The following is a 54,025-nucleotide window of genomic DNA, read 5'->3' on the forward strand; positions in this document are numbered from 1 at the left end:
AAACCGGACAAACGAAGTTGCCAATGACCGGACATTCCTAGTTGGCAAAAAGCGGACAATCTAAGTTGGTGTTGACAGAGAGATGCCGTCGCGGTGCTTGACGCGCTCTATGTGGAGCAGGCGCACCTGGTCGGCATGTCGCTAGGCGGCATGGTCGCCCAGGAAATCGCGATCCATCACCCCGAAAGGGTTTCCTCGCTCACGCTAATGTCAACGTCCGGCTACGCGGCAGACCCGCACCTCCCGAGCCTCTCATGGCGTTATCTCCTCACGTCAATCGTGCAGAGCTTGCCGAGCATGAAGTACCGCCTCATGGGAGGAGAGAAGAATCTCATCAAGGAACGAATCGCGAAAATGATCGCGGCTGGGATCGAAGTGGATGTACAAGAGACCGCGGAAGTCGTTGCATACGATCTGCGGGAGAGAAAAGGAATTAACCTCAAAGCCATATTGCAGCACCGGGCGGCGAGCGATGTCAGCGGCTCGCGCTACGAGAGTTTGAGAATGCTTGAGGTGCCGACGCTCGTCATTCACGGAACGGACGACAACATGTTTCCTGTCGATCACGGTGAAAGATTGGCCGAACTGATACCGGGCGCAGAAGCGCTGTGGCTCGATGGCGTGGGGCATGTGTTTCCGTACCCGAATATGGGTAGCATTAATGCAAGGATACTTTCTCATTTGGCAAAGTAAGGGAAAGAGCGATACAAAGTATCGCTTAGTGCAATCGTGCCCAACATCTGCCGTCGCGCCTAACCAGTTGCTGCACGCGGATAAATTACTCGCTATGCTCCTAATTTGCCGGTAAGCAAAAACGTTAAATCAGTAGTGGTACCGGAGCTGGGCCAGGAGCAATGCGTCATCCGTAACCTTGTAGACCATGCGGTGCTCGTCGTTAATCCGGCGGGACCAGTAGCCAGCGAAGCTGTGTTTGAGGGGTTCCGGTTTGCCGACGCCCTCGAACGGCTCTCGTTTCGTCTCCTTGATTAGCTTGTTGATTCGATTCAGGAGCTTTTTGTCGGTTTTCTGCCAGTACAGATAATCTTCCCAGGCGTTTTCGGAGAAGATGAGCTTCATTCAAGAAGTTCCTGTTCTTGGCCGCCGCCTTGCTCCAACTCGGCAACGGATTCCAACAAACGACGGGCGTTCTTTGGTGCGCGCAGGAGATATGAAGTCTCTTGCAACGCCTCGTAATCCTCAAGCGAGATCATTACCACGGATTGCGCTTTGCTCCGGGTGATGATCACCGGTGAATGGTCTTCACAGACCTGTTCCATAGTTTTTGCCAGGTTGGTTCTGGCGGCTGTGTAGCTGATGGCATCCATAACGGGGCTCCTGTACAACATGATGATCATGTACAGAATACCGTACCATTAAGGATTTAACAATCGGCTGCACCGCGACCAGCTTGCTTTGCGCTATCGACAAGAGCCCGCACCACCGGGGTGCCTTCATCTTCTCGGCGCCACACAGCGAACTCGCTCAGATAAAGATCAAGATCATCAACAGGCCGCCACAGCAACGAGACCTGTGAGGCTGGCTCCCAGAATTTTTCAGATACGAATGTAACGGCATCGCCAATCACGACGAGAGCCATGAGCGCCTCGAGGTCAAGCACCTCGGCAGCGACACGCAGTGTCACGCCGCGCAGCCTTGCAGCGGTGATGAGATCGGCATGCAGCCTCGGATAGAGCTGGCGCGGCTGGAGCAGGATATGCTCGTTTTCGATATCGGCCAGGTTCAGTGTTTTGTTCCTGGCGAGTGGGTGCTCTGGGGAAAGCAACAGGCCAAGCCGGTCACGGCTCATCTCGAGATGGCCCAGCGCATCATCGGTTGGCGCGTAGACGCCATAGCCGAAGTCGATCTTTCTGCTGCGCAGCGCCGCCCATTGTTCGATACTGCTCATGGGGCTGAGTTGCAGGCCAGCACCGGGTGTGCGCTTTCGGAAAGCTGCAATCAGCGACAGAAATGCACCCATAAAGGTGGTCCCTGTTTCAAAACCGATATGAACGCTGCCGAGCCGGCCCTGGGCAATACCTCGGGCCTCATCGACCGCGGTGTCCACGCTTGCCAGGATGTTCCGAGCCCGCTCGGCAAAGGCTTTCCCTGCAGCTGTCAGCCTGATACCGCGGCCCTCGGGGGCAAACAACTCTACGCCCATTTCGACCTGCATGTCGCGCATCTGCCTGCTCAGGGGCGGCTGCGAGACATGGAGGCGTTCGGAGGCACGCCGAAAGCTCTCCTCCTCGGCGATGGCGAGGAAATATCGTAATTGGCGAAGCTCCATGGACGCCTCAATGTTACCCAAAAGGTATCAATCTGTGCCGAATAATGTCTTGGACGTCGCGCTACGTCAAGCGTTCTAATGACGATGTAATCTCTCGGCTACAGCGTACCTCAGTCTTTCGCCTTCATGGTGGACGCGCCTCTCTTGCGAGGTCGATGCGCTTGTCACCGCCGACCTATTCCAAGGAGACGCGCCATGCAACCTTCCAGTAATACGACCGATAACGCCGCGCAACAGCCTGGTCGCGTGGTCTCATGGCTGCTCGAGCAAGCCACATGTGAGGCTGAAGTGCAGTACATTGAGGCTGTCGAGGGAAATCTCCGGCTCGTCACTTTTTCCAGCGATGACATCCGGGACATGGTTTGGTCGCCTGGGGATATGGTGCAGCTCATTCTTTTGGGTTCCACCTTGCTCGGTGAGTGGGAGCTTCGCTCCTATACGCCGTTCGCAGTCGACCCCGAGCAGGGCACGATGCAGATTCTTGCCGCCATTCACGGGCAAGCCCTCGGATCGGATTGGTTCGCCTCGGCACAAATAGGCACCCGATGCCGGTTCGTAAGTCCCAAGCACCCACTCTCCCTGAGTAAGCCCCAACGCCCTATGGTGTTCTTTGGCGACGAAACATCGTTCGGGACCGCCATCGCCACGCGACAGACCACGCAGGGCTATAACGGCGCAGAGTTCATATTTGAGGTTGGCTCAGAGGGTGATGCTCGTGCCGCGCTCAGCCGGTTTGGCCTGACCAACGCGCACTTTATTTCGCGCAACGCCGATGACAGCCATCTGGATGCACTTGAACGCTCCGTGCTCGAGGCATCTCACAGGGCGGTTCATGTCATCCTGACCGGAAAGGCGACCTCTATTCAACGGCTCAACAAGGCGTTGCGCTCGGCGGGCTTATCGAGGCGCCAATTGACAAATGTGCCTTACTGGTCCCCAGGAAAGAAGGGGCTGAAGGGGGTTTAGCCTCCATCGTTCAACTTCTCCTCACCCCGAATGCACCGGCCCCACCATATTCTCCGGGCGCAGTATGTCGGCCAGTTGGTCGGCATCCAGCAGTCCTTCCTCCTGTACCAGTTCCAGCACACCCACTCCGGTTTCCAGCGCCTGGCGGGCGATGCGGGTGGAGTTTTCATAGCCGATGTAGGGGTTCAGGGCGGTGATCAGGCCGATGGACTGGTCCACCCAGGCGCGGCATTGCTCCCGGTTGGCAACAATGCCGTCGATGCAGCGCAGGCGCAGCATGTCCATGGCGCGGCGCAGCAAGCGCATGGACTCGAAGATCTTGTAGGCGATCAGCGGTTCCATCACGTTGAGTTCCAGCTGGCCGTTTTCTGCCGCCATGGTGATGGCCAGGTCGTTGCCGATGATCTGGTAGGCGGTCTGGTTCACGGCTTCGGGAATCACCGGGTTGACCTTGCCGGGCATGATGGAGGAGCCCGGCTGCTGCGGCGGCAGGCGGATCTCGTTCAGGCCGGCGCGCGGGCCGCTGGAGAGCAGGCGCAGGTCGTTGCAGGTCTTGGAAAGCTTGACCGCCAGGCGCTTGGTCATGCCGGAGAACAGCACAAAGGCGCCCATGTCGGAGGTGGCCTCGATCAGGTCGCCGGCCAGGCGGATCGGGTGGCCGCAGACCTCGGACAAGTGCTTTACAGCCAGGTCGGCGTACCCAGGCGGGGCGTTCAGCCCGGTGCCGATGGCGGTGCCGCCCAGGTTCACTTCGCGCAGCAGGTCGAACATGCCGGCAATGCGTTCGATGTCCTCGCCCAGAGTAGTCGCGTAGGCGCCGAACTCCTGGCCCAGTGTCATGGGCACGGCATCCTGCAACTGGGTACGGCCCATCTTGATGACATCGGCGAACTCGTCCCGCTTGGCGGCCAGGCTGGCCTGCAGGGCGGCCAGACTTTCCACCAGCTCCTGGTGTGACAGCTGCAGGCCGACGCGGATGGCGGTGGGGTAGGCATCATTGGTGGACTGGGAGCAGTTCACATCATTGTTGGGGTGCAGGTGCTGGTAGGCGCCCTTGGCATGGCCCAGGTATTCCAGCCCGATGTTGGCAATGACCTCGTTGGCGTTCATGTTGGTGGAGGTGCCGGCACCCCCCTGAATCATGTCGACCACGAACTGGTCATGGAACTCGCCGTCGATGATGCGCCGGCAGGCATGCTGTATGGCCTCGTTGCGGCGCGGTTCGAGCAGGCCGAGGTCGGTGTTGGCCTGAGCGGCGGCCTGTTTCACCATGGCCAGGCCAATGATGAACTTGGGGAAGTGCGACAGCGGCACACCGGTCAGTTGGAAGTTGTTGACGGCACGCTGTGTCTGCACGCCATAGTAGGCCTGAGCGGGCACGGCGAGTTCGCCGAGAAGGTCTTTTTCCAGGCGGGTGCCCTGGTCTTCGGGGGTGTTGTGGGTAGTCATGGTCTCTGCATCGGGCGAGGTGGATGAAGTACCCCTAGTGTGCCTGCTGAACACCCGGTATGGAACTGCCGTGACCTGGGGATTGATCTATCCGGTTGGAGCCTGACGCACAAAAAAGGCGGCGCCCTCGCGGGCGCCGCCTTTTTGGAACATCAGCGCCGAAGCGCTGTGCTTAAGCCATGTTAGATAGCTTGAATGTTCTCTGCCTGCAGGCCTTTCTGGCCTTGCGTGACATTGAAGCTGACGGCCTGGCCTTCGGTCAGGGTTTTGAAGCCTGAACCGACGATGGCGCTGAAATGAGCAAACACGTCTGCACCAGACTCTTGCTCAATAAAACCGAAACCTTTTGCTTCGTTGAACCACTTAACTGTACCAGTAACTACTGACATAATCGTACCTTACAAATAAATTATTGACGGGCCATTCAGGCCGAATTGCTGGAAATTTTCTATTACTAAAAAGACGGGACGATTACGTGCTTCGGAGTTGCTAACTACTGGCAGGGGATCGAACAGGTTTTTACAATATAAATCAAACTTCCTAACGCGAAGCACTCTACAGCATAGGCAGACCCTGTCAATGTTTATATTTTGCCGGCCGCCGAAACAACACCCGCCATCGGCTGACCAACAGGGCACTGAAAATCAGGCCGCAGCCCAGCAGCTGAAAGGCGGTCATCTGTTGACCAAACCACAGCAGGGCCAGCAAGGACGCCCAGACCGGTTCCAGGGTCATGATCACGGCGGCATGGCTGGCGGTAGCCATGCCCTGCGCCTTTATCTGCAGCCAGAAGCGCAAGCAGGTGGCGATCAGCACGCTGGCCAGCAGCCAGCCCAGGATGTCGATCTCCGGCACTGTCGGTGCCGGCTCGAACACCGTGGCCAGCCCCAGGGCCACCAGCCCGGTCAGCGTCAGTTGCACCGCGGTCAGCGGCAGGGCGGGGATGCGGGACACAAAGCGGGTATTCAGGTTGAAATGCACCGAGAAGGCCAGCGCGGCCAGCAGGAAGAAGGCATCCGACGCTGACAGCGACAGCCCTTCTTCCAGCCGCAGAAACGCCAGCCCGACCAGCGCCACGGCAATCGCCACCCAGGTGCTGAGGCTGGTGCTGGCCCCGAACAGCAGTTTGCCGACGATGGGCACAAAGACCACGGCCAGGCTGGCAATGAAGGCCCCGATGCCCATGTTGTCTGCCAGCGCCAGACCCATGATCCAGCAGGACAGGGCCAGCCCCATGACCGCGCCGGTCAGCAGCGCATGGCGCCAGTCCTGCCGCGACAGCTGATGCAAGGCGCTCCAGCCGAACCCGACCAGAATGAAACCCGCCAGCAGAAACCGGGTACCGATAAAGAGCAGCGGCGTCATGCCGACCAGCGCTTCGGCGGAAAACACCCAGCCGAAGCCCGCAAACAGAGTCACCAGGATCAGCCAGACATCCGATTTCAGTGCGCTGTGGTGCATGGTTACTCCCTTGTGGTTGCGGCGGAGGGGCTGAGCTCGGAACACTTGCATTGTACAATATGCCATAGCTGGAAAAGGATTAATTCCAGTTGCCTTGGCCTGTATGCAGATAGATCGGAATTCGCGTGAGTAGACCCTAGTGCGAGGCCTGGAGTATTTCAGGACGGATCATGCAGTTGCCCATTTATTGACTTCACTGTTTAATATCCGAGAGAAGGTGCTTTGAACGATATTATTCTCAATAGAGAAAAGTTACAGGACTTAAGTAGTTTCTGCCGGTACTTGGAGGCTGCTCTTTAAGGACCGATAAATTACTATTTCTCTCATTGGAGCAACTCATACATTCTATTTGCTTGGGCCAAACGGAGAGCCTCAGACATTAGTGAGTTATATTTTTCGAGGTTGTAATGTCTAATGTTTTTAGCATAAAAATACATCGCCAACGCTTTCTGTTTTTCATAGCCTTTTGATGAGAAGAAATTAATAGCCCCCTCATATAGTTCCTCGCCAAGGCCTACATCACCGAGCTTGATTTTTGACATTCCGCAAGTGGCTAAATAGACTGCTTTATCAGCATCGGTACCATCAATGCATTTTCGTTTCAGGATTTCTAGATGTAAGCCTAAGTCGCTATAGTCTTCAAGCATTAGCTTGGCTACTACTAGATTATTTAGTTCCCCAAATCCCATATGCGTTAGAGGAATACGTCCCACTGACGTTTCTACTACAAAATTAGGGTCTTCCAACGACAGCATGCTTATGTATCCGGCGTCTACCAAAGGGGCATCTGTAAATGGCTGAAATCTATATAGATCTAGCAGTTTGTCCCTGCATAGTTTAAACTCCATTTTTTTATATAGCATGTTTACATCGGCTTCTATAGATAATTTTTCGACAACCGGATATCCTCCAACTTCAAATCCATATTTATACTGGAGCCATGCATACTGAGAGTTTACGTTTTCTGAAGGCCGGGACAGAGCATCGTTAAAATATTTTTTTGCCTTCTTTACGCTTCCGCTCTTGAACTCAATTGACCCTAGTGCCGCATTCAAATCAGAAGCATATATAGGATCTCCAGTGTAACCATCTAATACCTTCCTGGCTTTTCTTACAGTAATGTCAGGTATGTCAAAAGCACTAGATATCGATAAAGACGCCGAACACAATGAAGGATCAATTTCTAGAAAACCACTTTTTCTCAAAACCCATAGAGCGTGCTCAGGCTCTCGGTCGTGAACTAAAAAACGCGAGTACGCTTTCGCAACATAACTACTATTTTTACCAAGGTTCCAAGCTACGATTAATGCCTTTCTCGCCTTTTCAACTTCTCCCAGTACAGTGTAATAGAATGCGAGGTCAACCCATAATATAGAGCTTTGGGGGACCGTATTAACCAATCTCCTTAACTCTTTTATTTTTATTTTGGCATAATTTAAATTTAGGTTGTCTATGTGGAAAGGTGGGTCACCATTTTTGGAAACTAGTTCCTTCGTTTCAGGAGGAAGTTCATCATAATGGCGTAGCAGGAAGTCCAGGGCCTCTTTATATTTTATGTCATCAAACCGTGCCCTAGTGAAAAGAGCTACAAATAGATCAGTGGCACTATAGATGTTCTTTTCAGTAGACCACCGTGCTTTCAAATCATAAACCCAGATGTCATCTATATTTTTAGAGCTCTTTTCCCTTTTCACTCCTGGATATTGAAGTCTATAGAAGTTAGATGACTCATGCCATCTCGGAATGAGCTGCCTATTATCCATTAAGACAACGTTAGTCGACATTTAAGACACCCCCTGAACTTTACATAGCCTGATAACTGTGTTTAACTTTCCTGCATACCTTCTTGCTAGAACCTTTGGTGGAATAAATTTTCTGGAGTTAGAACATCTCAAATTAATATCTGGGTGGCACATCTCACTAACAATATTTTCGAGTTCTTGGGCGATATCAAACCCCAAGCACTCCTCACTCTGCATCTTGAAGCGACGCAATAATTTGGCAAACCCCGATGCATGAATTTCCACCGAGCTAGTATAGTCAGAGCTAAGTACGTCGGGCGAAATATATGTCGATTCATTTATTGTTGCGACTGATATTCCTACTCCCATTATTTTGTGGTAGATCAAGCTCCCAATACTATGCATGTCAGATAATATTCTGAAGCTAAATTCATCTACAACATGACGGTGTCGTATTTCTATTGGGGCATATGTCATATCCCCTGCATATTCAAAATTATTGAAAGGCGACATCCCGTTTTCGTCAATGACTCTACCTAGATCCGCTACTTTGGTTGTGTTGTCTTCATAAAAATTCAGTACATTCGATGGCTTTATATCCTGATGAGCTATTCCGGCTCTATGTAGCTGCTCAGCTGCTATACAGACATGTTTTACAGATCTAAAGAAATCAATCCAGTTTGTACCCTCTCTCTCTATATATCTTGTTCTAAAGTCTGAGTCAGCAAGCTCAAAAACTATGAAAAAAACACGATTTAATGGTGGGCTATATTTCTTGCTAGTAATCTCTCCAGAGCTCAATGGTGTTACAATCTTTGTCATGTTCTCTTCCTTGCAAAGATATAATATATTCCTTTCAAACAAGTACTCACCTATCAAGCCTTGAATATCCTGAAGATCTTTTTGCATTACACTTTTCAAGTCCATTGCTTTTAAGAATGCTTTCCGTCCATCTTCATTTATTACTATGTATTGTGTGCAAAAGTTACCACCAGTAGAGCTCTTTTGGCTGATTTTTTCTGTTATATGCCATCCGCATTCTGTGGTTTCCCCAGTGAGGCTTGTTGAAGGCATGCGGTGTCTCCTATATGGCCATTTGCATTTGTTCCAGTTTTGATCACTAGAATTGACATGTCAATTTATACGATCCATCGGATGAGCTGAGTCGCAGTTGTGCCAGCAAACTGCTCATTCAGGGGGCCATCATTTTGACAAAGTAAGAATCCGATTCAAGCAGCCGTTGTTTGGGAGTGTGAGTAGTTCACCTGGTTTGATGTCTGACTTTCAAAGCTTTGCTTTTCCCTGCCTAAGCCTGCCATAGAGTTCATCAAGTAGCCTTACACGAGATAGCACAGCTGAACAGGAACTGGCCGACATCTTCGCTGCCCACCACGCTCCCCTAGGTGTTGGCAGCGCAGGATCTGCTCCACGATACTTCGGCCGAGATGTGCAGGCAGCCGCTTCACCCAGTCAGTGCAAATACTTCGCCACCCCGGTAAAATCGGGGCTTCGTCTTTTACTCGGCCCCGGAAATTTGCCATGAAGCTGCTGCAGGAAATGATTCACCCCGAACTGACTGGCCTCGAAGGACGAGTGCTTCGGCGGCACGCTGCCCGTGGCATCGTGCTCAGGAAGGACCGGATCCTGCTGCTGTTTACCGAGCGCTACAATGATTTCAGCCTGCCCGGTGGCGGGATTGACGAGGGTGAAGAAATGACTGCCGCCCTGCAGCGTGAACTGGAAGAAGAGACGGGCGCGCGTGAGGTTGAGGTCAGACAGCATTACGGCTTCATCGAGGAGTACCGCCCGCACTGGAAGCCGGAATACGACCTGATGCACATGACCTCGCATTTCTTCGTGTGTGATGTTGCTCCGGAGCTGGCAGACGCCCGCATGGAAAGCTACGAGGTTGCCAACGGCATGAACCCCCTCTGGGTGCCAATCGCCGAGGCCATCAGCCACAACCGGCAGGTGATGGCGCGCCAGGAGAAAACCATGGGTCAGTCCATTCAGCGGGAGACCTTCATGCTGGAGAAAATTGACCGGGAGCTGGTGGTTCAGAATGTGCAGGAGGCTGGATGAAAGTCAGAACGGCGCTGGGCGTCTTGATGCTGGGCCATGCAGCGATTGTGGCTTTCCAGTTGGTGCTGAGCTTCAGTGACCTCCAGGAATCTGCGGCTGCCTTTGCGGCGCCGGATGACCCCTCCCGGGTAATGGCCATGCTTGTCGCCATTAATCTTCTGATCGCCTTTTCAGCGGCCGTCCTCGGCACCTATCTCATACGAGCCGGAGAACCCAGGCTGATGGTTGTTGTGCCCCTTGCGATAGCGGCGGCGATGTTTGGCAGCTATGCGCTGGTGCTCGGTGTTGTCGCCATCGGTGTGTGTCTTGTGGAGCGATATCGGTCCAAATAATACGGCTCAGCCGCTTTCTGTACTGGCGGAGGACATACAGCAGTTTGTACGCCAGCACCTGGCCGCCTACGAAGCCCCGCGCGAGGTCGAGTTTGTCGAAGAATTGCCTCTCACCACCACCGGCAAGGTGATGCGGCGGGTGCTGCGGGAGCAGGAGCGGCGCTCACAGTAACAGGGAGATTCAGCAACCCAATGAGGCGTGCTTGAGAAGGCTTTGCCGGTAACCGGTAAAGTCGGTATCGAAGGCTTCTCCGGCGCGCTCCCATTCCTCGATGACACGGATGACGCAGCGCTCGATGGTGGCGCATTTGTTCAGTATCACATCATCGGTCATAGATGTGACCTTGTCAGCCCGGTTTGTAACCGGGTGGGGTCTGCCTCTGGTGTGTTATCGGTTCACGCCACCGGTTTCAGGTTCGGACTCGTGATCAGATGTTCCTGTCTGTGCCTGCCGCTCCGCCCGATCCAGAAGAACCGGGCCGCTGCCGGATGCTGCCAGGGTGTCGTCCGGGTTGTAGAGCGGACATTTGCTCATACTCAGGCAGCCGCAGCCAATGCAGCCGGTCAGGTTGTCACGCAGTGATTGCAGATAGGCAATGCGACCATCCAGCTTGCGCCCCCACTGCTCTGACAGTTGCTGCCAGTCTTCAACTGTCGGGGCGCGGTTGTCCGGCAGGGACCGGAACGCCTGTTTGACCTCCTCCAGACTGACGCCCACTTTCTGGGCGGCCTTGATGACTGAAATCCGCCTTATTACTTCCGGTTGATATCGACGCTGATTGCCGGCATTCCGCCAACTGCGGATCAGCCCCTGTTTTTCGTAAAAGTGCAGGGTGCTGACCCTGATACCACAGCGTTTGGCGACGTCCCCGACACTCCACCTGGCCTCCGTCATTGCATGCTCCTTGAATTTTCGGTCATTTTTTTCAAAAAAATACTTTACCTCAACCTCCATTGAGGTTCTAACCTGTGCCCTGAATTGATGCAAGAGGACATTTTATGTACCTGGAACACGTTAATCTGGTGGTTGCCGATATCGATGCCATGCTGGACTTTTACGGCGCTGCATTCCCGCATTGGCGGGTACGCGATGAGGGCCGAGGCGAGTGGTACGGCAAGCCGCGCAAGTGGGTACACTTTGGGGATGATGATTATTATCTGGCGTTGAACGATAACGGCGAAGGGTCCAACCGTGATCTGTCGGGCCACAGCGTCGGCCTGGCTCATTTTGCCTTTGTGACCAACAACCTTGAGGCCGTTGTCGCCAGGTTGAACAGGGCAGGTTATGCCATTTCGGCACCCGGCGCTGAAGAGCCGTATCGGCAGAATGTCTACTTCATCGACCCGGCCGGCTTTGAAGTGGAGTTTGTCGAGTATCTGAGTGACATCCCGGCTGAACGCAATCTGAACCGGGATGCTCAGTAGCCGGCAGGGCAGCAGGGGCAGGATACATTGCAGCAAATGGGCCTTGATTCTGCGGGGCCAGGCCACTGATACTGGCAAGAACCTGTTGACCTAAATCCGATCCGGCCAGGAAACCATCACCATGACTCAGTCCGACCAGAACGACATCGCCACACTGGATATCCAGATCGTCGCCGACGTGGTCTGCCCCTGGTGTGTTATCGGCTCACGCCATCTGTTGCTGGCGCTGGAGGATCTGCGCGACGAGCTCCGGGCCGATATCACCTGGCAGCCGTTCCAGCTCAATCCCCATATCGCGGCGGAAGGCGAGAACCTCAGCGAGCACATCATGCGCAAGTATGGCTCCGGCCCCGAGGACAACCAGGCCATGCGCGACCGCCTGACCGAAATGGGTCGGGCGGCCGGTTTCCGGTTCAATTTCACGCCGGAGAGTCGCACCTACAATTCCTTTGATGCTCACCGGGCGATTCACTGGGCCGGGGTTCAGGGCCGGCAGCACGACTTCGTGGAGCAGCTGTTTCAGGCCTACTTCACCGAGAACCGCAACCCCAGTGCGCTGGAGACGCTGACCGATGCGGCGGTCGCGCTGGGGCTGGATACCGCAGAGCTGGAAGCCGTGATCAACGGCGACCAGTACCGCCAGGAGGTGGAGCAGGCACTGGCGGCCAGCCAGGCCAGGGGCATCAGCGGAGTGCCTACCTTCATCATCAATCAGAAGTATGCCATGACCGGCGGCCAGCCCGTGGATGTGTTCAAACGCACATTGCGGCAGGTGGTGAAGGAATAAGGTAGCGAACAATTCACAGGTGGTTGCCTTTGCGTTCCGCAGGCAGCGGGGTCGTCAGCAGTCTGGCTATGACCTGAGCACTGCGGGGCAACCGCTGCGTTTGCAGCCTGGGTTGGCTTCGTCCAGCGTCACAGCCTTCTCCATTGTAAAAGGAGACGCTCAGGTCAGCCAGCTCAGGTACCCGTTGACGCTGCCGTTGCGCGCATCTGCAGCCGGATGGCGGCTGGGTGCATCCGATTTCAGTGTCTTCACCAGGCGCTGGCTGACTTCCTTTTCCTGACCGGGTTGCAGGTTGCAGGGGTCGAGCTGAAAGTAGCCGTGTTCTATCTCGTGATCCCGCACAATGATTTTCGGTTCGTCAGCCGCGAGGGCAGTGACGGCCTGGGCGGCAGTCCAGCCGGTGGTGTCCGAGTCGATATCGACCTGCAGCCGGTACAGCGGGTTGCCGGTCGGGTCGGGCACAATGCTCGCCCTGATGCCGGGCGCGTCGGCCAGAGCATTTTGCCACAGCTCGAGGCACTGGTATTCATGCTGCAATACCGCCTTGTGGTCCCGCTGCAGCCAGGCCTGCATGGCCGCCATGGCGCCCATAATGCTTTCCTTGCCGATCTTCATGCCCCGACCAATACCCAGGTTCTGCAGGTAGGCGGCTTTTACCAGGTCTTTCCGGCCGGCAATGATGCCCGCAGTCGGGCCGCCGAGGAATTTGTGCCCGGAATAGATCACGATATCCGCCCCGGCGGCCAGAAAACCCGTCAGGTCATATTCGGACGCCGCATCCACAATCACCGGTATATCCCGGGCGTGGCACAACTCGACAAAACGGGATAGCGGGCACTGGCCGTAATGCACCACATGATGCGATACCACATAGAGGGCAGCCACGGTGTTTTCCGAGATGGCGCTGGAGATCTGATAATCACAGCAACTGGTGGACTGCCCGACGGATTTCACCTCGGCCCCGGCCAGGGTGATGGCCTGCGCAATGGGGGCGCCATAACCACACAGGTGGCCGGCCTGCACGATGACCTCGTTCTTCATGCCGTCTGCGGCGGGCAGTGCTTCCACCTTGCCGGGGTTCAGGCCGGTCATGCAGCCGGCGACAGAGAGCGAAATGCCGGCGCTGGCGGAGGCGGTCAGGCAGCCCGCTTCGGCCTGGGTGAGCTGGGCAATCAGTTCGCTGGCCCGAGCCTGGGCTTCGTGCATGGACACGAAGTGCTGCATGGCTTCGGCGGTGGCCTCGGCGATGGCCGACTGGGTGATGATGGAAGCGCCCAGTCCGGTCATGGTGCCTGATACATTGATCAGGGGCGTGAATGAATGTTTTGCATACCAGGCGTAATCATAATCCGACATATTTGGAGGCTCGCTGTGTTGATTTGATGAACATGCATTGGACGCAACGGGTGTTCTTGCGGTTCTCTGGCGGAGTGCTATTCTGGCGCGATGAACGAACGTGACCTGGCAACACCATCAAACCTGTCTCCCCCCAAAACAAGACAACGTCAAACCGGGCTGGATAGATCTCTGCAAATACTGGATGCGCTGGTAGATTCCCAGCGGCCCATGACAGCCTATCAGATAGCGGCGACAGTGGGCGCGCCCAATTCGACGATATACCGAACGGTTGAAGAGATGCTGCAGCGCGGCATGTTGTCGCGTTCGGAAAACAAGGAAGTCTGGCTGGGGCCCCGGCTTATGCGCTATGGCCTGCTGTATCAGTCCAAACTCGATTTCTTCACTGAGGCGCGCCGCGAAATGGAACGCCTGAGTGAAAAAACCTCGGAGACGGTACAGATCTGCGGCCGCGATGAAGGCATGATGGTGGTCATGGCCATGTGCGAGAGCAATGGCCACTTTCGAGTGACCTCCCATGTGGGTACGCGCGTCCCGCTCAACTGGACAGCCTCGGGCAAGTTGCTGCTGGGGCATTACCCTGAAAGTGAGGCCAGAAAACTCTTTGCCGAATATGCGCGCCCGTCTCCGACCGGGCGCGCGGAAACAGACCCTGAAAAACTGGCACAGCAATCCTGTGCTGCGTTTAAGCAGGGCTATTCCATTCAGCGTTCGGATTCCGAGTTTTCCGTTGCCTGTATTGCTGCCCCTATACGCAATGCCAAAGGCGAATGCAATGCGACTATTTCCATTGTATTGCCCGATACACAGGTGGAGCAAAAAGGCTCTCACCTGATCAAGGTTGTGCAGGCGGCGGCAAGGGAAATAGAAGCGCGTATAGGTTATTGAGTGCGTCATGACATTCTGCGTTATTTCAGGGTGAACATACCTTCGATTTCAACGGTGATATTGTTCGGCAGTGAGGCGACACCAAAAGACGTCCGCCCGTGGATGCCCTTTTCTTCGAAAATCTCGACCATCAGATTCGATATGCCGTCAATCACATAGGGGTGGTGCTGGAAATCGGGCGTGGCATTGATCAGGCCGGTCAGTTTCAGCACACGGTCAACCTTGTCCAGGCCGCCCAAGGTCGCATTGAGCACCCCCAGAATATTGATGCCCACCAGGCGGGCATGCGCTCTGGCCGTCTCACGTGAGATATCCTGCCCCACCTTGCCTTTTTCCAGCTCGCCTTCGGCATTGATGGGCCCCTGACCGGACACCCAGACCACACCATCATGTATGACGGTGTTGGCAAAGCAACCGATGGGGGATGCAGGTTCGGGCAGTACTATACCTGCCTTGTTCAGTCTTTCTTCTATAGACAACAACTGGGCCATGAATTTTCCTTAGTTTGAGATATTGAGCCTGTCCAGACTCATTTTCGACATCGTATTGATATACCCATCAGTCGTAGCGAATGCGCGGATCGATGATGGCGTAGAGCAGATCGGTCAGCAGGTTGATGACAATGATCATGCCGGCGGTCAGCAGCAGGATGCCCTGTATCATGGGGTAGTCCCGACGCATGACCGAGTCCACCACCAGGCGCCCGATGCCGGGCAGGTTGAACACCACCTCGACCACGGCCGAGCCGGCGGCCAGAGAGCCAATGGCCAGACCGATCACGGTGACGATGGGATTCAGTGCATTGCCGAAAGCATGCTTGCCGAGAACAACAGGCGTCCGCAGGCCCTTGGCTCGGGCCGTCTGCACATAGTCCTGACGCATCACCTCCAGCATGCTCGACCGGGTCATCCGGGCCACCAGGGCGGCCTGTGAATACCCGAGCGTGATGGCGGGCAGCAGCAGGCTGCGAAAGCCGGTCCAGAAACTGGTCGGGTCATACCCCTGTGCGGGCATTACGCCCAGTGTTATGGCAAACAGCAGCACCAGCAGCATGCCGAGCCAGAAGTTCGGCATGGACATCCCGATCAGGGCGAAGACGGTGCTGAACTTGTCGACCAGCCCATTGGGCCGCAGCGCCGACAGCAGGCCCACCGGAATGCCCACTACCAGAGCAATGACAAGGGAAAAGAACGCCAGCCACAAGGTCACCGGCAGGGCATCAAGGAAGCCTGTCAGCACCGGACGGTTCTGGTGGAAAGAAATGCCGAGATTGCCCTGCAGCACTTCGCCGAGCCAGAACCCGAAGCGCTGAATGACGGGCTGATCCAGCCCCAGTTGGGTGCGCACCCGTTCTATTTCCTGCGGCGGCGCATCAGCCGAGACGTAGAACATCGCCGGATCACCCGGCGACAGCTGCACCAGAAAGAAGGTGATGATGCCGACGATGAGGACGATCGGAAGGGTGCCCAGCAGGCGGCGCAGGATAAAGGCGGTCATGGTCGTTTCCTTGTCGGAATTGAACACCCGAAGGAGAGCTCTCCTTCGGGTGTGACAGGTTTACTCTTCGCGCCAGATGTTCCAGAAAGACGCGGTACTGTCATCGGTGGCGATGTTGCGGAGGTTGGAATTCGCCCCCACGATGAAGAAGACATCACCCGTCCAGAGCTCGTTGTTGAACTCCGCATGCAGTTCGTAGAATTCCTCTGCTGCGGCAGCACGAGCTTCCTGACCTTCGGTGTTGAGCGCGCGTTCAAGCACGTCATGCCAGCCATCCGGCAGGTTGGGCCACGGGTTGCCGTTGCGGTCCACACCGCTGGCATCCAGGTAGCGCAGCCCGACGAGTGAACCGCCGCCCGCGCCCTTGATTTCCCAGCTGCTCAGGTTCTGGCGCACTGAACCGAAGGTGGCGCCATCCAGGCTTTCCATGCGCACGTTCAGGCCCAGATCACGCAGGTACTGGTCCATCGCCGGGGCTTTTTCCCAGCCGGTCGCGCCGCCGGGGACGACCAGAAAGCGGATCGGCTCGTTCTGATAACCGGACTCGTCAACCAACTGTTGGGCCAGATCCATGTCCTGCGGGAAGTGATGCGACTGGTCGATCCAGGGCCATTGTGGTTCCTGGAAGCGCGGCGTGTTGTTGGCGCGCCAGTAGTCCGAGGGGCCGAAACCGGCCATCAGTTCCTCGGTGTCCAGGCCCGCCCGCACAGCGTCACGCAGCAGCGGGTAGTCAGCAAAGGGCCCCTCTGCCACATTGAACTTGAAGTAGACCCGGGCGCCGGGACTGGTCGGTACCACCTGAGTGTGGTTTGCATTGATCAGACGGTCGGCTTCATCACCCGGTACCTGAATGGCCAGGTCGATTTCCCCGGCCAGCAGGGCTGCGACCCGTGTGGACGGATCGGAGATATGGGTATATGTCACCTGGTCGAAATAGGCACAGCGTGCGCCGGCGTTGTAGCTCGCTTCACCCTCATGCATGGTGTAGTCATCGAACCGACGCAGGGTGGTCCGGCCTTCGGGGACGATCGTGTGCACCTTGTAGGGGCCGGTGCCGACAACCTGTTCAGCCCGGTCAGCTCGAGTGGTACCCAGTTCGCGGGCGATGTTGGCCGGCATGATGGCCCAGGCGCCCGACATGGCGGAGATCGACTCCAGCAAGGCCCCATAGGGATTGGACAGGTGTATGGCCACGGTGCGGTCATCAATGGCTTCTACCCGGTCAATGTCTTCCAGTTCGAACCGGCGTGCCCCGACTTCGCTGTAGCGTTCCCAGGACGCGACAACATCCTCGGCAACCAGTTCCTGGCCGTTGTGGAAGCGCACACCCTCGCGCAGTTCGAAGGTCCAGGTCAGACCGTCGTCACTGGTCTCCCATGAGGTGGCCAGGGCGGGCTGTGGCACCAGGTTGGCGTCCAGCGCTACCAGTTGCTCGTAAACGGCGTTGCGGGGTGCGGTCGGCTCACTGGTAATGGCCATGTGGTCCAGCGTGACCAGAGATAGCGGGCCGGCGATGCTCAGCTCGCCGCCGTATACACCCTCGCAGGTGGCAGCCTGTGCCGCCCCGGCCAGGGCCAGTGTGCCCAGCAGCACGCTGAGCCTGTTGATACCGAAGTCTCTCGTGTTCATGTTGTTCTCCTTGGTTGTCCGCAATGGCGGTGTTCTTGTTGTTGTCGTGCATGGATTTATCCGTGGCAGGCCACGGTGTTGTTACGCCTGTGCAGAAACGGTCTGCATCACCTCGTCGGCATACCAGCAGCGCGCGGCCCGGTCCGGACCAAGCGTCTGCAGGGGCGGGTCTTCGGAGCGGCATTTGTCCGTGGCCATACTGCAGCGCGGTGCGAACTTGCACCCCTGCACATCACCCAGATCAGCCAGTGTCGGCACCAGCCCGGGGATGGCCACCAACTGACCCTGGTGTGTGGCCAGGTTCGGCGTGGACTGGATCAGGCCCCTGGTGTAAGGGTGCGCAGGTTGAGCAAACAGAGTTCGGACCGGCGCTTCTTCCACCACGCGGCCGGCATACATCACGATGACGCGGTCGGCCATTTCGGCGACGACCCCCAGGTCATGGGTAATAAGCAGGAGTGCCGTGCCCATTTGGGAGCACAGGTTTCGCATCAGTTCCAGAATCTGCGCCTGAATGGTCACGTCGAGCGCAGTTGTCGGCTCGTCCGCAATCAGCAGGCGCGGATTGGACAGCAGCGCCATGGCGATCATCACCCGCTGGCGCATGCCGCCACTCAGCTGATGCGGATAGGCGCGCAGGCGGCCTTCCGGGTCGGGAATGCCGACCTTCTGCAGCATGTCGAGCACCTGCGCCCGGGCCTCCTTGCGCCGTTGGGGGTGGTGGCGATGAAGCACTTCCGCCAGTTGCTTTTCCACGGTCATGATCGGATTCAGGGCGGTCAGCGGCTCCTGGAAGATCATGGCTGCGCGGTTTCCGCGGATGTCTTCGATCTCGCTCTGTGAGCGGGTCATCAGGTCGTCGCCTTCCAGGTAGATGTGGCCGCCCACAATTTGCCCGGGCGGCGAGATCAGCCGCAGCAGCGATTGTGCGGTGACGCTCTTGCCACAGCCGGACTCGCCCACCAGGGCCACGGTTTCACCTTCTCCGATCGAGAAGCTGACGCCATCGACGGCCTTGAGTGCGGGGCCCCTGGACATGAAGCGGGTCTGCAGGTTGTCGACGGCCAGCACCGTGCGTCTTGTCTGGTCCTGCTTCTGTTGCGAGGAATCGGTCATCGTCCGGCCTCCATGCGGGGATCGAGCTTGTCGCGCAGGCCATCGCCCATGATGTTGAGCCCCAGCACGGAAATCATGATGAAGAGGCCGGGGAAGGTGGTCATCCACCAAGCGTTGTGCAGGTAGGCACGCCCGTCGGAAAGGATGTTGCCCCAGCTCGGCTGTGGCGGTGGTGTGCCGGCCCCGATATAACTCAGGCCGGCTTCGGCAATGATGGCCAGGGCCAGAATGAAGGTGGCCTGGACCATCAGCGGTGCCATCACATTGGGCAGTATGTAGCGTTTGATGATGAGCCAGTCGCCCAGCCCGATGGCGCGGGCGGATTCGACAAAGGTTTCTTCGCGCACGCTGAGCACCTTGCCGCGCACAACACGGGCCGTGTGCGGAATGAAGCTGACTGTCAGGGCGATGACCACGTTCTGTATGCTGGCGCCCAGGGCCGCCACGATGGCAATGGCCAGCAGGATGGAAGGGAAGGACATCAGCGCGTCCATGAACCGCATCAGGGGGCCGTCCAGGCGGCGGAAGTAACCTGAAACAAGACCGATGAAGGTACCGATTACCGTGGTGAGGATGACCACCGCCATGCCGACCACGACCGAGACCCGGGCGCCATGGACAATTCGGCTGTAGATGTCGCGGCCGTTGTTGTCCGTGCCCAGCCAGTTGTCGGCGCTCGGTGGCATGAGCCGCATCGACATCTGGACGCGCAGCGGATCATGGGTAGCCAGCAGGGGTGCAGCTGCCGCGATGAACACGATCAGCAGGACCAGCCCGCCACCGAACAGGATGCGTCCGTTCAGCGGCGCTATCCAGGCGAACGAGGCCCAGGCGCGCGAGCCAGCGAGGCGAGACATTGCTTCTGGTCCGGTCATGCTGACGCCTCCGTGGTCGGGATGCCCTGCAGATCAAGGTCTTCGGCCAGGTGGCAGGCCACCTGGCCCGGTCGCCCCGAGCCCCGCGCCACTGTGCGCAGCGCCGGTACTTCCTGGCGACAGATAGCCTGTGCATGGACGCAGCGCGGATGAAACGGGCAGCCGGAGGGCGGATTCGAAGGGCTGGGTACGTCACCGGTCAGAATGACTCTGTCCTTGCGCTCCAGGCTGGGGTCCGGCACCGGAATGGAGGACAGCAGCGCCGCCGTATAGGGATGGCGCGGTTCTTCGAACAGCGCCGCAGTGTCGGCGAGCTCCACGATGCGACCCAGATACATGACCGCCACACGGTCGCTGACATAGCGCACGACGCTCAGATCATGCGAGATGAACAGATAGGTCAGGCCGAAGTCCTGCTGCAGTTGCGCCAACAGGTTGATCACTTGCGCCTGTATCGACACATCGAGGGCAGAAATCGGTTCGTCGCAGACGATGAATCTGGGCCGCACGGCCAGCGCCCGTGCGATGCCGATGCGTTGGCGCTGGCCGCCGCTGAACTGGTGCGGGAACTTGTCGCGGTGCGAGGGCGCAAGCCCCACGATGTTCATCAGGTGGTCGACCTCGGCCTCGACTTCGGCCCGGCCGCGGGCCAGCTGGTGAAACTTCAGCGGTTCCGCGATCAGCTCGCATACCCGCATGCGCGGGTTGAGCGACGAGAACGGGTCCTGAAAGATGATCTGCATGTCGCGGCGCAGGGTACGCAGGGCGCGACGGTCCAGTGTCCTGATGTCCTGCCCGTCGAACATCAGCTCTCCCGCACTGGCCTCGATCAGCCGCAACAGCAGCCGTCCGGTCGTGCTTTTGCCGCAACCGGATTCCCCGACCAGGGCCAGCGTCTCCCCCTTGCGAATGGACAGCGTCACATCCTCGACCGCGCGCACAGCGCCGACGGTGCGACGAAACACGCCGGAAGTGAGCGGAAAATGCTTTTTCAAACCGGTAACACGCACCAGTTCCTGTGGTTCGGCCATCGTCACGATGCTTCCCCTGTCCGGGTGCACGAAGGAATACTGCTCATTCTCTTGTCCTCGGCTGTTCTTGTTGAATTTCCTTTTGCCTATTCCATTATAACGGAATGAATATCATTATAAGGAAATCATAGACAAGCCTTTCCAGGCTGTCAATCCTTTGCCCTTGAATCGGATTCGACGCGGTTGGAGAATTACTGTGGCAGGGTCAGGCCCCTGAGTCCGGCCAGCTGGCTTTGCGACAACGAGGGGGGAAGCTGTTGATTGGAAGGAATGCCTGCAGCAATATGGACACTAGATGCACACAAGCCGCCATCAGAAATTTGCCCGGAGCAGGGCACCCGTTAACAGGTCAGATTATGGAAAATATAGAGATTTTTGCGCGCGGAGTCTGGGAGTGCATACCCGATGAAGAAGATTCATCCTGGGTCAGAAATATCGCTGAGTTGCCGGGTTCGACGAAGCCGGCGGGTGACTACGGACCCATCATCAAAGAAATGCTGTCCAGGGGTATTTCGGCAGACACCATCGCCCGCTTTGCAAAAATTGTCGGGTATGAAACAGCCTTTGGCCTCTGCTACCACCTTGGAGATTCCACCGGATCGTACGAGAACTTCGAGGATGACGAAGCCGAGGAGTTGGATTGGAAATTGTACCTGGTAGATCCGGTGACCGATGAGCCCACCGGTGCGTTGAGCGGAGTGCACGAGGTCTTGCTGTCGATGGACCCAACCGGGCGTCAGATGCGGCCGAAGACTATCGTTGAGTGCTGATTAGTCAGTACCGGGTAAACAACGGAGAGTGTGGGTTGTGCAGGAATACATCGAGCATCTGCAGGAAGTCTTCGCACTTTTCGGGCCGGTGAGTGCCCGCAGGATGTTCGGTGGCTATGGCCTGTATCACGATGGTGTGATGTTCGGCCTGGTGGCGGACAGCACTCTCTACCTCAAGGTAGATGCCATCAACAAGCCTGACTTTGAGCGAAAAGGGCTGGGTCCGTTCGAGTTCAACAAGAGCGGCAAGCTGATCAAGATGTCCTATTATCAGGCGCCGGAAGAGATCATGGACGACCTGGAGCTGGCCGCCCAGTGGGCAAGAAGTGCCCATGAAGCCGCCCTGCGGTCGCGCCTGAAGTAGAAGAAAGTCACCTCAGGGCTCAGTTTGCTTTTGCGTCGGCCTCACGATCCTCCTGCTGCAGTATCTCGTCGGCTTCCGGGTTGATGGGTTTTGCCGGGTGGTCAGGAGCTTTCAGAGGCTCCGGCTGCAGATTGCTGTGCAGGAAGTCAGTGCCCGCATCCATACCTTCGTAGCATTGGCGCTCGAGGCGCTGGGCGTCGCGCCGGCGCACATCATGTTCTGTTTGTCTGGCCTGTTCATGGGAGATGCCCAGTGCTTCCAGCATGTGTCGGCCTGCGGTGAGCGCTGATTCAAGCGTCTCGCGGATTTGATAATCGACCCCTGCCTTCGTCAGCGCCAGTGAGTGTCCGCGATCAAGCGCGCGGGCATGCAGTTTGACCTCGGGGAAGGCGCTGCGAATCATTTTCACCATCGCCAGGGCTTCAGCCGGATCATCAATACACACCATGATCAGTTTGGCCTCTTCGGCCCCGGCGGCCCGCAACATGTCCAGATTCAGGCCGTGCCCGTAATAGACCTTGAAACCAAAACGAGCGGCGGCGCGAATCCGCTCCGGCCGGGAATCAATCAGGGTGGTTTCAATGCCCTCGGCCAGCAGCAACTGTGAGGCGATCTGGCCAAAACGACCAAAACCGATCACCAGGGCGGAGCCCCTGGCGCCGCTGAAATCCTCTTCGGGGGCTTGTTCCCGGTGTTCCAGTTTTCTGATCCAGCGCTCGGCCATGACCGCCAGCGGCGGTGACGCCACCATCGACAGAGCTGCCAGGGCGATCAGGGTGTTGGTGGTCGCGGCGTCAATCAGGCCCTGCCCGGCGATCAGGGGCACCAGCACAAACGCAAATTCGCCTGCGGCACAGAGCAACAGGCCAGAACGCAGGGATTCAGGCCAGGAGGAACCGGAGAAGTGAGCTACCAGAGTGGCCACGAACACCTTGATGGCCAGGTAGGCTGCCAGCAGCAACAGGACCAGACCCAGGTTGCTCCACACCTCGGGCAGATTGATCAGCATGCCGATGCTCATGAAGAACAATGCCAGCAACAGGCCCCGGAAGGGTTCGACATCGGCGCGCAGTTGATGCCGGTAGGATGACCCCGCCAGCATCACGCCCGCCAGGAAAGCCCCCAGCGCCATGGAGAGACCGGCGAAGTCTGCAGCCATGGATGAAAAAATCACTACCAGCAGGGCTGCTGCGGTCATCACCTCGCGGGCGCCGGCAGCGGCCAGAAAGCGAAAAACATGGTCCAGCACATAGCGGCCGATCAGCACGATGCCTGCGACGACACCAAGCGCCAGGGCGGTATCACCCAGCGCAGTGCCAGTGCGGCTGATGGATTCTGTGCCGATGAGAAACAGCGGGATCAGGGCCAGCATGGGTACTGTCAGCATGTCCTGGGTGAGCAGTACCGCAAAGCTCTTCTGTCCGTAGGGGCGGGACATATCACCCCGCTCATCCAGCAGTTGCAGGGCAATGGCGGTGCCGGACAGTGCAAAAGCGAACCCGACAATAACCACGGCTGACAGCGACAGGCCGAACGCCCAGGCGACCACACCCAGAGCCAGGGTGGTGAGCCAGACCTGCCCGTTACCCACCACAAGAATGTCTCGCCGCATGGCAACCAGCCGCGAAAGCCGCGTGTCCAGCCCGATCACGAACAGCAACAGCACCACGCCCAGTTGGGCCACATCCATGACGGATTCGGCATCGTCGAACACCCGCAGGCCGTAGGGGCCGATCAGAATACCGGCAAAGAGATAGCCAACGGCCGTGCCGAAACCAAGCTGCTTGAACAGGGTAGGGGCCAGCACTGCGGCTACCAGAAAGGCGATACCTTCAAATACGACGTTGTCCATCAAGGGTTGTTGCCTGCTGGAAAGTAAAGAGACAGCATGGTCGCAAAAGCCGAGGGAGCAAACAATAGAGCGTCACCTGCACGCGCCATGAGTGGGCGCGACCCGAGCAGGCTCCCGAAGGGCGAGCCATACAAGGCCTCGCGGCTCTTGCAAAGGGCGACGGCCATTCCCTGCGAGCTGCGCCTTGTCAGAAACCTTGTATGACTCGCTGAAACCTACGAACTTCTGTCAAGGGACACTAGAATGCCCCGGAATCGAGCAGCTCCAGAACCAGTGTATGGAACAGGTCCGGTTGCTCGAACGGGATGTTGTGCGCGGATTCTTCAAACCAGACAATCCGTTTCGTTGGTGCATCCAGGGCCTGAAAATAGTCAGCTGCGACGCCTGCATCAACGTGATGGTCGTGGCGGCCGGTGAAAAAGAACGTGGGGACGTCCAGGCTGGGCACGGACTCGAACAGATCCAGTGTTTGCAGTTCGTCGTGCATGGCTTCCAGAGTGACGTTGTTGGCCCGGATCAGTCGAGGTATCTCCCAGGGCGTTACAAGGCCCGAAAAGAGGGCTCCAACAGTGACTCTGAAATACCTCGGCCGTTGATGAAAAATGGCACCGTAGCGGTCTGCCAGCTGCTCTGTTTCTCTTGCGGTGGCCGCTTCTCTGTGGGCTCAACTTTTCAACCTCCTGGCTCCCCCGGCACAATATATTCTCTTGCACCAGCGTGGGTGCCCGCAAGCGTTTCAGGTTCCTACAGACGCTCGCCCGGAGTGAAATCCGGAATGGGTGAGGAAACGTCGATGATGCCGCCTTCCGGGCTCTGCAACAGCAGGCGACGCTGGCCGTAGAAGGTGTCTTCCGGCTCGCTGAGTACAGTGAACCCTTTTTCCTGCGCAATTCGTAATACCGCCGCTGCATCGCTGACAACAAACGTCGTGAAGAAACCCCCGGACTGAGGTTTGGCGCCGGCAGGCAGCATGTCGCTGTCGGCACGGATGATGCCCAGTTCGAGTTGATGTGCGGACGAGATCAGATGCACGAACCAGTCGCTGTCATAGTCGACCTGAAAATCGAACAGGGTGGTGTAGTACGCCTTGCTGTCTTCCAGATTGCTCGAGAGCACATTCAGCAGCAGTCGGTTGATGGCTTCCATCGGGTTTCTCCTGTCTGTGTTTGATCGCAGCTTAAGGCTTTTTGCCGCCCGGTGATTGGAAAAATGCGACCTCGCGGCCTTCACGGCGCCACCGGATGTCCGGCTTGGCGCCCTTGAAGTAGTCGCCGGGTGTGGTGCCGGACAGGCTGCGAAACTCATTGCTGAGATGGGCCTGGTCGTAGTAGTCGCCTTGCGCCGCAACGTCCGAGAGAGCCTGGGGTGGATTGGATGACAGGGTAAGTTGCAGGCGCAGGATGCGTACCAGTTGCTTGGGGGTATAGCCGGTATAGCGCTTGGTCTGACGTTGCAGGTGCCGAGTCGAAACCGACGACGGGTGAATCAGGGCATCGAGTTCGTCAGCGGCCGAGGCCTTGAACAGCTGTCTCAGAATACCAACAACCTGTGGCTCCTGAACCGGCAGGTGGGCAAACTGGGAGGTGAACAGGCCCTGGATCAGCGCCAGTCGGTGTTCATTCCGGTCGAGGCCTGTCATGGACCGCTCGACATCCCGGGCGGGCGCCCCAAGCAGGTCTTCCGGGGCGAAATATCGATCAATGAAATCAGTGCCTTCAGTGCCCGTCAGGTACGGAATGCTGAAGGGGTAGAGGCAAACGCCAAAGAGCCCAAAATCCTCGTCGAGGCGATAGGTCAGACTGGTGGTGGTCTGGGCGATCAGAGCGGACGCAAGCCGCGGGCTTTCATGGTTCGGCCCGCTCTGGCGGTGAAAGCCACCGCGAAAGGCGAAGATCAGCTGGGTACAACCGTCGACCGGAGTCCGGTGGTAATAGGGCTTTTCCGTTGAGGCACGACCTTCGAATACCCAGATGAACTTGATGAATGGCTGCAGGTCGGCAGGTGGGGCAAGGAACTCAAAGTTGTCTACCATGGCCTCGTCCTTGCGTGTTGAGCACTCGTCAAAGCGTCAATCCACTGTACCTGCTGGTCTGTGTTCAGGCAATTGGTACAGCAGGCCATACTCTGTTGATAAAAGACGTTCGTATTGACGTACGTACTTCTTCTTTCGCTGTTCATCGGCTATGCCTTGGAACCGGTAAAAGCAATGATTGACTGGGTTGCGCAATGCGCCACAATGAGCGTACGAGCAAGCCATTCCAGCGCAAGGGACTGAAATCAATGCCATCCCATGAGCTTTGGAACCGCCCGTCGCGACCTCATTCGGTTTGAAGCCATACAACCATGCCATGAAGATTCTTATCATCGAAGACAATGCCATTCTCGCTCACGGGTTGAAGACAGTTATTGAGGAAATCGGCTATCGAGCCGATGTACTGCGTAATGGCGAACAGGCGGCCTCCTACATGAAAAATGGTCAGTATGATTTGTTGATGCTGGACCTTGGTCTTCCGGGTGTCGACGGTATAGAGGTGCTGCGAAATCTTCGTAAACGCAACAATCAGATACCGGTCATTATTATCTCGGCCAGAGATCGCCTGGATCAGCGTATCATGGGGCTTGACGAAGGCGCTGATGACTATCTGTGCAAGCCCTTTCCGCTGGAGGAGGTGGTTGCCAGAGTCAGGGCCGTCATCCGGCGCAGTCGATCTTTTGCCGACAACAGGCTCAAGAATGGCGAACTGGAGCTGTGTCTGACATCCCGTGTGCTGACCATCAAGGATGAAGAGGTGGTATTGCATCGACGAGAAATGGCAGTACTGGAGTATTTTCTGATGAACCGAGGGCGTCTGCTGAGCAAGGATCAGGTGGCTGACAGTATTGCTTCCTTTGAACAGGATGTCAGTGCCAGTGCCATTGAAACCTATGTGTCCCGTATTCGTAAAAAACTGGGCGCTGCGGCAGGGATACGCACCGTGCGTGGCTTGGGGTACATGATGGACAATCTGGATTGACAGCATGGCACTAAACTCGGTTCGCAGTCATCTGATTGTCTGGATCATGCTGCCATTGGCCATACTGATCCCTCTCTCGCTCTACGCCAGCCATCTGGTGCTGACTCACCGCATCGATCAGAGTTTTGATGGGATGCTGCGTATGGGTGCCTCCCGTTTTGAGGAGCGGATTTATGTGGCAGATGGCGAGATCAGGATTAATCTGCACTATCTTTCGGTCAATTCACTGGGTACCGGAGGGCAGGGCAAGCTGTTCTACCGGATTCGCGACGCTCAGGGGCGATTGCTGGCCGGTTTCGAAGGGCTGCAGGGACCGGAAGCCAACACAGAGGCCGACCATTTCTACGACACTACTTTTGCCGGCACTGATCTGCGTGCCTTACGGCTTTATATCCCTGTTCTCCGTGCTGATGGTTCCCCGGTTGAGGTGATAGTGGCGGAATCGAGGGAGGGGCGGCGCAATCTGCTGCAGGAGTTCATGTCCAATTTGCTGGTAATCAATCTTGCACTGGGTTTTAGCATGTTGATTATTGCGCTTTTTGCCATTCACAAGGGACTGTCGCCACTCAAGCGCATAGAGAAGGCGCTGCACCGACGTTCAGCGCATGATCTCTCACCCGTTCTGGAGCGGGTGCCGAAAGAGGTCACGACACTGGTCGACAGTATCAATAAATTAATGGTCAGAATCAGAAAAAATATGCAGCATATTCAGCAGTTCAATGCAGATGTGTCACATCAGCTGCGAACGCCCATCTCCGAGATCCAGGTGTTGGCGGAGATCTCGGAGCGGCAGTGCCAGGATCCGGCATTGAGAGAGCATCTGAGGGCAATACGCAATACCACTGAATATGCCACTCATACGACCCAGCAACTGCTCAAGTATGCCAAGACGAAGAGTGATCTGGTGGATATTTCGGCGCTGGATATTCATGACCTCCAGGAGATTTGTCGTGATGCCTGTGCCCGGTTGCTTAACCGGATTCATAACCGTGAACAGGAGCTTGAGTTCATCACTGATGATGCCGTTCTGGCAGTGCGCTGTGACCCGATCATGGTGCAATGGTTGCTGACCAATCTGATCGATAACGCCAGTATGCATGCCGGTGGTCCAACGAGCCCCTACCGGGGAGTGATTCGGGTGCAGTTGCAACGTCAGGATGAGTCCAATGTTTGCCTGAGTGTGGAGGATGATGGTGTCGGTATAGCACAGGAAGAGATCACCCATGTAACGGATCGCTTTTATCGTATCAACCGCGATGAAAAAGGCTCGGGTCTTGGGCTATCAATTGTCAGTCAGGTTGCCCAGTCTCATTCGGCCAGGCTGGATATCGGAAAGAGTGAGACCGGCGGCCTGAGGGTGTCAGTTCACTTCCCTCTGGCGCGGCGTACCCGCTGATCCTGACCAGTCGCGTCAGGGCTGTGCCATGAAAACGGCCCTGCCTCCCGACACGCGGCAGGGCCGGATGGAACATCTGCTCAATCGACTGTTCTCGGACTGGTTTTGCGCTGCAACAGAGCCTTGATCAATGTCATAGCCTGTTTACCGAACAGAGAGATCAGCAACAGCGCGAGAATCAGCAGCGTAACGGGGCGTTCAAGAACATAGCTGATATCACCGCCACTGATCTGATAGCTGTGCAGCAATGTTTTCTCAGCCATGGCCCCCAGCAGTATACCAATCACTGCAGCCGGTACCGAGTAACCGTAGCGGCGCATCAGCCAGCCGATGATGGCAAAGGCCAGTACGGTGAAGGGACCTACAAAATTACCGGTCAGACCGAATGAGCCGAACACGGCCAGCACCAGTACGCTGGGGATCAGATAACGCATCGGGACCTTGATGATATTTGCCAGCAGTGGAATGAGCAGAATGCCGAGAATCATCAGGAAGAATACCTGAGCGAAGTTGGCAAAAATGATGGCATAGACAATATCCGTCTGTGCACGAATGAACTGAGGGCCACCGGTGATGTTATGCATGGCAAAGGCTGCGAGCATGACCGCTGTAGCGCCGCCACCTGGAATACCGAGTGCCAGCAGTGTCGCCATGGAACCCGCCTCGGAAGTGCTGTTGGCTGATTCGGACGCGACAATGCCTTTCGGATTGCCTTTGCCGAAGGAGTCCGGATCAGGGTCGCGTCGCTTGGTTTCCACGTAGGACAGTATGTTGGAAACGGATGAGCCGACGCCGGGAACTGCACCAACGAAAACGCCGATCAGGCAGCCTCTGAGCATGACCAGCGGGGAGGCAAAGGCCGTTTTGAACCCCGTTGCAATCTTGCGCAAATCCACCTTGCGTGAAGCGTCATTCTCGACAATATACTGCTTGTTGGCCAGCCGAAACAGCTCGGACGCAGCAAACATGCCCATCATTGCCGGAATCACCGGAATCCCGTCAAACAGATAGAAACTGCCCAGCGTGCCGCGTGCCAGCCCTATCTCGTTGAAGCCGATGGTGCCGATCAACAGGCCAACAAGGCCTGCGATGAGCCCTTTGAGGACATGCTCCCCCCTCAGGCTGGCGATCAGGGTCATACCCCAGAGAATTACCATGAACATCTCGGATGGCCCCAGTTTCAGCACCATCAGCGAGATCGGCTGAATCAGCATGAACAGGATCAGATATCCGATCAGTACGCCGAAAACGGAGGAGACCAGTGCGATTCCCAGCGCCTGATTGTGCAGGCCTTTTCGGGCCATGGGATAGCCGTCGAAGGCTGTGGCGATAGCGGAGGAGGTACCGGGTATATTCATCAGGATAGCCGGTATGCCACTGCCGAAAGAGCCACCGGTAAAGATGGCTGTCAGGAACAGCATCGCCTGCATGAAGTCCATGTACAGGGTCATGGGAAGAAAAATGGCCATCGCCATTGAGATCTGAAGGCCTGGCGTCGCACCGAATATCAGGCCGATAATGATGCCCGGAATAACAATCAGCCAGGGCGTCAGGCTGGAGGAAAGTAAAGACAGGGCATCTGCACTGGCTGCAAAATCGATCACGGAAGGAAAACCTCTGAATTGGTGTTAATCAATCAATCGGCAGAAATGTCATGGGCATGGGGTAGGGCAGCATGAAGGCAAAGAAGAGTGCCACCGTCAGGCCAAAAATCAGGCTGTATCCGATTACCATCCACCAGTTATTTTCCCTTTTCATGCGCAGGAAAATTGCCACAAACAATACTGTTCCCAGGTCAAAGCCCAACCAGGGCAGCGTCAGGACATAGGCGCTGAACAACAGGATGATCGGCAGTATCTCGCGCACCGGCTCATCATCAACCGCTGCAAACAATTCCCTGCGCCACAGACTTGTCAGAAACTCGGCAAGGCAGAGTATCAGGACGGCCGTGGCCACCGGTAATATCAGCAGCAGGTTGGGCACGCTGGTCGAAACACTGATGGCATCGCTCAGATACCAGAGGGTAAACCCGGCAAGCCCAAGCAACATGCCCAGGTGGCCGAGATCCTTTTGGGAAATATTCATGTGATCACCGCTGCCCGGATCACCTGGATCCGGGCTGAAATGAGATGAGTTGTGATATCAATTGAGGATGTCGGCGTATCGGCGGAAGGCTTCGAAATTCTCCTGCATCAACTGATTGGACTGTTCCGGGCCTATCCACAAACCACCGATTTCATTGCTTTTCAGCTCATCCTGAAGCGTTTTCTGAGCCAGTGCACTTTGCATGGCTTCGCTCAGCATCCTGAAGCGCTCCGGGTGACGGCGCTCAAATTCAGCACTGACGGCAAAGCCTCTCATGGAGCCTTGCAGAACCGGAACCTGATACCCCAGAGGAGCAATTGCTTCATTCACGGTGGGTACATCCCATTGCTCGACACGCTCTTCACTGACGATGGCCAGTGGTGTCAGGAATTCGCGAATACTTTCACTGCCCTGAGCACTGATCAGAATCAGATCAACCTGACCACCTGCAACAGCTGTGCGAGCTTCACCGCCACTGTTATAGGTCACCAGATTAAGATGACTTTGCGGGATTCCATACTCTTCAAGCAGTATGCGCGCCATTAGATGACCTGCTGATCCCTGAACTACGGCAGCACGAACTTCGCCCGGTTCATTCTTGATGGTCTCGATCACCTCGGGGAGGGTGGTATAGCCGCTATCGCTATTGACGGCGATGAGATCGCGATCAAACCACTGGAAGTTCAGGTAGGAAAAATCCTCAATTGCATAAGTGGCATTGCCGGCCAGAATTGTATTGGTCAGGTAGGGTGCGAAGGTGGATGCAAACAGGTGATAGCCTTCATCGGGACTGTTCAGAATGTACTCGGCGGCGATCCGTGTGCCGGCTCCGGGACGGTTGGTAACCCGCACTGGTACGTCCAACTCCTGGGATAGATGGCTTGCCATGATGCGGGTCATGCGGTCAGCACTGCCACCGGTACCGAAGCCAACAACGACTTCGATCGGACGAGCCGGATAGTTGTCCGCCAGAGCCATGCTGGCTGAGAGAATAACAGGTAGTGAGAGTGCCACTACCGCAGCTTTAAGCACTTGCGAGAGGGAAATTGCCATTTTGTAGACCTTTTTATTGTTTGAGTGAAATCCATCAGCACCAATGGGTGGCTGATGGCACTCTCGCAATATATTGGGCTAGTCTGGCAGAAAGCTGGCAAAAATTGGAAAAGTTCAGAAATCAGACGTGATTGCCGTCAAACCTGATGATTTTCAGCTGGTTGAGTGGACCCGGGGCTGGTGAGCGGGTATCTGTGAAGCTGTTATACTGAGTACTCATGTTCCGGGTTTGATTACTTGCCACCCCGAGAAAGGAGTCCTTCATGTTTGATCTGTATATTGCCAACAAGAACTACTCGTCCTGGTCGCTGCGGCCCTGGGTGTTGATGCGGGCCTTGGATATCCCGTTCACGGAACACGTGGAACCCTTTGCCGGTGGCCTTGGTGCAAGCCGCGACGCATTTCGATCATTCTCGCCCACCGGGCTGGTGCCCTGCCTGGTGGATGGTGACACCGTGGTATGGGATTCGCTGGCTATTGTTGAATATGCGGCCGAGCACTGGCCCGCTGTCTGGCCGGAGGGCAAGAGCGCCCGTGCCTGGTCCCGCTCTGCCTGTGCGGAAATGCACAGCGGTTTCAATGCGCTGCGGGATGATTGTTCGATGAACTGCGGCGTACGGGTTGAACTGACTGCGATCTCTGCCGCCCTGCAGGCCGATATCGAGCGCCTGAACGAGCTCTGGGAGCAGGGCCTGAATACCTTTGGCGGGCCCTTCCTGGCCGGTGATCGGTTTACCGGCGTGGATGCGTTCTATGCCCCGGTGGTCTTCCGTGCCCAGACTTTCAGCTTGCCGCTGAGCCAGCCTGCTCAGGCCTACGTGGACCATATGCTGGCGCTGCCGGCGCTGCAGGAGTGGTACCAGGCGGCGTTGCAGGAGCCGTGGCGGGAAGCCATGCATGAGGAAGATACCGTCAAGTGCGGGCGCCTGATCGAAGACCATCGGTAGCCCGCCGAAACCGGATTACTCCGGGGCAGATTCGGCTTCTCTCTCTGCCGGAGGCTGCCCGGAGGCCTGCCATGCCACAGTGCAGCGGATGGGCGCCGGGGGCGGGCTCTCGACCAGGTCGAGCATGGCAGCGGCAAAATCCGCATAGGATATCTGCGAGTTGCCGTCCGCATCGGTAACCAGCGTATCAGTGCCCCAGCCATAGATGCCCGTTCGGGGCCCTTCAACCAGCATGGCCGGCGGCAACAGATGGAACCAAGCAGGTTCCTCTGTGGCGTCAAGCAGCTCCACCTGCGCGGCACAGGCCTCGGCGATGGGCCTGACAGCAGCGGGCAGAACACCGGGTGCGGAGAGCAGGGTCTGACCACGGCCTTCGGGCAGCTTGAGGGTTGCGGCACCGCCGGTCACAAACACCGGCACGTCATTGGCCCTGGCGCCGTCCAGCACCGCTCGCGTCAGTTCCAGCAGCAGTGGCTCCCGCCCCTGAGCGGGACGCAGAGCCGAAATCGCCGCATCGTGTCCGGTAATAAGTTCACCGGCCCGCTCCGCATTGGCGAGCAGGTCGGCATCCACTCTTTCAATCTGCCCCTGAATGCGTGCGAGTGGCTGCGTATTGCGAGCCACGGCCGTTACGCTGTGGCCGCAGGCCAGGGCTTCCTCGGTGATCTTGCGCCCGACATCGCCGGTGGCGCCAAAAACGATCAGCTTCATGTGGTTGCTCCTTTTGGGGTTGCAGTAGCGGTTGCGCGCTGTCCGGCCCACTGACCAAACCACACGCTGGCGAGAACAATGAATGCGCCGAGTCCCTGCAGCGGTGTCAGCGCCTGGCCCAGCACTGCCCAGCCGAGAACGACGGCACTGAGCGGGCTGAGAAAGCTGAACGCAGTCACCGCCGGCGGCCCCAGCCGCGCTATGCTGCGGAACCAGAAGACATAGGCCAGAGCGCCGCCGATCAGCCCGAGCCAGACAAAACCGGCGATATTCATGCGATCAGGCGCCGCAAATCCGGGCTCGACAATGAGTGCCACCGGTAGCAGCAGCAGGCCTCCGGCAGTCAACTGCCAACTGGTGAAGGTAAGCGGGGACACCTTCGGCTGCCATCTTTTGGCCAGCACACTGCCTGTGGCCATGCACAGGGCGGCGCAGAGCGCGGCAGCGATGCCTATGGGGTCGGGGGCTGCTTCAGGGCCGAGCACCAGCAGACCGACACCGGCGATGCCGGCCAGTGCCGCCATCACCCCGACCGGCTGAATGGGTGCACCCAGAAGAAAGCGTGAGAACACCAGTACCAGCAGCGGCTGAACAGCCATGAGCGTTGCGGCGAGCCCGCCCGGCAGACGATAGGCGGCAACGAACAGCAGGGTCAGGAATATTGAGATATTGAGGGCGCCCAGCACGAACACTCTGGGCAGCCAGTTGAGTGGCGGCAACCGGCGCGCAATCAGCAGTAACAGCAACCCTGCGGGCAGGGCGCGGAGCAGGGCGACGGTGAGCGGAAAGCCGTCGGGCAGCATTTCAGTAGTGACGATGTAGGTGGTGCCCCAGACAATCGGGACCAGTGCTGTTGTCGCAAGATCTGTAGAGCGAGCCATGGATTTCTCCTTTATCTTGATATCAAGATAAATACTTTAAATCTTGACGTCAAGATAGTTTTTGGGCAGGCTCATGCCCATGGACCAAGTAGATCGTATTCTTGCGCAATGGCGCACCGAACGCCCGGATCTTGATGTCGGGCCCATGGGTACCCTGGGGCGGATGAGTCGCCTTTTCCGGCACCTGCGGGAAGAGCTGGACAAAGTCTATCTGGAGTACGGGCTCAGCCAGGCGTCGTTTGACGTGCTGGCAACACTGCGGCGGGCGGGCGAGCCCTATGCACTCAGCCCTTCGATGCTGATCGAATGGACCATGGTGACGTCGGGCACCATGACCAACCGGGTCGACCGGCTCGAAGCGGCCGGGCTGGTGGAGCGGCGACGCAACCCCGATGACAGGCGCGGTTTTCTGGTCGGGCTCACCGAGCAGGGTCGCGTGCTGATCGATGAGGCTGTCACCGCGCATGTGGCCAATCAGCACCGCCTCACTGCCGCGCTGACGGCAGAAGAGCGGCAGGCATTCGATGTGCTTGTTGCCAAATGGCTGTCGGCTTTTGAAGAGAATGAAGGCTAGCTTGGGCTAACTAGAGTGTGCGCTCAATCGAAACTGACGGGCAGTACACGGGTAGTTGTCGATTGAGGGATGGTTCGTTCGTCATTGGGATGTCGCTATCGACAACCCAACGAAAGAGGACTTGTGATGCGTTACTCCCTGTTGTTACACCATGTTGAAGCTACTCCCGAAGATGTAGGCGGAGAAGAATGGGCAGAGGCCCAGGCAGCTTTCGCGGCCTACCTCCAGGCGCTTGACGATGCCGGGGTACTGATTGCTGCCGAAATACTCCAGCCCACGGCCAGCTCGACCACCTTCACCTTGAAAGACGGCAGCCCGCAGGTACAGGACGGACCCTTTGCCGACAGCAAGGAGCAACTGGGCGGTTTCTTCCTGCTCGAGGTGCCTGATCTGGATGCAGCACTGGCCTGGGCGGAAAAGTGCCCGGCGGCGCAATGGGGTACCATCGAGATCCGTCCAACAGCGGTGCATGGCCAGGCCGGGCAATGGGTCGCCCCGAGTTGAGTCGTTGCCAGGCATCGGCCCGGGCAGAGCGCGCCGCCCGGGCCTCCTATGGTCGGCTGCTGGCCATTCTGGCCGCCCCCTCGGGTGATATCGAGTACGCCGAGGACGCCCTGGGTGATGCCTTTGAGCGTGCATTGCGCGTGTGGCCGCAGTCCGGCGTGCCGGACAATCCGGATGCCTGGTTGCTGACGGCTGCCCGTAACCGTATGCGCGACATGTTTCGCTCCGCGGCCTATCGCACGTCGGTGCCCTTCGACAGTGCGGCAGAAAGTCTGCCCGCGCCGGCAGCGCCCGACCTGGACCCGGATGACATCCCCGACCGGCGTCTCGCGCTGCTGTTTGTGTGTGCTCACCCGGCGATAGCACCGGGTATCCGCACGCCGCTGATGCTGCAGACAGTGCTGGGTATCGAGGCCAGGCAGATTGCGCAGGCTTTTGCGCTGCCGGGGCCTGCCATGGCGCAGCGGCTGGTGCGGGCCAAGCGGCGTATACGCGACACCCGGATGCCGTTCGAGGTGCCGGGTCGCAGTCAGATGCCGCACCGGCTGGAGGCCGTTCTGGAGGCGATCTACGGTGCTTTTGCGGTCGATTGGTGGCTGGTATCCGGGCGTACGGTCAACGAAACTCTCGCCGCCGAGGCCCACTACCTGGCCACCACGCTCTGCGACCTGTTGCAGGACGAGCCGGAGGCGCTCGGTCTCGCCGCCCTCATTTCGCTGTCGCTGGCCCGCATGGAAGCCCGCTACGCGAATGGTGTATTTGTGCCCCTTGAACAGCAGGATACCGCAGCCTGGGACCCTGCCCTGATCAGGCAGGGTGAGCAGTATCTGCGTCGGGCCAGCGCCTTTGGCAGGATCGGCAGATTCCAGCTCGAAGCGGCGATACAGTCCGTACACTGTGCGCGTGCCACCCCGGGCAGCACGGACTGGGCCACGTTGCGCCGCCTCCATGCGTTGCTGGTGTCGACCGCGCCCACCCTGGGTGCGCGCGTTGCCTTCGCGGCGACGATAGGGCGAACGGACGGGCCGGAAGCCGGGCTGGCCGCGCTGGATGCCATCGACGATGCGGCCGTGCAGCGGTTTCAACCCGCCTGGGCGACGCGCGCTTACCTGCTGGCGGAACTGGGGCACACGGAAGCGGCAAGGCAGGCCTATGACAAGGCGATATCCATGACCACCGAGCAGGGTATTCGCGAGTACCTGCAAGCTCGCCGCTCGGCCGTTTCCTCCTGAAGATCAGGCCGAGTTGCTGTCCGCGGGACTGAGGCCCAGGAACTCCCGGTCCGGATGCGGTAAATCGTTGCAGTGGACCCGCTGTACGCATTATAAATTGGGGCAGTCATGATCAGACAGAGAACATGCCCATGAATACCGGAGAAAAGGACGCCGCTGCAGTAAGAGTGCCGCCACCGCTGGTGTACCTGGCCGCGATAGCGGTGGGCATCGGGCTGCAGTACCTGTGGGCGCTGCCGCTGGGCCTCGGGTTCGGCGTGCGGATGATGCTGGCACTGCTGATCGCTCTGGCCGGTTGCGTGCTGCTGGGTGCAGCCATCCGGCTGTTCATCAAGACGGGCCAGCACCCGGAACCCTGGCGCAGCACGCCGGAAATCATTACCGGCGGCGTGTACCGCTACACGCGCAACCCCTTCTATGTAAGCTTTGCGCTGATACAGCTGGCCGTTGGCGTGGGGCTGGGCAATTTCTGGATCATCCTGCTGGTCCCCGTATCCTGTCTGGGTGTGTTCTACACCGCAATCAGGCAGGAGGAGGCCTATCTGGAGCGCAAATTCGGTGCCCCGTATCTGGAATACAAGCAGTCCGTTCGCCGCTGGCTGTAAGGTGTTACCGGACGCCGGGGCAGGACTGAATGTGCACCATTGGAGGACAACATGCTGCAGGCAATGGCGGGCGCTGTTTGCTTTTGCGCGGTATAGTGTCTTTTTTTGCGACAATGACGGCTTCTTCATGGGTCTCATCACAAGCGCACCTTTACTTCTTGTGTCCAAGTAAGGAAATCGATATTCTTTACTATTGATTAAAAGGTAAAGGAATCATCATGCCTAAAGTCAGCTCAAAGCGACAGATCACATTGCCTGTCGATCAGTGCCGATTGGCTGGAATCGAGCCCGGGGATGAGTATGAATGTTTCGTAGACAATGACGGGCACATCACCATCATCAAGAAAGTAGCCGGGGCGGCCCAGGGCCTCCTGCGAGGTGTCGATGTCGACCGGGACGTCAGCGAGGACGCTTCTCGTCAAAGTAGTATCGACACATGATCGCACTGGATACCAATGTGCTTCTTCGGTATCTGCTGCAGGACGATAAACGCCAGTCCCCGGCGGCTGCGTCACTGATAACGGGTGCAGCGCCCGTGTTGCTCACCGACATCGTCCTGGTCGAGACGGTGTGGGTATTGACGGGCAAGCGATACGGGCTTGATCGTGATTCGGTCGCCCGTGTGATCAACGCGCTGTTCGAAGAGCCAATGGTCGTGTTTGAAGACGGGCAGACCGTCTGGCGTGCCCTGAATGACTTCAAAAAGGCACGGCCGATCAAGGTTGGGGGCAAGAAAAAGACTGCTGACTTCCCGGATGCATTGATCGTAAACAAGGCCATGCATCAGGCCGGCGAGTGGCGAACAACGCTGGATGGCGTCTACACCTTTGATCGCGCAGCCCGGGAAATAGCGGGAACACTGAGCCCATAACGCGGTATCGCTCCCCGGTTTGACCGCATGCTGCTGTCAGGCGGCCGGATCCTTATGAACAGACAACAAGGTTGAACAGCATGACTCAGCAGCAGACTCCCGACGTGCCGAAGAAAAGCTGGTTGGGGTTTCTGGACCGAACGTCGGTGCCCATTGCGGTGTATGGAGTGATCGCGGTGACGATGGTTCTGTTGTGGATATTCCAGGAGCTGCACCCGGATGTGACTCTCGGGTTCTTCACCGAGCTGCTGGGTGCAGCGTTCACGCTGTTCATCATCGATACCCTGCTGGTGCGCTCCAAGACCAAGCGCTGGCGCGTGGTGCAGACGCATGTCGACTATCTGGTGGCGCGCGATGTGAATCGTTTGCGCGATGGACTGGCCGTGCGGGTGTTCGGCTTTGACCCGGTTATCGCCGAAGGCAGTTCGGATGATCAGGTGGCCGCCGTGCGTGCGCAGCGGGCCGCGCTGCTGACCGAGATGGAGGCTGTGCCACTGGACAAGCTGGCGGAAGCTTTTGCGACAGAAAGTCTGTTCACCGAGAGCAGCTACGCCTACCTGGATGGCAAGGCCAGGGCACTCTGGGATGTTCTGAACATGCGCTATTCGGAATACATGGACCCGGAACTGGTGTCGACGCTGATGCGGCTGCACACCCACCTCAAGGATCTCTGCGGCCATATCCGCCACTACGGGCGCGGCGCCTCTTTCGTCGACGATGCCGACTACTATGAGACCGTGGGCATCCGCGGTGCCAGCGTCAGCGTGCGCAACATCCTGCAACTGGTCAACGAGCTGAAGCGGCAGGGCTACTCGCGGCCAGCCAGCATGACGGCGGCGCAATGACCGGTTGGCCATAGCCAGCCCAGCCAATCGCTACCGCAACAGTTTCTCCCAGTCGGAAGACCGGTCCAGGCGCTGTTCTTCCTGTTCGATCTCCAGCAGTCGTTCACGCACATTGCGGATGTGGGCAGTGGCGGCTTTCTGGGCCCAGTCTGGCTGTCGGCCAATGACCGCGTTGTAGATCTGGCGATGATGCCGGTCGATCTGCTTCTTGGAGGTCTCGCGGTGGTAGAGGTTGTTCACCGAGGCCAGTACCGAGTTCAGCATCAGTTCCATCAGACTCTGCAGCGTATGCACCAGCACCGGATTGTGCGAGGCCTCGGAGATGGTCTGGTGAAAGGCATGATCCAGTTGTGCTGATCGTACCGGGTCGGTTGATTCCTGCCCGGCCTGTTCCATGGCTTCGAAGGCATGGGTGATGCGATGAAAGTCTTCTTCGGTACCCCGGTCTGCCGCCAGGTAGGCCGCTCGTCCCTCCAGCAGTTCCCGCACTTCCAGCAGGTCGTACAGGGTTCTGGGGTGTTCTCTGAACAGGTAGGTCAGGGCGTTGCCCTGTTCCAGATTGGGCACCAGGCCTTTGACGATGGAGCCGCGCCCATGCTGGGTGTCGATCACCCCGCGTCCCCGCAGCTCCTTCAGCGCTTCGCGCAAGATGTTTCGCGATACGCCCAGGCGTTCTGCCAGTTGGCGCTCCGAGGGTATGGGTTTGCCGGACTTCAGGGTGCCGTCCAGAATCAGTTGCTCCAGCCTTCGGGCCAGTGAACTGGACAGGGAAACCGGGCGTTTCCTGCTCATTTCAACTGGTACTACCACTTTGACTACTCCTCATGAAACCTGCGCAGGATGTTACATATCCCAATGAATTTATTGATAAAAACAATAATAGTTTGATCTTGTTATTTGGAATAACTGGTACTACCAGAATAAACTACAGTGGACATGAGCGCCTTGCAATCCCATTCTCTCGGTATGTCCTGCCCGATATAACAAGAGGATGAACTCATGCAAGAGCGTGTTCAGACAGGGGGGCTGCACATCGCAAGGTCTCTCTGTGATTTGATCAACCAGGAGGTGCTGCCCGGTACGGAGGTCAGCAGCGAGCAGTTCTGGTCCGCGTTCGATGCGCTGATTCACGAGCTGGCACCCACCAACCGCGAGCTGTTGCAGAAGCGCGATGACCTGCAGGCGCGGATTGACCAGTGGCATCAGCAGCAGGGCCAGGCAGACTTTGATGCCGAGGCCTATCGCGCCATGTTGTCGGACATCGGCTACCTGGAGCCCGAGGGGCCGGATTTCACCATCGCTACCGAAAATGTGGATGACGAGATTGCGCAACTGGCCGGCCCGCAGCTGGTGGTGCCGGTCAACAATGCCCGCTTTGCCCTCAATGCCGCCAATGCCCGCTGGGGCAGCCTCTATGATGCCCTCTATGGCACCGATGCCATTGCCGAAGACGGCGGGGCAGAGCGGGGCAATGCATTCAACGAGACCCGCGCCCGGCGCGTGATCGACTGGACGCACGACTTCCTCGACCGTTCGGTACCGCTCGCGAAAGGCAGCCACGCCGATGTGGTGGCATACCGTGTCGATGAGGTCGGAGGTCACAAGCGAGCCGCCGCCAGCATGGCCGATGGTACCGACACCGGCTTGCAGCACCCGGACCAGTTTGCCGGCCTGGTGGCCGATACCGAGCTGCAATCCTTGCTGCTGGTCAACAATGGGCTGCATATCGAGCTGCAGATCGACCGTCAGCACCCCATCGGCAAGCTGAGTCAGGCCGGCATCCGGGATGTGGTGCTGGAGTCTGCCCTGTCGACCATCATCGACTGCGAGGATTCGGTGGCCGCGGTCGATGCCGACGACAAGGTGGCGGTGTATCGCAACTGGCTCGGCCTGATGAAGGGCGACCTGACGGACACCTTCACCAAGGGCGGCCAGCCGATGACCCGGGCGCTGAACCCGGATCGCACGTATCGGGCTCCCGATGGTCAGACGCTGACCCTGCACGGGCGCAGCCTGCTGCTGGTGCGCAATGTGGGCCACCTGATGACCAGTGACGCCATTCTGGATCGGGACGGCAACGAAGTGCCGGAAGGCATCCTGGATGCCATGATCACCACGGCCTGTGCGCTGCATGACCTGAAGGGCCGCAGCAAGCTGGCCAACAGCCGCACCGGCAGCCTCTATATCGTCAAGCCCAAGATGCATGGGCCGGAAGAAGTGGCGTTTACCGACCGGCTGTTCGAGCGGGTCGAGGACGCACTGGGTCTGCCGCGTTACACCATGAAGGTGGGCGTGATGGACGAAGAGCGGCGCACCACAGTCAATCTGAAGGAATGCATCCGGGCGGTGAAGAACCGCCTGGTCTTTATCAATACCGGCTTTCTCGATCGCACCGGCGACGAGATCCACACCAGCATGGAAGCCGGTCCATTTCTGCGCAAGGATGACATCAAGGATCAGCCCTGGATCAAGGCCTATGAAGACTGGAACGTCGATATCGGCCTGGCCTGCGGCCTGCAAGGCAAAGCACAGATCGGCAAGGGCATGTGGGCCAAGCCGGATGAAATGGCACAGATGCTGGCCACCAAGGCCGGCCACCCTAATGCGGGCGCCAACTGCGCCTGGGTGCCGTCACCCACGGCCGCGACCCTGCACGCCACCCACTACCATGAAGTGAACGTCCGGCAGCGGCAGGAGGAACTCAAGTCGCGGCCGCGCGCCAAGCTCGCTGACATCCTGACGCCGCCGCTGATGCACAGCAACACCCTGAGTACGCAGGAGATCCAGCAGGAGCTGGACAACAATGCTCAGGGGCTGCTCGGCTATGTGGTGCGCTGGATTGACCAGGGCATCGGCTGCTCCAAGGTGCCGGATATCAACAATGTCGGGCTGATGGAAGACCGCGCCACGCTGCGCATCTCCTCACAGCATCTGGCCAACTGGCTGCGCCACGGCATTTGCACCCAGGAGCAGCTGATGGAGACACTGCAGCGCATGGCGGCCGTTGTCGACCGGCAGAACCAGCATGACCCGGCCTATCGCCCCATGGCGCCCGGTTTCGACGGCGTTGCCTTTCAGGCCGCCTGCGACCTGGTGTTCAAGGGCACCCGCCAGCCCAGTGGCTACACCGAACCCGTTCTGCATGCGCGTCGCCGCGAGCAGAAAAACACCTGATAACCCGATTCGGAGAACAACGCATGTTGACCATCAAGAGACTGAGCATTGACGAGGCGCACCACCTGATTACCGGCGCGCGCCTCAAGGCAGAAGAGATCGGCGTGCCCATGTGCATCGCTGTGGTGGACGAATCCGGCAACCTGATCGCTTTCGAGCGTATGAACGGCGGCAAGGTCACCAGCATCACCATCGCCCAGGACAAGGCCTTCACCGCCGGCGCGGCGCGCAAGGCCACGCACGAATACAACAAGGCCTGTGTGCCCGGCAATCTGGCCTTCGGCATCCATACCGCCATCGGTGGTCGCTTGTGTGTCGTGGGTGGTGGCCTGCCGGTGACGATCGACGGCGAGGTGGTCGGCGGCATCGGGCTGAGTTCGGGCACGCCGGATCAGGATATGGTCTGTGCCCAGGCCGGCATCGACTATCTGCAACAGCAGATGGGTTGAACTGAGGAGCCTTGCCATGACCACGGCCACTGCTGACAGCTCGAATGCCGACATCAAGTCGGTTCTGGCCGCAGAGTTTGCGCGCTTTCTGCCGCCGGACAGCATCATCGCCGACGAGGAAACGCAGAAGCCCTACGAATGCGACGGCCTGTCGATGTACTGCGAAATGCCGCTGCTGGTGGTGTTGCCGGAAACGGTAGCGCAGGTACAGCAGGTGCTTCGACTGTGCCATCAGCGCGGCGTGCCGGTAGTGGCTCGCGGGGCCGGCACCGGGCTCTGTGCCGGCGCCATGCCGCACAGCGACGGTGTGCTGCTGTCACTGGCCAAGTTCAACCGGATTCTCGATATCGATCCGCTGGCGCGCACCGCCCGGCTGCAGCCCGGGGTGCGCAATCTGGCCATCAGCGAAGCGGCCTGGCCGCATGGGCTCTACTATGGGCCGGACCCGTCCTCCCAGATCGCCTGCAGCATCGGCGGCAATGTGGCGGAAAACTCCGGTGGCGTGCACTGCCTGAAATACGGGCTGACAGTACACAACCTGCTGCAGGTGGAAATGATCACGGTCGAGGGTGAGCGTCTGGTGATCGGCAGTGCAGGCCTCGACAGTGGCGGCCCGGACCTGCTGGCGCTGATCACCGGGTCGGAAGGGCTGCTCGGTGTGATTACCGAAGTGACGGTCAAGCTGCTGCCAATGCCGGAAAAAGCGCAGGTCGTGATGGCCGCCTTCGACTCGGTACAGACCGCCGGCGAAGCGGTCAGCGCGGTAATCAGCCGGGGCATTATACCGGCCGGGCTGGAGATGATGGACGAGCACGCCATCGTCGCGGCAGAAGCCTTCGTCCATGCCGGTTACCCGACGGATGCCGAAGCGCTGCTGCTGTGCGAAGTGGACGGCACCCGGGAAGAGGTTGAGGAACACATCCAGCAGGTGGCCGGTCTGTTTGAGAGCATGGGGGCCAGCATTCGTGTCTCGCGCGATGATGCCGAGCGCGCCCTGCTGTGGAAGGGCCGCAAGTCCGCCTTCCCGGCTGTTGGCCGCATTTCGCCGGACTACTACTGCATGGACGGCACCATACCGCGCGGCAAACTGGCCCATGTCCTCATGGCCATGCAGGACATGTCCGCGCACTATGGGCTGCGCGTGGCCAATGTGTTTCACGCCGGCGACGGCAACCTGCATCCGCTGATCCTGTTCGATGCCAACATGCCGGGCGAATTCGAGCGCGCCGAGGCCTTTGGTGGCAAGATTCTCGAGCTTTGCGTGGCGGTGGGTGGCTGCATCACCGGCGAGCACGGGGTCGGGGTGGAGAAGATCCGCCAGATGGCAATCCAGTTCGGCGATGCGGAAATCGCCCAGTTCCACGCCATCAAGGCCGCCTTTGATCCGGTCGGCACCCTGAACCCGGGCAAGGGCATACCGGTACTGAAGAACTGCCAGGAATATCGCGCCCTGAAACCGGACGGCATGCAGCCGCTGTCCCACGTGCACGGATCAACACTATGACGGATGCAACACAGGCTCTGATCGAGCAGATCACCAGTGCCCGGGCCGAACAGCGGCAGCTCAGAATAGTGGGGGGCAACAGCAAGGCCTTTATCGGGCGGGCGACCACTGAAGGAGAGCCGCTTGAGGTGGGTCGGCACAGCGGCATTGTCAGCTACCAGCCGGTCGAACTGGTGCTGACCGCCCGCGCCGGCACCCCGCTGGCAGAGATCGAGGCTGCACTGGCCGAGCAGGGTCAGATGTTGGCCTTCGAACCGCCGCACTTCGGCGGCGGCGCCACCATCGGCGGTACCCTGGCCTGCAATCAGTCCGGTCCGGCCCGCCCCTGGAGTGGTTCGGTGCGCGACATGGTGCTGGGACTGCGGCTGATCAATGGGCGCGGTGAGCATCTGCGTTTTGGTGGCCAGGTGATCAAGAACGTGGCCGGCTATGATGTTTCCCGGTTGCAGGCCGGTGCTCTGGGTACGCTCGGCGTGATTACCGAGGTGAGCCTCAAGGTCATGCCCACCCCTGCAGTGACTCTGACCCTGGTACAGGAGATGCCGGCCGATCAGGCCATTGCGCAGATGAACCGCTACAGCGGCCTGCCCAAACCTTTAAACGGAGCCTTCTGGCACGACGGCAAACTCTACCTGCGTCTGGCCGGTGCCGAGAGCGCGGTCAACGGCACGGCTCAGCAATGGGGCGGCGAGCGGCTGAACGACGCCGATACCCTGTGGCAGCAACTGAACAATCACCAGCTCGACTTTTTCAATGCCGACAGGCCGCTCTGGCGTTTCTCGGTCAATTCGACCGCTCCGCACTGGCAGTCGGAGCAGAACTGGCTGTTGGACTGGGGTGGCAGCCAGCGCTGGCTGAGCGGGGAGGGCGACCCGGCGGTTCTGGCCGAGCAGGCCAATGCAGCGGGCGGTCAGGTGTCGCTGTTTCGCGGTGGTGACCGCCAGGGCGAGGTCAGTCCGGCGCTGGCGCCCCCGCTGCAAAAGCTGCACCAGCGCCTGAAAGACGCCATGGACCCCGACGGGATATTCAACAAGGGCCGGCTGTACGGCTGGATGTAACAGGACAGCGCCATGCAAACCAATATTCACCCCAAGTTCGAGCAACGCAGTGACATAGACGAGGCGGAGTCCATTCTGCGCAGCTGTGTGCACTGCGGCTTCTGCAATGCGACCTGCCCGACCTATCAGGAACTGGGCGACGAGCGCGATGGCCCGCGCGGGCGCATCTACCTGATAAAGCAGTTTCTGGAAACCGGGGATATCAGCGAGGTGTCGCAGACCCATCTGGACCGCTGCCTGACCTGTCGCAGCTGCGAAACCACCTGTCCGTCGGGTGTTCAGTATGGCCGCCTGATCGATATCGGCCGTGACGCCATGGAGCATCAGCTCGAGAGGCCCTGGCGGCAAAGAGCCATGCGCTGGGCCCTGCGCAAGGTGCTGCCTTACCCGGCACGGTTCACGCCCCTGCTGCGTCTGGGGCAGGTGTTCAAACCGCTGCTGCCGGGTCGCCTGAAAGCCAAGGTGCCCGAGTATCAGAAGGCTTTGCCCTGGCCGGTAACCCGCCAGCCGCGCCGCATGCTGGCGCTGGCAGGCTGTGCCCAGAGTGCTGCCACACCCAATACCAATGCCAGCGCTGCGCGGGTGCTGGACCGCCTCGGGGTCAGTCTTGTCGAAGCGCCGAAGGCAGGCTGCTGCGGCGCCGTCAGCTATCACCTGGCGGCACACGACGAAGGCCTCGATTTCATGCGCCGGAATATCGACGCCTGGTGGCCGGAGATAGAAGCGGGTGCCGAAGCCATTGTGATCAGTGCCTCCGGCTGTGGCGCCATGGTGCAGGACTACGGCGCGCTGCTTGGCGATGACCCGCAATACGCCGAGAAGGCGGCGCGCGTGAGCGCTCTGGCAAAAGACCTGTCGGAGGTGCTGCTGCAGGAAGATCTGAGCCGCCTTGAGTCAGCACAGTCATCGGTGAAAACCGCCGTGCATTGCCCCTGTACCCAACAGCATGCGCTGAAGCTGAACGGCACGGTCAGGCAGATCCTGCAGCAGGCCGGCGTCCCGTTGGCTGAAACGCAGGATGATCATCTGTGCTGCGGTTCTGCCGGCACCTATTCCATTCTGCAGCCGGAGATGAGTCAGACGCTGCTCGGTAACAAATTGCAGGCATTGACGGGTGATCATCCGGAACAGATAGTAACGGCCAATATCGGTTGCCAGATGCATCTGGCCACACGCTCTGACGTACCGGTCAGACACTGGATCGAGCTGCTCGACACGCCGAGCCAATAATGTGTGTTTTGGATAGTCCGTCGTGCACTATGGGTATGGCGCGACGGCCCTGAATGAACCAGAATGGCTACCAATAATGACAACAATGGCGGAGCCAGTAATGCCTGAGGCAATTATCGAGACCACCGGCCTGACCAAGAGTTTCAAGGGGTTCAGGGCGGTCAACGACATTTCATTGCAGGTGCTGCCCGGCACCATCCACGCCATGATCGGTCCCAACGGGGCAGGCAAGACAACCTGCTTCAATCTGCTGACCAAGTTTCTGCGGCCTACCAGCGGTCGCATTCTGTTCAAGGGGCGGGACATCACGGCACTCAAGCCGGACCAGATTGCCCGCCAGGGGCTGGTCAGGTCCTTTCAGATCTCGGCGGTATTCGGTCAGCTGTCCGTATTGGACAATGTCATGCTGGCCCTGCAGCGTCAGCGCGGGGAGTCCTTTGATTTCTGGGGCTCGCTGCGTCGTCTGGACACGCAGAAAGCACGCGCGGAAGAACTGCTGCATGACGTGGGCCTGGGCGCTGAGCTCGACACCCCGGCGGCCCAGTTGCCCTATGGCCGCAAGCGGGCGCTGGAACTGGCCACCACACTGGCGCTGGACCCGGAAGTCATGCTGCTGGACGAGCCGCTGGCCGGCATGGGTACCGAGGATGTCAGTCGCACCGCAGACCTGATACGGCGTGTGGCCAAGGGGCGCACCGTGCTGATGGTGGAACACAATCTGGGCGTGGTGGCGGAACTCTGTGACCGCATTACCGTGCTGGCCCGGGGCGAGGTGCTGGTGGAAGGTGATTACGCCACTGTCTCGAAGGACCCGCGTGTTATTGAATCCTATATCGGAGGGGCTGCTCATGAGTGAGGCTGCACTGGATCAGACGCCGGCCACCATGCTGAGCATCAGGGGCCTGAATGCCTGGTACGGCGAGAGTCATGTGCTGCATGGCATCGATCTCGAAGTACCGGAAGGGCAGGTGGTTACGCTGCTGGGGCGCAACGGCGCCGGCAAGTCCACCACTCTGAAATCGATTCTGGGCATCGTGCCGAAACGCACCGGCAGCATCAGCCTGATGGGGGTTGAAACCATTGCGCAGAAACCGTTCCGGATTGCCCGTCTGGGCGCGGCGCTGTGCCCCGAAGACCGCGGCATCTATGCGACGTTGAATGTGCGGGAGAATCTGGAATTGCCGACCCGCATCAATGACAGCGGTCTCAGCACCGAACAGATTCTGGACCTGTTCCCCAACCTGCGCGAGCGCCTGCACAGCCCCGGCTCCAAGCTGTCCGGCGGTGAGCAGCAGATGCTGGCCATCGGGCGCATTCTGCGCACCGGTGCCCGTTTTCTGCTGCTGGATGAACCCACCGAAGGACTGGCGCCGACCATTGTCGAGCAGATCGGCAACACCATCCGCAACCTCAAGGAGCAGGGCTATACCATCCTGCTGGTAGAGCAGAACCTGCGCTTTGCCATGTCGGTGGCGGACCACCATTATCTGGTGGATCACGGCCAGGTGGTGGACCGCTTTGATCGCCAGAGCATCGAGCAGAATGCCGATGCACTGCTGGCCCGACTGGGGGTCTAGCGAAGCCTGCGGGCCACGCTGTGGTGGCTCTAGTCGCGCGAATGGTGACGAAAATGTGAGGGCGACACGCCCTTCATGCGCTTGAATGTCTTGGAGAACGCGAACGGGCTCTGGTACCCCACCCGCAGCGCGATCTCCTCCACCGGCAGCCCGGTGGTTGCCAGCAGGTGCGCCGCGTGCTGCATGCGCAACTGGGTCAGCTGCTGCATGGGGCTGCGCCCGAAGACTTTGCGGCTGATGCGCCGCAGGTGCTCGCTGCTGACGTGCGCAATGTCCGCCATTTCCTCGATCGTCCAGTGCTTCTCCAGCGTGGGCGTTACCGCGTCGAATACCGCCACGATGCGTGCATCGCGCCGCCAGGGATCGGCGAAGCGCGAAATATAGCTCTCGATGGTATCGCCCCACATGGCACAGCTGGCAGGGTCTCCCTGGCCGTGGAACACCTCGCTGTACAGTCCGAGTATGGCGTGCTTCATGGGTTCCGGGTCAAAATGCTGCATGATGGGCGCAATGGTGCCCACCACCGAACGCGGCGCGCTGGGCAGGTAGCGCACCCAGCAATATTGCCAGCGGCTGCCCGGTACCGCATGAAAGGCATGCAGGCCGTGCGCCGGGGCAAAGGAAGTCATGTTGCGGCGCATGGTGCGCCAGTCGCCGTCCAGCAGCATGCGCCCTTCACCGCCCAGAGAGCCATGAATATAGGCGCCGCTGAGCCTTGTGCGCACAATGCGATAGGGCACGGCCGCGTCGCCGACGCCGACATGGGAGATGTGTCGTTCACGCAGCGCCGGACAGTCATCGACGCGCACGATCCATTGTTGGGTGTCGTCACCGACAATGTGGGTTTCGGATAGGTACTCGTGTTCTGAAGCCATGGTGCCATCACTTGTTTTGGCCTTAACTAATAACACCAGCAATGGCAGCAAAACACAAACAACATAGAACCAATAAATACAACCAACGATAGAAAACGGTCTTCCAAAGCCAACTATAACAACAGCTCTAAACGAGCCTAGGAGATTAATATGTTAGCCAAGCTTCCTTCCCGAACCGCTGCACTGACTTCGGTCGTGCTGGCCCTGGGCGCTGCCTCCGGCACCATGGCAAGCAACGGGTTCTCTGATGATGTTGTGCGTATCGGTGTGCTGACCGATATGTCCGGTATCTACTCCGACCTCTCCGGCGAAGCCGCTGTCGAGGCGGTGCGCATGGCCGTCGAAGATTTCGGCGGTGAAGTCCATGGCGTACCGATCGAAGTCATCTACGGGGATCACCGCAATCGTGCCGATACCGGTGCCAGCCGTGCCCGCGAGTGGTATGACAATGACGGCGTGGACATGATCAACGATCTGTCCAACTCCGGTGTTGCGCTTGCCGTGGCCGCCGTGGCGGATGAGCGTCAGCGCCACGCCATTTCCAACTCAGCGTCCAACATTGGGCTGACCAACGACTACTGCTCACCCTATGTGACGCACTACACCTATGATGCCTATTCGCTGGCACAGGGCACCGGCAAGACCATTGTTGAAGACGGCGGTGACACCTGGTTCTTCCTGACCGTGGACTTTGCCTTTGGCATCGGCCTCGAGCAGCAGGTCTCCGATGTTGTGCGTGAGGCCGGCGGTCACGTGATGGGTGCGGCCCGTCATCCGCTGGACACCACGGACTTCTCCTCCTATGCGCTGCAGGCGCAGGCCTCCGGTGCTGAAATCATTGGCATCGCCTCTACCGGTGCCGATGCCATCAATGCCATCAACGCGTTGTCGGAGTTCGGCGTGAGCCCGAGTCAGCGTCCGGCCGCACTGCTGTTGTGGTTTGATGACATTGTCAGCCTGGGTCTGGATACTGCCCAGGGCCTGCTGATCAACAATGCCTTCTACTGGGATGCCGACGAAGGATCTCGCGAGTTCTCCGAGCGCTTCTATGAGCGCACCGGGCGCATGCCGAACATGGCCCATGCCGGCAACTACTCGTCCACCATGCACTACCTGAATGCGGTCGAGGCCGCCGGTACGGACGACCCGGATGCTGTATCCGAGAAGATGCGCGAGCTGGAAATCAACGACTTCTTCGCCACGGGCGGCTACATTCGTCCCAATGGCCGCATGGTGCACGACCAGTACCTGTGGGAAGTGAAGGCGCCGGACGAGTCGGAGTATGACTACGACTTCCTGCGTCTGGTTGCCACCATCTCCGGCGAGGATGCCTTCCAGCCGCTGGAAGACAGCACCTGCCACCTGCTTAACGGCGGTTGAGGTGCAACCGCTGCCCGGGTCGGGGACCCGGGCAGCCCTTGTCATGCTGCGGGGCCTTTGACCCATTCCGCACGCAGACCACCGGGTGCGGCATGGGTCAGGGGCTCCCTGACCAGAGCTTTTCAGTTTTCTTTGTGAGCAGTCATCCATGGATATCTTCGGTGTACCCATTCAGGCCCTGATGGGCCAGCTCATGCTGGGCATCGTCAACGGCTCCTTCTATGCGGTATTGAGCCTCGGTCTGGCGATCATTTTCGGCGTGCTAAAGATCGTCAATTTTGCGCACGGTGCCTTCTTCATGCTGGGCGCCTTCACCGCCTTCCTGCTCGGGCAGCATCTGGGCGCCAACTATTGGGTGGCCCTGGTGGCTGCACCCATAGCGGTGGCCCTGTTCGGCATGCTGTTCGAGTGGCTGTTTCTGCGCCGGCTGTATGGTCTGGACCCGATCTACGGTCTGCTGCTGACGTTCAGCCTGGTGCTGGTGCTCGAAGGTGGTTTCCGGGTTGCCTTCGGGTCTTCCGGTCAACCCTATGCCACGCCGGAAGCCTTGCGCGGCACCATCAATCTGGGCTTCATGGTTCTGCCTATCTACCGCGGCTTTGTCATTTTGGCGGCTGTGCTCACCTGCCTGGTAACCTGGTATGTCATTGAGCGCACCTCGGTAGGCGCCCGACTGCGGGCCGCCACCGAAAGGGCCGAACTGACTCAGGCCTTCGGCATCAATGTACCGCTGCTGGTCACGCTGACCTATGGCGTGGGTGTCGGCCTCGCAGCCTTTGCCGGTGTGCTGGCGGCCCCCATCTTTCACGTCAATCCATCAATGGGCTCCAGCCTGGTGATCATCATCTTTGCAGTAGTGGTTATCGGGGGGCTGGGCTCGATCATGGGCGCCATCGTTACCGGACTTGGACTGGGTGTGGTAGAGGGCTTTACCCGGGTGTTCTACTCGGAGTTCTCTTCCACCATCGTGTTCCTGGTCATGGTTCTGGTCCTGCTGATACGTCCGGCCGGCCTGTTCGGCCGAGAGGAGTCCTGATTATGCACCTGCGTTCCCTGACCTTGCCGCTGTCGATTGTTGCGGTGCTGGCACTGCTGGCCATCCCCTTCTTTCCGCAGTGGATCTATTTGGTGTTCGTGATGAAGACACTGTGCTTCGTCCTGTTCGCCTGTGCCTTCAACCTGCTGCTGGGCCATACCGGCATCCTGTCCTTCGGCCATGCCGCCTTTTTCGGCAGTGGTGCCTATATCGCCGGCCATCTGGTGAAGAACTATGGGGTGCCGTTCGAACTGGGCATTCTGGCCGGTGGACTGGTGGCAGCCCTGCTGGGGGCCGTGATCGGTGCCCTGGCCATACGCCGCAGCGGTATCTATCTGGCCATGATTACGCTGGCGATGTCGCAACTGGTGTACTTCTTCTATTTGCAGGCGCCGTTTACCGGGGCCGAGGATGGGCTGCAGCGAGTGCCTCGCGGTACCTTCCTCGGTGTGATCGATCTGCGCAACGATACGGCGCTCTACTATGTGGTGCTGGGCATCGTTGCTGTCGGGCTCTGGGTGGTGTGGCGGACCGTCAACTCGCCCTTCGGCCAGGTGCTGCGGGCCATCCGGGAGCATGAGCCGCGGGCCATCTCGCTGGGCTACCCGGTGGCACGCTACAAGATACTGGTGTTCACGCTGTCGGCCGGGCTGTCGGGTATCGCCGGCGCGCTGAAGGCGATCATTTTCCAGCTCGCGGCGCTTTACGACGTGCACTGGCACACCTCGGGCGATGTCATTCTGATGACCCTTCTGGGTGGCATGAACACCGTGTTCGGACCCGCCGTCGGGGCCGCCATCGTGGCCGCACTCAACCATTATCTGGACCCGTTCGGAGCCTGGGTCACGGTGATCACCGGGGTGGTGTTCATGGCCTGTGTACTGGCTTTCCGGCAGGGCGTGGTGGGCGAACTGGGCCGGTTGCTGAAGCTGCGCCGACCAAGCCGACCCGAACAAACCGCAGATCAGCCTGCGCGCGGCGAAAGCCAACCTTAATTGCAGATGAATACAGGGGAATACCATGAGCCAATTTGACAGAGCCGCCCTGATGGCCCGTTTTCAGGACATGGCTGCGCGCGGCCAGCCCATCATAGGTGGCGGGGCCGGCACCGGCATTTCCGCCAAGTGCGAGGAAGCCGGCGGCATCGACATGATCGTGATCTACAACTCCGGCCGCTATCGCATGGCCGGCCGGGCCTCATCGGCCGGTCTGCTGGCCTACGGCAATGCCAATCAGATCGTGCAGGAAATGGCACTGGAGGTGCTGCCGGTGGTCAAGCACACGCCGGTTCTGGCCGGTGTGAATGGCACCGACCCCTTCGTGATCATGCCCAAGCTGTTGCGTGAACTGAAGGATCTGGGCTTCTCCGGGGTGCAGAACTTTCCGACCGTGGGCCTGATTGACGGTACCTTTCGCGTCAGTCTGGAAGAGACCGGCATCACCTATGCCGATGAAGTGGAAATGATTCGCCTGGCCCATGAAATGGACATGCTGACCACACCCTATGTGTTCTCTGCCGAAGAGGCAGTGGCCATGACCGAAGCGGGTGCCGACATTATCGTGGCCCATATGGGCGTAACGGTGGGCGGTACTATCGGCGCGGCCTCGGCCAAGACGCTGGATGAATCCGTGCGCCTGATCGATGAATGGGCGGCAGAGGCGCGCAAGGTACGTGATGATGTGCTGGTGCTGTGCCACGGCGGCCCCATTGCCACACCCGAAGACGCGGCCTATGTCATGCGCGAGAGCAAGCAGTGCCATGGCTTCTATGGCGCCTCCAGCATGGAGCGCCTGCCTACCGAAATAGCGCTTACCGAGCAGATCCGTCAATTCAAGGCCATCACCTGAAGCTGGCCAACAGGAGGACTTACCCATGACCCGTGTCTATGTCAGTGCTGTAATGCCGATCAGTCTGGAGCAGGCCTGGAGTGTGCTGCGCGACTTCAATGGTTTGCCCGACTACCACCCCTTCTTCGCCAAAAGCTACATCGAGGACGGCAAACCCGCTGATCAGGTGGGCTGTGTGCGTCACTTCCATGACCACGATGGCAATTCCATCCGCGAAGAACTGCTGACCCTGTCCGATCGCGAACATCTGTGCTGCTATCGCATTCTTGACGCGCCGGCACTGCCGGTGCGCGACTATGTGGCCGAAATGCGCCTCAAGCCGATCACCACCAGTGGTCACTGCTTTGGCGAGTGGTGGGCGGAGTTCGAAGTCGATGACGCTGACCATGATGATGTGGTGCAGCGTGTCGGTGACACCTTCCGCCTCGCCTTCGAAGGGGCCGTCAAGGTCGGTGGCCAGGGGGCCTGAGATGGAATCCATTGCTTATCTGATCGGTACCTGTGACACCAAGGCCGCCGAGCTGCGCTACCTGCGCGAGTGTCTGCAGGCCGCTGGCGTGCGCAGCTGTATTGTGGACGTGGGTACCCATGGCGATGACCAGGGCGCTGCCGATATCCGGGCCGCCGAGGTGGCTGCTGCGCACCCCGAGGGCACGGCCGCAGTGTTCGTCAATGATCGCGGGCGCGCCGTGGAGGCCATGGCCGAAGCCCTGCGCAGCTGGCTGCCCGCCCGGCAGGATCTGGGCGGTGTGCTGGGCATCGGCGGTTCCGGCGGGACAGCGCTGATCGCGCCGGCGCTGCGCGAATTGAATATCGGGGTACCCAAGCTGATGGTGTCGACGGTGGCATCCGGCAATGTGGCGCCCTATGTCGGGCCCAGCGATATCGCCATGCTGTACTCGGTCACCGATGTGGCCGGGCTCAACCGCATCTCGCGGCAGGTACTGGGCAACGCGGCGCACGCACTGGCGGGAATGCTGCAGCATCGGGTACCTGCGGTGTCCGCAGACAAGCCGGCCATCGGGCTGAGCATGTTCGGCGTGACCACCGAATGTGTGAGCCAGCTCAGTACGGCACTGGATGCCGACTATGACTGCCTGATCTTCCATGCCACCGGCACCGGCGGGCGCTCAATGGAAAAGCTGGCCAGCAGCGGCCTGGTGGAAGGGCTGCTCGATGTCACCACCACCGAGGTCTGCGACCTGTTCATGGGGGGTGTATTCAGTGCCGGCGAGGCACGGCTGGATGTGCTGGCCCGCAGTGCGCT

General features: G+C 58.8%; 60 protein-coding genes and 1 pseudogene (1 of these 61 cut by a window edge). 33 read left to right on the forward strand and 28 right to left on the reverse strand.

The genetic code is table 11. The features are described from left to right. Positions 1-90 precede the first annotated feature (90 nt). Positions 91-693 (forward strand): annotated as a pseudogene (locus tag E4656_RS00005) (alpha/beta fold hydrolase); the annotation flags it as partial. A gap of 129 nt (positions 694-822) precedes the next feature. Here the strand turns inward: E4656_RS00005 and E4656_RS00010 are convergent. From E4656_RS00010 to E4656_RS00020, 3 genes are read right to left on the reverse strand one after another with little or no spacing between them, the layout of a single operon-like run. Next, positions 823-1,077 (reverse strand): Txe/YoeB family addiction module toxin, encoded by a 255-nt coding sequence (locus tag E4656_RS00010; RefSeq protein ID WP_135480032.1) that lies wholly within the window; start codon positions 1,075-1,077, stop codon positions 823-825. Then, a complete protein-coding gene (locus tag E4656_RS00015; RefSeq protein WP_135480034.1) occupies positions 1,074-1,325 on the reverse strand; it encodes a type II toxin-antitoxin system Phd/YefM family antitoxin in 252 nt (83 codons plus the stop codon). The genes E4656_RS00010 and E4656_RS00015 overlap by 4 nt, the downstream gene beginning before the upstream one ends. A 56-nt stretch (positions 1,326-1,381) precedes the next feature. After that, complete coding sequence (locus E4656_RS00020; RefSeq protein ID WP_135480036.1) at positions 1,382-2,287, reverse strand: LysR family transcriptional regulator; 906 nt, start codon at positions 2,285-2,287, stop codon at positions 1,382-1,384. A gap of 195 nt (positions 2,288-2,482) precedes the next feature. Here E4656_RS00020 and E4656_RS00025 point away from each other — a divergent pair, with 195 nt between their 5' ends. Beyond that, positions 2,483-3,253, forward strand: coding sequence for a siderophore-interacting protein (locus E4656_RS00025; RefSeq protein ID WP_167855859.1), 771 nt, complete (start codon positions 2,483-2,485; stop codon positions 3,251-3,253). Between the two features lie 21 nt (positions 3,254-3,274). Here the strand turns inward: E4656_RS00025 and E4656_RS00030 are convergent, their stop codons facing one another. From E4656_RS00030 to E4656_RS00050, 5 genes are all read right to left on the reverse strand, one after another. Then, the gene (locus E4656_RS00030; RefSeq protein ID WP_135480039.1) at positions 3,275-4,702 is read right to left on the reverse strand and encodes an aspartate ammonia-lyase; all 1,428 of its coding nucleotides are present in this window, start codon (positions 4,700-4,702) and stop codon (positions 3,275-3,277) included. Positions 4,703-4,884: 182 nt separating this feature from the next. After that, positions 4,885-5,091 carry a cold-shock protein gene (locus E4656_RS00035; RefSeq protein WP_135480041.1) on the reverse strand — a complete coding sequence of 69 codons (207 nt, stop codon included), beginning with the start codon at positions 5,089-5,091 and terminating at the stop codon, positions 4,885-4,887. Positions 5,092-5,278: 187 nt separating this feature from the next. Continuing rightward, complete coding sequence (locus tag E4656_RS00040) at positions 5,279-6,163, reverse strand: DMT family transporter (RefSeq protein ID WP_135480043.1); 885 nt, start codon at positions 6,161-6,163, stop codon at positions 5,279-5,281. Positions 6,164-6,486: 323 nt separating this feature from the next. Next, entirely contained in the window at positions 6,487-7,947 is a 1,461-nt protein-coding gene (locus E4656_RS00045) for a tetratricopeptide repeat protein (RefSeq protein WP_135480045.1), read from the reverse strand. Next, entirely contained in the window at positions 7,948-8,979 is a 1,032-nt protein-coding gene (locus tag E4656_RS00050; protein ID WP_135480047.1) for a protein kinase domain-containing protein, read from the reverse strand. A gap of 465 nt (positions 8,980-9,444) precedes the next feature. Here E4656_RS00050 and E4656_RS00055 point away from each other — a divergent pair, with 465 nt between their 5' ends. The 3 genes from E4656_RS00055 to E4656_RS00065 are packed head-to-tail and all read left to right on the forward strand — an operon-like array spanning position 9,445 to position 10,491. Then, positions 9,445-9,987 (forward strand): NUDIX hydrolase, encoded by a 543-nt coding sequence (locus E4656_RS00055; protein WP_135480049.1) that lies wholly within the window; start codon positions 9,445-9,447, stop codon positions 9,985-9,987. Continuing rightward, positions 9,984-10,319: a hypothetical protein gene (locus E4656_RS00060; protein ID WP_135480051.1), complete on the forward strand. Its 336-nt coding sequence runs from the start codon at positions 9,984-9,986 to the stop codon at positions 10,317-10,319. The genes E4656_RS00055 and E4656_RS00060 overlap by 4 nt, the downstream gene beginning before the upstream one ends. Further along, on the forward strand, positions 10,294-10,491 hold the full coding sequence (locus E4656_RS00065; protein ID WP_205849054.1) for an AMP-binding enzyme: 198 nt from the start codon (positions 10,294-10,296) through the stop codon (positions 10,489-10,491). The genes E4656_RS00060 and E4656_RS00065 overlap by 26 nt, the downstream gene beginning before the upstream one ends. A 9-nt stretch (positions 10,492-10,500) precedes the next feature. Here E4656_RS00065 and E4656_RS20160 read toward each other — a convergent pair whose 3' ends face one another. Both E4656_RS20160 and soxR read right to left on the reverse strand, forming a co-directional pair. Next, positions 10,501-10,653 carry a hypothetical protein gene (locus tag E4656_RS20160; protein WP_167855860.1) on the reverse strand — a complete coding sequence of 51 codons (153 nt, stop codon included), beginning with the start codon at positions 10,651-10,653 and terminating at the stop codon, positions 10,501-10,503. 54 nt (positions 10,654-10,707) lie between these two features. Then, positions 10,708-11,214: a redox-sensitive transcriptional activator SoxR gene (gene soxR, locus E4656_RS00070; protein ID WP_135480054.1), complete on the reverse strand. Its 507-nt coding sequence runs from the start codon at positions 11,212-11,214 to the stop codon at positions 10,708-10,710. 104 nt (positions 11,215-11,318) lie between these two features. On the opposite strand from soxR, the gene E4656_RS00075 reads away from it, so the two are divergent. Both E4656_RS00075 and E4656_RS00080 read left to right on the forward strand, forming a co-directional pair. Next, the gene (locus E4656_RS00075) at positions 11,319-11,744 is read left to right on the forward strand and encodes a VOC family protein (protein ID WP_135480056.1); all 426 of its coding nucleotides are present in this window, start codon (positions 11,319-11,321) and stop codon (positions 11,742-11,744) included. Between the two features lie 121 nt (positions 11,745-11,865). Next, positions 11,866-12,531, forward strand: a complete 666-nt coding sequence (locus E4656_RS00080; RefSeq protein ID WP_135480058.1) for a DsbA family oxidoreductase — start codon at positions 11,866-11,868, stop codon at positions 12,529-12,531. Between the two features lie 159 nt (positions 12,532-12,690). Here the strand turns inward: E4656_RS00080 and E4656_RS00085 are convergent, their stop codons facing one another. Further along, complete coding sequence (locus E4656_RS00085; protein WP_135480060.1) at positions 12,691-13,887, reverse strand: aminotransferase class V-fold PLP-dependent enzyme; 1,197 nt, start codon at positions 13,885-13,887, stop codon at positions 12,691-12,693. Between the two features lie 90 nt (positions 13,888-13,977). Here E4656_RS00085 and E4656_RS00090 point away from each other — a divergent pair, with 90 nt between their 5' ends. Beyond that, positions 13,978-14,775: an IclR family transcriptional regulator gene (locus E4656_RS00090; protein ID WP_135480062.1), complete on the forward strand. Its 798-nt coding sequence runs from the start codon at positions 13,978-13,980 to the stop codon at positions 14,773-14,775. Between the two features lie 20 nt (positions 14,776-14,795). Here the strand turns inward: E4656_RS00090 and E4656_RS00095 are convergent, their stop codons facing one another. The 6 genes from E4656_RS00095 to E4656_RS00120 form a co-directional block, all read right to left on the reverse strand. Beyond that, positions 14,796-15,266: a RidA family protein gene (locus E4656_RS00095; protein WP_135480064.1), complete on the reverse strand. Its 471-nt coding sequence runs from the start codon at positions 15,264-15,266 to the stop codon at positions 14,796-14,798. A 67-nt stretch (positions 15,267-15,333) separates the two neighbouring features. Continuing rightward, positions 15,334-16,272 (reverse strand): ABC transporter permease, encoded by a 939-nt coding sequence (locus E4656_RS00100; protein WP_135480066.1) that lies wholly within the window; start codon positions 16,270-16,272, stop codon positions 15,334-15,336. Positions 16,273-16,332: 60 nt separating this feature from the next. Continuing rightward, positions 16,333-17,901, reverse strand: a complete 1,569-nt coding sequence (locus E4656_RS00105; RefSeq protein ID WP_135480067.1) for an ABC transporter substrate-binding protein — start codon at positions 17,899-17,901, stop codon at positions 16,333-16,335. A gap of 81 nt (positions 17,902-17,982) precedes the next feature. Continuing rightward, positions 17,983-19,017 carry an ABC transporter ATP-binding protein gene (locus E4656_RS00110; protein WP_135480069.1) on the reverse strand — a complete coding sequence of 345 codons (1,035 nt, stop codon included), beginning with the start codon at positions 19,015-19,017 and terminating at the stop codon, positions 17,983-17,985. Further along, positions 19,014-19,874 carry an ABC transporter permease gene (locus E4656_RS00115; protein WP_135480071.1) on the reverse strand — a complete coding sequence of 287 codons (861 nt, stop codon included), beginning with the start codon at positions 19,872-19,874 and terminating at the stop codon, positions 19,014-19,016. The genes E4656_RS00110 and E4656_RS00115 overlap by 4 nt, the downstream gene beginning before the upstream one ends. A 14-nt stretch (positions 19,875-19,888) precedes the next feature. Then, a complete protein-coding gene (locus E4656_RS00120) occupies positions 19,889-20,923 on the reverse strand; it encodes an ABC transporter ATP-binding protein (RefSeq protein WP_135482177.1) in 1,035 nt (344 codons plus the stop codon). 356 nt (positions 20,924-21,279) lie between these two features. On the opposite strand from E4656_RS00120, the gene E4656_RS00125 reads away from it, so the two are divergent. Together E4656_RS00125 and E4656_RS00130 are read left to right on the forward strand one after the other, a co-directional pair. Beyond that, positions 21,280-21,693, forward strand: coding sequence for a hypothetical protein (locus E4656_RS00125; protein ID WP_135480072.1), 414 nt, complete (start codon positions 21,280-21,282; stop codon positions 21,691-21,693). A gap of 37 nt (positions 21,694-21,730) precedes the next feature. Next, positions 21,731-22,057, forward strand: coding sequence for a TfoX/Sxy family protein (locus E4656_RS00130; RefSeq protein WP_135480074.1), 327 nt, complete (start codon positions 21,731-21,733; stop codon positions 22,055-22,057). A 19-nt stretch (positions 22,058-22,076) separates the two neighbouring features. On the opposite strand, the gene E4656_RS00135 is transcribed toward E4656_RS00130, so the two are convergent. The 4 genes from E4656_RS00135 to E4656_RS00150 form a co-directional block, all read right to left on the reverse strand. After that, positions 22,077-23,909, reverse strand: a complete 1,833-nt coding sequence (locus E4656_RS00135; protein ID WP_135480076.1) for a cation:proton antiporter domain-containing protein — start codon at positions 23,907-23,909, stop codon at positions 22,077-22,079. 238 nt (positions 23,910-24,147) lie between these two features. Then, positions 24,148-24,396, reverse strand: a complete 249-nt coding sequence (locus tag E4656_RS00140) for an alpha/beta fold hydrolase (protein WP_135480077.1) — start codon at positions 24,394-24,396, stop codon at positions 24,148-24,150. A gap of 257 nt (positions 24,397-24,653) precedes the next feature. Beyond that, positions 24,654-25,055, reverse strand: a complete 402-nt coding sequence (locus tag E4656_RS00145) for a VOC family protein (RefSeq protein ID WP_135480079.1) — start codon at positions 25,053-25,055, stop codon at positions 24,654-24,656. Positions 25,056-25,086: 31 nt separating this feature from the next. Then, positions 25,087-25,941 (reverse strand): helix-turn-helix domain-containing protein, encoded by an 855-nt coding sequence (locus E4656_RS00150; protein ID WP_135480081.1) that lies wholly within the window; start codon positions 25,939-25,941, stop codon positions 25,087-25,089. 316 nt (positions 25,942-26,257) lie between these two features. On the opposite strand from E4656_RS00150, the gene E4656_RS00155 reads away from it, so the two are divergent. Continuing rightward, positions 26,258-26,923, forward strand: a complete 666-nt coding sequence (locus E4656_RS00155) for a response regulator (RefSeq protein WP_135480083.1) — start codon at positions 26,258-26,260, stop codon at positions 26,921-26,923. 4 nt (positions 26,924-26,927) lie between these two features. Beyond that, on the forward strand, positions 26,928-28,319 hold the full coding sequence (locus E4656_RS00160; protein WP_135480084.1) for a sensor histidine kinase: 1,392 nt from the start codon (positions 26,928-26,930) through the stop codon (positions 28,317-28,319). An 80-nt stretch (positions 28,320-28,399) separates the two neighbouring features. On the opposite strand, the gene E4656_RS00165 is transcribed toward E4656_RS00160, so the two are convergent. From E4656_RS00165 to E4656_RS00175, 3 genes are read right to left on the reverse strand one after another with little or no spacing between them, the layout of a single operon-like run. Further along, on the reverse strand, positions 28,400-29,923 hold the full coding sequence (locus E4656_RS00165) for a tripartite tricarboxylate transporter permease (protein ID WP_135480086.1): 1,524 nt from the start codon (positions 29,921-29,923) through the stop codon (positions 28,400-28,402). Between the two features lie 28 nt (positions 29,924-29,951). Then, a complete protein-coding gene (locus tag E4656_RS00170; RefSeq protein WP_135480088.1) occupies positions 29,952-30,404 on the reverse strand; it encodes a tripartite tricarboxylate transporter TctB family protein in 453 nt (150 codons plus the stop codon). Positions 30,405-30,461: 57 nt separating this feature from the next. Beyond that, on the reverse strand, positions 30,462-31,457 hold the full coding sequence (locus tag E4656_RS00175) for a Bug family tripartite tricarboxylate transporter substrate binding protein (protein ID WP_135480090.1): 996 nt from the start codon (positions 31,455-31,457) through the stop codon (positions 30,462-30,464). 263 nt (positions 31,458-31,720) lie between these two features. On the opposite strand from E4656_RS00175, the gene E4656_RS00180 reads away from it, so the two are divergent. Beyond that, on the forward strand, positions 31,721-32,404 hold the full coding sequence (locus E4656_RS00180) for a glutathione S-transferase family protein (protein WP_135480092.1): 684 nt from the start codon (positions 31,721-31,723) through the stop codon (positions 32,402-32,404). 15 nt (positions 32,405-32,419) lie between these two features. On the opposite strand, the gene E4656_RS00185 is transcribed toward E4656_RS00180, so the two are convergent. Then, a complete protein-coding gene (locus E4656_RS00185) occupies positions 32,420-33,115 on the reverse strand; it encodes an NAD(P)-dependent oxidoreductase (RefSeq protein WP_135480094.1) in 696 nt (231 codons plus the stop codon). Continuing rightward, entirely contained in the window at positions 33,112-33,996 is an 885-nt protein-coding gene (locus tag E4656_RS00190; RefSeq protein WP_135480095.1) for an EamA family transporter, read from the reverse strand. Before E4656_RS00190 ends, E4656_RS00185 begins: the two co-directional genes overlap by 4 nt. A gap of 79 nt (positions 33,997-34,075) precedes the next feature. On the opposite strand from E4656_RS00190, the gene E4656_RS00195 reads away from it, so the two are divergent. The 7 genes from E4656_RS00195 (at position 34,076) to E4656_RS00225 (ending at position 38,627) form a co-directional block, all read left to right on the forward strand. Further along, a complete protein-coding gene (locus tag E4656_RS00195; RefSeq protein ID WP_135480097.1) occupies positions 34,076-34,570 on the forward strand; it encodes a MarR family winged helix-turn-helix transcriptional regulator in 495 nt (164 codons plus the stop codon). 126 nt (positions 34,571-34,696) lie between these two features. After that, positions 34,697-35,074: a YciI family protein gene (locus E4656_RS00200; protein WP_135480099.1), complete on the forward strand. Its 378-nt coding sequence runs from the start codon at positions 34,697-34,699 to the stop codon at positions 35,072-35,074. Then, a complete protein-coding gene (locus E4656_RS00205; RefSeq protein ID WP_135480101.1) occupies positions 35,056-36,306 on the forward strand; it encodes an RNA polymerase sigma factor in 1,251 nt (416 codons plus the stop codon). Before E4656_RS00200 ends, E4656_RS00205 begins: the two co-directional genes overlap by 19 nt. Positions 36,307-36,437: 131 nt before the next feature. Further along, positions 36,438-36,911 carry a methyltransferase family protein gene (locus tag E4656_RS00210; RefSeq protein WP_167855862.1) on the forward strand — a complete coding sequence of 158 codons (474 nt, stop codon included), beginning with the start codon at positions 36,438-36,440 and terminating at the stop codon, positions 36,909-36,911. Positions 36,912-37,129: 218 nt separating this feature from the next. Beyond that, positions 37,130-37,351 (forward strand): AbrB/MazE/SpoVT family DNA-binding domain-containing protein, encoded by a 222-nt coding sequence (locus E4656_RS20680; protein ID WP_135480105.1) that lies wholly within the window; start codon positions 37,130-37,132, stop codon positions 37,349-37,351. Then, on the forward strand, positions 37,348-37,782 hold the full coding sequence (locus E4656_RS00220) for a PIN domain-containing protein (protein ID WP_135480107.1): 435 nt from the start codon (positions 37,348-37,350) through the stop codon (positions 37,780-37,782). Before E4656_RS20680 ends, E4656_RS00220 begins: the two co-directional genes overlap by 4 nt. A gap of 80 nt (positions 37,783-37,862) precedes the next feature. Beyond that, complete coding sequence (locus tag E4656_RS00225; protein WP_135480109.1) at positions 37,863-38,627, forward strand: hypothetical protein; 765 nt, start codon at positions 37,863-37,865, stop codon at positions 38,625-38,627. 30 nt (positions 38,628-38,657) lie between these two features. On the opposite strand, the gene glcC is transcribed toward E4656_RS00225, so the two are convergent. Continuing rightward, on the reverse strand, positions 38,658-39,419 hold the full coding sequence (glcC, locus tag E4656_RS00230) for a transcriptional regulator GlcC (RefSeq protein WP_135480111.1): 762 nt from the start codon (positions 39,417-39,419) through the stop codon (positions 38,658-38,660). Positions 39,420-39,626: 207 nt separating this feature from the next. On the opposite strand from glcC, the gene E4656_RS00235 reads away from it, so the two are divergent. The 7 genes from E4656_RS00235 (at position 39,627) to E4656_RS00265 (ending at position 47,619) form a co-directional block, all read left to right on the forward strand. After that, entirely contained in the window at positions 39,627-41,801 is a 2,175-nt protein-coding gene (locus E4656_RS00235) for a malate synthase G (RefSeq protein WP_135480113.1), read from the forward strand. Between the two features lie 23 nt (positions 41,802-41,824). Continuing rightward, complete coding sequence (locus E4656_RS00240; RefSeq protein WP_135480115.1) at positions 41,825-42,250, forward strand: GlcG/HbpS family heme-binding protein; 426 nt, start codon at positions 41,825-41,827, stop codon at positions 42,248-42,250. A 16-nt stretch (positions 42,251-42,266) separates the two neighbouring features. Beyond that, on the forward strand, positions 42,267-43,754 hold the full coding sequence (locus tag E4656_RS00245; RefSeq protein ID WP_135480117.1) for an FAD-linked oxidase C-terminal domain-containing protein: 1,488 nt from the start codon (positions 42,267-42,269) through the stop codon (positions 43,752-43,754). Further along, on the forward strand, positions 43,751-44,812 hold the full coding sequence (glcE, locus tag E4656_RS00250; RefSeq protein ID WP_135480119.1) for a glycolate oxidase subunit GlcE: 1,062 nt from the start codon (positions 43,751-43,753) through the stop codon (positions 44,810-44,812). Before E4656_RS00245 ends, glcE begins: the two co-directional genes overlap by 4 nt. Before the next feature lie 12 nt (positions 44,813-44,824). Next, complete coding sequence (gene glcF / locus E4656_RS00255; RefSeq protein ID WP_135480121.1) at positions 44,825-46,042, forward strand: glycolate oxidase subunit GlcF; 1,218 nt, start codon at positions 44,825-44,827, stop codon at positions 46,040-46,042. A gap of 100 nt (positions 46,043-46,142) precedes the next feature. Next, positions 46,143-46,898, forward strand: coding sequence for an ABC transporter ATP-binding protein (locus tag E4656_RS00260; RefSeq protein WP_135480123.1), 756 nt, complete (start codon positions 46,143-46,145; stop codon positions 46,896-46,898). Next, the gene (locus tag E4656_RS00265; RefSeq protein ID WP_135480125.1) at positions 46,891-47,619 is read left to right on the forward strand and encodes an ABC transporter ATP-binding protein; all 729 of its coding nucleotides are present in this window, start codon (positions 46,891-46,893) and stop codon (positions 47,617-47,619) included. The genes E4656_RS00260 and E4656_RS00265 overlap by 8 nt, the downstream gene beginning before the upstream one ends. Before the next feature lie 29 nt (positions 47,620-47,648). Here the strand turns inward: E4656_RS00265 and E4656_RS00270 are convergent, their stop codons facing one another. After that, positions 47,649-48,494 carry a helix-turn-helix transcriptional regulator gene (locus E4656_RS00270; RefSeq protein WP_135480127.1) on the reverse strand — a complete coding sequence of 282 codons (846 nt, stop codon included), beginning with the start codon at positions 48,492-48,494 and terminating at the stop codon, positions 47,649-47,651. Between the two features lie 150 nt (positions 48,495-48,644). Between E4656_RS00270 and E4656_RS00275 the strand changes: the two genes are divergently transcribed. The 6 genes from E4656_RS00275 to E4656_RS00300 all read left to right on the forward strand — a co-directional run. Next, complete coding sequence (locus E4656_RS00275) at positions 48,645-49,874, forward strand: ABC transporter substrate-binding protein (protein ID WP_135480129.1); 1,230 nt, start codon at positions 48,645-48,647, stop codon at positions 49,872-49,874. 148 nt (positions 49,875-50,022) lie between these two features. Continuing rightward, positions 50,023-50,910: a branched-chain amino acid ABC transporter permease gene (locus E4656_RS00280; protein ID WP_135480130.1), complete on the forward strand. Its 888-nt coding sequence runs from the start codon at positions 50,023-50,025 to the stop codon at positions 50,908-50,910. A 2-nt stretch (positions 50,911-50,912) separates the two neighbouring features. Beyond that, positions 50,913-51,905, forward strand: coding sequence for a branched-chain amino acid ABC transporter permease (locus tag E4656_RS00285; RefSeq protein ID WP_135480132.1), 993 nt, complete (start codon positions 50,913-50,915; stop codon positions 51,903-51,905). A 25-nt stretch (positions 51,906-51,930) separates the two neighbouring features. Then, positions 51,931-52,758 carry a phosphoenolpyruvate hydrolase family protein gene (locus E4656_RS00290; RefSeq protein ID WP_135480134.1) on the forward strand — a complete coding sequence of 276 codons (828 nt, stop codon included), beginning with the start codon at positions 51,931-51,933 and terminating at the stop codon, positions 52,756-52,758. Positions 52,759-52,783: 25 nt separating this feature from the next. After that, positions 52,784-53,227 carry an SRPBCC family protein gene (locus E4656_RS00295; RefSeq protein WP_135480136.1) on the forward strand — a complete coding sequence of 148 codons (444 nt, stop codon included), beginning with the start codon at positions 52,784-52,786 and terminating at the stop codon, positions 53,225-53,227. Between the two features lies 1 nt (position 53,228). Further along, positions 53,229-54,025, forward strand: partial view of a Tm-1-like ATP-binding domain-containing protein gene (locus E4656_RS00300; RefSeq protein WP_135480137.1) — the 5' portion only. 424 nt of this gene lie beyond the right edge of the window; the window shows 797 of its 1,221 coding nt (coding positions 1-797); the start codon lies at positions 53,229-53,231; its stop codon lies off the right edge, out of view.

This window comes from Natronospirillum operosum (genome assembly GCF_004768465.1).
Taxonomy (GTDB): Bacteria; Pseudomonadota; Gammaproteobacteria; order Pseudomonadales; family Natronospirillaceae; genus Natronospirillum; species Natronospirillum operosum.

Excerpts from the sequence above, each read along its gene's own strand:
- E4656_RS00040 (WP_135480043.1), bottom strand. The coding sequence starts at position 6,163 with ATGCACCACAGCGCACTGAAATCGGATGTCTGGCTGATCCTGGTGACT.
- E4656_RS00235 (WP_135480113.1), top strand. The coding sequence starts at position 39,627 with ATGCAAGAGCGTGTTCAGACAGGGGGGCTGCACATCGCAAGGTCTCTC.
- E4656_RS00085 (WP_135480060.1), bottom strand. The coding sequence starts at position 13,887 with ATGTCGGATTATGATTACGCCTGGTATGCAAAACATTCATTCACGCCC.
- E4656_RS00060 (WP_135480051.1), top strand. The coding sequence starts at position 9,984 with ATGAAAGTCAGAACGGCGCTGGGCGTCTTGATGCTGGGCCATGCAGCG.
- glcC (WP_135480111.1), bottom strand. The coding sequence starts at position 39,419 with ATGAGCAGGAAACGCCCGGTTTCCCTGTCCAGTTCACTGGCCCGAAGG.
- E4656_RS00295 (WP_135480136.1), top strand. The coding sequence starts at position 52,784 with ATGACCCGTGTCTATGTCAGTGCTGTAATGCCGATCAGTCTGGAGCAG.
- E4656_RS20160 (WP_167855860.1), bottom strand. The coding sequence starts at position 10,653 with ATGACCGATGATGTGATACTGAACAAATGCGCCACCATCGAGCGCTGC.
- E4656_RS00190 (WP_135480095.1), bottom strand. The coding sequence starts at position 33,996 with ATGGCTCGCTCTACAGATCTTGCGACAACAGCACTGGTCCCGATTGTC.
- E4656_RS00275 (WP_135480129.1), top strand. The coding sequence starts at position 48,645 with ATGTTAGCCAAGCTTCCTTCCCGAACCGCTGCACTGACTTCGGTCGTG.
- E4656_RS00225 (WP_135480109.1), top strand. The coding sequence starts at position 37,863 with ATGACTCAGCAGCAGACTCCCGACGTGCCGAAGAAAAGCTGGTTGGGG.
- E4656_RS00185 (WP_135480094.1), bottom strand. The coding sequence starts at position 33,115 with ATGAAGCTGATCGTTTTTGGCGCCACCGGCGATGTCGGGCGCAAGATC.
- glcF (WP_135480121.1), top strand. The coding sequence starts at position 44,825 with ATGCAAACCAATATTCACCCCAAGTTCGAGCAACGCAGTGACATAGAC.
- E4656_RS00170 (WP_135480088.1), bottom strand. The coding sequence starts at position 30,404 with ATGAATATTTCCCAAAAGGATCTCGGCCACCTGGGCATGTTGCTTGGG.
- E4656_RS00025 (WP_167855859.1), top strand. The coding sequence starts at position 2,483 with ATGCAACCTTCCAGTAATACGACCGATAACGCCGCGCAACAGCCTGGT.
- E4656_RS00180 (WP_135480092.1), top strand. The coding sequence starts at position 31,721 with ATGTTTGATCTGTATATTGCCAACAAGAACTACTCGTCCTGGTCGCTG.
- E4656_RS00270 (WP_135480127.1), bottom strand. The coding sequence starts at position 48,494 with ATGGCTTCAGAACACGAGTACCTATCCGAAACCCACATTGTCGGTGAC.
- E4656_RS00200 (WP_135480099.1), top strand. The coding sequence starts at position 34,697 with ATGCGTTACTCCCTGTTGTTACACCATGTTGAAGCTACTCCCGAAGAT.
- glcE (WP_135480119.1), top strand. The coding sequence starts at position 43,751 with ATGACGGATGCAACACAGGCTCTGATCGAGCAGATCACCAGTGCCCGG.
- E4656_RS00010 (WP_135480032.1), bottom strand. The coding sequence starts at position 1,077 with ATGAAGCTCATCTTCTCCGAAAACGCCTGGGAAGATTATCTGTACTGG.
- E4656_RS00290 (WP_135480134.1), top strand. The coding sequence starts at position 51,931 with ATGAGCCAATTTGACAGAGCCGCCCTGATGGCCCGTTTTCAGGACATG.
- E4656_RS00110 (WP_135480069.1), bottom strand. The coding sequence starts at position 19,017 with ATGACCGATTCCTCGCAACAGAAGCAGGACCAGACAAGACGCACGGTG.
- E4656_RS00260 (WP_135480123.1), top strand. The coding sequence starts at position 46,143 with ATGCCTGAGGCAATTATCGAGACCACCGGCCTGACCAAGAGTTTCAAG.
- E4656_RS00075 (WP_135480056.1), top strand. The coding sequence starts at position 11,319 with ATGTACCTGGAACACGTTAATCTGGTGGTTGCCGATATCGATGCCATG.
- E4656_RS00080 (WP_135480058.1), top strand. The coding sequence starts at position 11,866 with ATGACTCAGTCCGACCAGAACGACATCGCCACACTGGATATCCAGATC.
- E4656_RS00100 (WP_135480066.1), bottom strand. The coding sequence starts at position 16,272 with ATGACCGCCTTTATCCTGCGCCGCCTGCTGGGCACCCTTCCGATCGTC.
- E4656_RS00050 (WP_135480047.1), bottom strand. The coding sequence starts at position 8,979 with ATGCCTTCAACAAGCCTCACTGGGGAAACCACAGAATGCGGATGGCAT.
- E4656_RS00115 (WP_135480071.1), bottom strand. The coding sequence starts at position 19,874 with ATGTCTCGCCTCGCTGGCTCGCGCGCCTGGGCCTCGTTCGCCTGGATA.
- E4656_RS00265 (WP_135480125.1), top strand. The coding sequence starts at position 46,891 with ATGAGTGAGGCTGCACTGGATCAGACGCCGGCCACCATGCTGAGCATC.
- E4656_RS00160 (WP_135480084.1), top strand. The coding sequence starts at position 26,928 with ATGGCACTAAACTCGGTTCGCAGTCATCTGATTGTCTGGATCATGCTG.
- E4656_RS00095 (WP_135480064.1), bottom strand. The coding sequence starts at position 15,266 with ATGGCCCAGTTGTTGTCTATAGAAGAAAGACTGAACAAGGCAGGTATA.
- E4656_RS00220 (WP_135480107.1), top strand. The coding sequence starts at position 37,348 with ATGATCGCACTGGATACCAATGTGCTTCTTCGGTATCTGCTGCAGGAC.
- E4656_RS00150 (WP_135480081.1), bottom strand. The coding sequence starts at position 25,941 with ATGGTAGACAACTTTGAGTTCCTTGCCCCACCTGCCGACCTGCAGCCA.
- E4656_RS00175 (WP_135480090.1), bottom strand. The coding sequence starts at position 31,457 with ATGGCAATTTCCCTCTCGCAAGTGCTTAAAGCTGCGGTAGTGGCACTC.
- E4656_RS00105 (WP_135480067.1), bottom strand. The coding sequence starts at position 17,901 with ATGAACACGAGAGACTTCGGTATCAACAGGCTCAGCGTGCTGCTGGGC.
- E4656_RS00035 (WP_135480041.1), bottom strand. The coding sequence starts at position 5,091 with ATGTCAGTAGTTACTGGTACAGTTAAGTGGTTCAACGAAGCAAAAGGT.
- E4656_RS00140 (WP_135480077.1), bottom strand. The coding sequence starts at position 24,396 with ATGCACGACGAACTGCAAACACTGGATCTGTTCGAGTCCGTGCCCAGC.
- E4656_RS00210 (WP_167855862.1), top strand. The coding sequence starts at position 36,438 with ATGAATACCGGAGAAAAGGACGCCGCTGCAGTAAGAGTGCCGCCACCG.
- E4656_RS00020 (WP_135480036.1), bottom strand. The coding sequence starts at position 2,287 with ATGGAGCTTCGCCAATTACGATATTTCCTCGCCATCGCCGAGGAGGAG.
- E4656_RS00045 (WP_135480045.1), bottom strand. The coding sequence starts at position 7,947 with ATGTCGACTAACGTTGTCTTAATGGATAATAGGCAGCTCATTCCGAGA.
- E4656_RS00205 (WP_135480101.1), top strand. The coding sequence starts at position 35,056 with ATGGGTCGCCCCGAGTTGAGTCGTTGCCAGGCATCGGCCCGGGCAGAG.
- E4656_RS00155 (WP_135480083.1), top strand. The coding sequence starts at position 26,258 with ATGAAGATTCTTATCATCGAAGACAATGCCATTCTCGCTCACGGGTTG.
- E4656_RS00285 (WP_135480132.1), top strand. The coding sequence starts at position 50,913 with ATGCACCTGCGTTCCCTGACCTTGCCGCTGTCGATTGTTGCGGTGCTG.
- E4656_RS00240 (WP_135480115.1), top strand. The coding sequence starts at position 41,825 with ATGTTGACCATCAAGAGACTGAGCATTGACGAGGCGCACCACCTGATT.
- E4656_RS20680 (WP_135480105.1), top strand. The coding sequence starts at position 37,130 with ATGCCTAAAGTCAGCTCAAAGCGACAGATCACATTGCCTGTCGATCAG.
- E4656_RS00090 (WP_135480062.1), top strand. The coding sequence starts at position 13,978 with ATGAACGAACGTGACCTGGCAACACCATCAAACCTGTCTCCCCCCAAA.
- soxR (WP_135480054.1), bottom strand. The coding sequence starts at position 11,214 with ATGACGGAGGCCAGGTGGAGTGTCGGGGACGTCGCCAAACGCTGTGGT.
- E4656_RS00055 (WP_135480049.1), top strand. The coding sequence starts at position 9,445 with ATGAAGCTGCTGCAGGAAATGATTCACCCCGAACTGACTGGCCTCGAA.
- E4656_RS00145 (WP_135480079.1), bottom strand. The coding sequence starts at position 25,055 with ATGGAAGCCATCAACCGACTGCTGCTGAATGTGCTCTCGAGCAATCTG.
- E4656_RS00135 (WP_135480076.1), bottom strand. The coding sequence starts at position 23,909 with ATGGACAACGTCGTATTTGAAGGTATCGCCTTTCTGGTAGCCGCAGTG.
- E4656_RS00030 (WP_135480039.1), bottom strand. The coding sequence starts at position 4,702 with ATGACTACCCACAACACCCCCGAAGACCAGGGCACCCGCCTGGAAAAA.
- E4656_RS00120 (WP_135482177.1), bottom strand. The coding sequence starts at position 20,923 with ATGGCCGAACCACAGGAACTGGTGCGTGTTACCGGTTTGAAAAAGCAT.
- E4656_RS00015 (WP_135480034.1), bottom strand. The coding sequence starts at position 1,325 with ATGGATGCCATCAGCTACACAGCCGCCAGAACCAACCTGGCAAAAACT.
- E4656_RS00195 (WP_135480097.1), top strand. The coding sequence starts at position 34,076 with ATGGACCAAGTAGATCGTATTCTTGCGCAATGGCGCACCGAACGCCCG.
- E4656_RS00280 (WP_135480130.1), top strand. The coding sequence starts at position 50,023 with ATGGATATCTTCGGTGTACCCATTCAGGCCCTGATGGGCCAGCTCATG.
- E4656_RS00245 (WP_135480117.1), top strand. The coding sequence starts at position 42,267 with ATGACCACGGCCACTGCTGACAGCTCGAATGCCGACATCAAGTCGGTT.
- E4656_RS00125 (WP_135480072.1), top strand. The coding sequence starts at position 21,280 with ATGGAAAATATAGAGATTTTTGCGCGCGGAGTCTGGGAGTGCATACCC.